The sequence below is a fragment of the Sphingomonas sp. CCH21-G11 genome (assembly GCF_001555965.1).
Lineage (GTDB): Bacteria > Pseudomonadota > Alphaproteobacteria > Sphingomonadales > Sphingomonadaceae > Sphingomonas.
Genome location: NZ_LSHX01000017.1, coordinates 57265 through 100476, shown reverse-complemented (window position 1 = coordinate 100476; position 43212 = coordinate 57265). Strand labels below are relative to the sequence as shown.

General features: G+C 68.5%; 38 protein-coding genes and 1 pseudogene (1 of these 39 only partly in view). 18 read left to right on the top strand and 21 right to left on the bottom strand.

Annotated elements, in window-relative coordinates:
- The 4 genes from bamA to rpmE all read left to right on the top strand — a co-directional run.
- The coding region (gene bamA, locus AX676_RS03795) for an outer membrane protein assembly factor BamA (RefSeq protein ID WP_443026322.1) at nucleotides 1-2522 on the top strand (2522 nt) is incomplete at its 5' end.
- Entirely contained in the window at nucleotides 2522-3157 is a 636-nt protein-coding gene (locus tag AX676_RS03790) for an OmpH family outer membrane protein (RefSeq protein ID WP_066480938.1), read from the top strand. The genes bamA and AX676_RS03790, both read left to right, overlap by 1 nt.
- A complete protein-coding gene (fabZ, locus tag AX676_RS03785; RefSeq protein WP_066480936.1) occupies nucleotides 3154-3633 on the top strand; it encodes a 3-hydroxyacyl-ACP dehydratase FabZ in 480 nt (159 codons plus the stop codon). Before AX676_RS03790 ends, fabZ begins: the two co-directional genes overlap by 4 nt.
- Before the next feature lie 191 nt (nucleotides 3634-3824).
- Nucleotides 3825-4055, top strand: a complete 231-nt coding sequence (gene rpmE, locus AX676_RS03780; protein ID WP_066480934.1) for a 50S ribosomal protein L31 — start codon at nucleotides 3825-3827, stop codon at nucleotides 4053-4055.
- 51 nt (nucleotides 4056-4106) lie between these two features.
- Here rpmE and AX676_RS03775 read toward each other — a convergent pair whose 3' ends face one another.
- Nucleotides 4107-5168: a radical SAM/SPASM domain-containing protein gene (locus AX676_RS03775; RefSeq protein ID WP_066480933.1), complete on the bottom strand. Its 1062-nt coding sequence runs from the start codon at nucleotides 5166-5168 to the stop codon at nucleotides 4107-4109.
- 262 nt (nucleotides 5169-5430) lie between these two features.
- On the opposite strand from AX676_RS03775, the gene AX676_RS03770 reads away from it, so the two are divergent.
- The 7 genes from AX676_RS03770 to AX676_RS03740 all read left to right on the top strand — a co-directional run bounded on the left by AX676_RS03770 (nucleotide 5431) and on the right by AX676_RS03740 (nucleotide 14802).
- Complete coding sequence (locus tag AX676_RS03770) at nucleotides 5431-7587, top strand: FAD-dependent oxidoreductase (RefSeq protein ID WP_231726009.1); 2157 nt, start codon at nucleotides 5431-5433, stop codon at nucleotides 7585-7587.
- Nucleotides 7584-8387 carry a DUF547 domain-containing protein gene (locus AX676_RS03765; RefSeq protein ID WP_066480932.1) on the top strand — a complete coding sequence of 268 codons (804 nt, stop codon included), beginning with the start codon at nucleotides 7584-7586 and terminating at the stop codon, nucleotides 8385-8387. Before AX676_RS03770 ends, AX676_RS03765 begins: the two co-directional genes overlap by 4 nt.
- A 71-nt stretch (nucleotides 8388-8458) precedes the next feature.
- A complete protein-coding gene (locus AX676_RS03760; protein WP_156437777.1) occupies nucleotides 8459-9214 on the top strand; it encodes a DUF3047 domain-containing protein in 756 nt (251 codons plus the stop codon).
- Between the two features lie 57 nt (nucleotides 9215-9271).
- Nucleotides 9272-12313, top strand: a complete 3042-nt coding sequence (locus tag AX676_RS03755; RefSeq protein ID WP_066480928.1) for a TonB-dependent receptor — start codon at nucleotides 9272-9274, stop codon at nucleotides 12311-12313.
- 12 nt (nucleotides 12314-12325) lie between these two features.
- Nucleotides 12326-13594: a NupC/NupG family nucleoside CNT transporter gene (locus AX676_RS03750; protein ID WP_066480926.1), complete on the top strand. Its 1269-nt coding sequence runs from the start codon at nucleotides 12326-12328 to the stop codon at nucleotides 13592-13594.
- A gap of 9 nt (nucleotides 13595-13603) precedes the next feature.
- Nucleotides 13604-14215, top strand: a complete 612-nt coding sequence (locus AX676_RS03745; protein ID WP_066480924.1) for a CDP-alcohol phosphatidyltransferase family protein — start codon at nucleotides 13604-13606, stop codon at nucleotides 14213-14215.
- The gene (locus AX676_RS03740; protein ID WP_066480922.1) at nucleotides 14212-14802 is read left to right on the top strand and encodes a TIGR04282 family arsenosugar biosynthesis glycosyltransferase; all 591 of its coding nucleotides are present in this window, start codon (nucleotides 14212-14214) and stop codon (nucleotides 14800-14802) included. Before AX676_RS03745 ends, AX676_RS03740 begins: the two co-directional genes overlap by 4 nt.
- Nucleotides 14803-15079: 277 nt before the next feature.
- On the opposite strand, the pseudogene AX676_RS18210 reads toward AX676_RS03740, so the two are convergent.
- The 8 genes and pseudogenes from AX676_RS18210 to AX676_RS03705 form a co-directional block, all read right to left on the bottom strand.
- Nucleotides 15080-15475 (bottom strand): annotated as a pseudogene (locus AX676_RS18210) (glycosyltransferase family 2 protein); the annotation flags it as partial.
- Nucleotides 15472-16827: a glycosyltransferase 87 family protein gene (locus tag AX676_RS03735; RefSeq protein ID WP_066480919.1), complete on the bottom strand. Its 1356-nt coding sequence runs from the start codon at nucleotides 16825-16827 to the stop codon at nucleotides 15472-15474. The gene AX676_RS03735 and the pseudogene AX676_RS18210, both read right to left, overlap by 4 nt.
- Nucleotides 16828-16874: 47 nt before the next feature.
- Nucleotides 16875-17789, bottom strand: a complete 915-nt coding sequence (locus tag AX676_RS03730) for a DUF547 domain-containing protein (protein WP_066480912.1) — start codon at nucleotides 17787-17789, stop codon at nucleotides 16875-16877.
- 138 nt (nucleotides 17790-17927) lie between these two features.
- Nucleotides 17928-19595 (bottom strand): formate--tetrahydrofolate ligase, encoded by a 1668-nt coding sequence (locus tag AX676_RS03725; RefSeq protein ID WP_066480910.1) that lies wholly within the window; start codon nucleotides 19593-19595, stop codon nucleotides 17928-17930.
- A gap of 433 nt (nucleotides 19596-20028) precedes the next feature.
- Complete coding sequence (locus AX676_RS03720; protein ID WP_066480908.1) at nucleotides 20029-21618, bottom strand: class II 3-deoxy-7-phosphoheptulonate synthase; 1590 nt, start codon at nucleotides 21616-21618, stop codon at nucleotides 20029-20031.
- A 178-nt stretch (nucleotides 21619-21796) separates the two neighbouring features.
- Nucleotides 21797-22732, bottom strand: a complete 936-nt coding sequence (locus tag AX676_RS03715; RefSeq protein ID WP_066480907.1) for a D-2-hydroxyacid dehydrogenase — start codon at nucleotides 22730-22732, stop codon at nucleotides 21797-21799.
- Between the two features lie 287 nt (nucleotides 22733-23019).
- A complete protein-coding gene (cysS, locus tag AX676_RS03710) occupies nucleotides 23020-24522 on the bottom strand; it encodes a cysteine--tRNA ligase (protein ID WP_066480905.1) in 1503 nt (500 codons plus the stop codon).
- Between the two features lie 22 nt (nucleotides 24523-24544).
- On the bottom strand, nucleotides 24545-26146 hold the full coding sequence (locus AX676_RS03705) for a phytoene desaturase family protein (protein WP_066480902.1): 1602 nt from the start codon (nucleotides 26144-26146) through the stop codon (nucleotides 24545-24547).
- A gap of 86 nt (nucleotides 26147-26232) precedes the next feature.
- On the opposite strand from AX676_RS03705, the gene AX676_RS03700 reads away from it, so the two are divergent.
- Nucleotides 26233-26622 (top strand): hypothetical protein, encoded by a 390-nt coding sequence (locus tag AX676_RS03700; RefSeq protein WP_066480900.1) that lies wholly within the window; start codon nucleotides 26233-26235, stop codon nucleotides 26620-26622.
- Between the two features lie 70 nt (nucleotides 26623-26692).
- On the top strand, nucleotides 26693-27094 hold the full coding sequence (locus tag AX676_RS03695) for a glycine zipper 2TM domain-containing protein (protein ID WP_066480899.1): 402 nt from the start codon (nucleotides 26693-26695) through the stop codon (nucleotides 27092-27094).
- Between the two features lie 13 nt (nucleotides 27095-27107).
- Here the strand turns inward: AX676_RS03695 and AX676_RS03690 are convergent, their stop codons facing one another.
- The 5 genes from AX676_RS03690 to xseA form a co-directional block, all read right to left on the bottom strand.
- Nucleotides 27108-27533 (bottom strand): hypothetical protein, encoded by a 426-nt coding sequence (locus AX676_RS03690; RefSeq protein ID WP_066480897.1) that lies wholly within the window; start codon nucleotides 27531-27533, stop codon nucleotides 27108-27110.
- A 68-nt stretch (nucleotides 27534-27601) separates the two neighbouring features.
- Nucleotides 27602-28132, bottom strand: a complete 531-nt coding sequence (locus AX676_RS03685; protein ID WP_082730882.1) for a superoxide dismutase family protein — start codon at nucleotides 28130-28132, stop codon at nucleotides 27602-27604.
- Between the two features lie 42 nt (nucleotides 28133-28174).
- Complete coding sequence (locus tag AX676_RS03680) at nucleotides 28175-29113, bottom strand: M23 family metallopeptidase (RefSeq protein ID WP_082731291.1); 939 nt, start codon at nucleotides 29111-29113, stop codon at nucleotides 28175-28177.
- Nucleotides 29110-29310 (bottom strand): DUF2093 domain-containing protein, encoded by a 201-nt coding sequence (locus tag AX676_RS03675; RefSeq protein WP_066480896.1) that lies wholly within the window; start codon nucleotides 29308-29310, stop codon nucleotides 29110-29112. The genes AX676_RS03680 and AX676_RS03675 overlap by 4 nt, the downstream gene beginning before the upstream one ends.
- Nucleotides 29311-29329: 19 nt before the next feature.
- Nucleotides 29330-30712 (bottom strand): exodeoxyribonuclease VII large subunit, encoded by a 1383-nt coding sequence (xseA, locus tag AX676_RS03670; RefSeq protein WP_066480895.1) that lies wholly within the window; start codon nucleotides 30710-30712, stop codon nucleotides 29330-29332.
- On the opposite strand from xseA, the gene purD reads away from it, so the two are divergent.
- Nucleotides 30711-31970 carry a phosphoribosylamine--glycine ligase gene (purD, locus tag AX676_RS03665; protein ID WP_066480894.1) on the top strand — a complete coding sequence of 420 codons (1260 nt, stop codon included), beginning with the start codon at nucleotides 30711-30713 and terminating at the stop codon, nucleotides 31968-31970. The genes xseA and purD overlap by 2 nt on opposite strands.
- 47 nt (nucleotides 31971-32017) lie before the next feature.
- Nucleotides 32018-32629 (top strand): hypothetical protein, encoded by a 612-nt coding sequence (locus AX676_RS03660; protein ID WP_066759988.1) that lies wholly within the window; start codon nucleotides 32018-32020, stop codon nucleotides 32627-32629.
- A 9-nt stretch (nucleotides 32630-32638) separates the two neighbouring features.
- Here the strand turns inward: AX676_RS03660 and AX676_RS03655 are convergent, their stop codons facing one another.
- The 3 genes from AX676_RS03655 to AX676_RS03645 form a co-directional block, all read right to left on the bottom strand.
- Nucleotides 32639-34108: a methyl-accepting chemotaxis protein gene (locus AX676_RS03655; protein WP_082730856.1), complete on the bottom strand. Its 1470-nt coding sequence runs from the start codon at nucleotides 34106-34108 to the stop codon at nucleotides 32639-32641.
- A 98-nt stretch (nucleotides 34109-34206) separates the two neighbouring features.
- Entirely contained in the window at nucleotides 34207-35574 is a 1368-nt protein-coding gene (locus AX676_RS03650; RefSeq protein ID WP_066480890.1) for an FAD/NAD(P)-binding protein, read from the bottom strand.
- 14 nt (nucleotides 35575-35588) lie between these two features.
- The gene (locus AX676_RS03645) at nucleotides 35589-36677 is read right to left on the bottom strand and encodes a Gfo/Idh/MocA family protein (protein WP_197417048.1); all 1089 of its coding nucleotides are present in this window, start codon (nucleotides 36675-36677) and stop codon (nucleotides 35589-35591) included.
- 31 nt (nucleotides 36678-36708) lie between these two features.
- On the opposite strand from AX676_RS03645, the gene AX676_RS03640 reads away from it, so the two are divergent.
- Both AX676_RS03640 and AX676_RS03635 read left to right on the top strand, forming a co-directional pair.
- Nucleotides 36709-37605, top strand: coding sequence for an aldo/keto reductase (locus tag AX676_RS03640; protein ID WP_066480995.1), 897 nt, complete (start codon nucleotides 36709-36711; stop codon nucleotides 37603-37605).
- Entirely contained in the window at nucleotides 37602-38693 is a 1092-nt protein-coding gene (locus AX676_RS03635; protein ID WP_066480886.1) for an LLM class flavin-dependent oxidoreductase, read from the top strand. Before AX676_RS03640 ends, AX676_RS03635 begins: the two co-directional genes overlap by 4 nt.
- Nucleotides 38694-38760: 67 nt before the next feature.
- Here the strand turns inward: AX676_RS03635 and AX676_RS03630 are convergent, their stop codons facing one another.
- Nucleotides 38761-39258, bottom strand: a complete 498-nt coding sequence (locus tag AX676_RS03630) for a MucR family transcriptional regulator (RefSeq protein WP_066480884.1) — start codon at nucleotides 39256-39258, stop codon at nucleotides 38761-38763.
- A gap of 454 nt (nucleotides 39259-39712) precedes the next feature.
- Between AX676_RS03630 and AX676_RS03625 the strand changes: the two genes are divergently transcribed.
- Complete coding sequence (locus AX676_RS03625) at nucleotides 39713-40366, top strand: Crp/Fnr family transcriptional regulator (RefSeq protein ID WP_066480883.1); 654 nt, start codon at nucleotides 39713-39715, stop codon at nucleotides 40364-40366.
- 9 nt (nucleotides 40367-40375) lie between these two features.
- Here the strand turns inward: AX676_RS03625 and AX676_RS03620 are convergent, their stop codons facing one another.
- The 3 genes in view from AX676_RS03620 to AX676_RS03610 are tightly spaced (at most 53 nt apart) and all read right to left on the bottom strand, a layout consistent with a single transcriptional unit that may run on beyond the window.
- Nucleotides 40376-41860 (bottom strand): tetratricopeptide repeat-containing protein, encoded by a 1485-nt coding sequence (locus tag AX676_RS03620; RefSeq protein WP_066480882.1) that lies wholly within the window; start codon nucleotides 41858-41860, stop codon nucleotides 40376-40378.
- Between the two features lie 53 nt (nucleotides 41861-41913).
- Complete coding sequence (locus AX676_RS03615; RefSeq protein ID WP_066480881.1) at nucleotides 41914-42408, bottom strand: nucleotide synthetase; 495 nt, start codon at nucleotides 42406-42408, stop codon at nucleotides 41914-41916.
- Nucleotides 42409-42410: 2 nt separating this feature from the next.
- On the bottom strand, nucleotides 42411-43212 hold the 3' portion of the coding sequence (locus AX676_RS03610) for a toll/interleukin-1 receptor domain-containing protein (protein WP_066480880.1). The gene runs 815 nt beyond the window's last position; the window shows 802 of its 1617 coding nt (coding positions 816-1617); its start codon lies beyond the right edge, outside the window; it ends in the stop codon at nucleotides 42411-42413.

Here is a 43212-nt window from a genome sequence, read left to right as displayed (position 1 = left end):
CCCCCGAGCCGCCACAGGCCGCCGCACCCGCGACCCCGCCCCAGGTGCGCACGATCCGTTCGCTGCGCGTCGAGGGATCGCTGCGCATCGAGCCCGAGACGGTGCTGTCCTATACCAAGCTGCGCGTCGGCGAGCCCTATACCAGCGAGACGGTCGACCAGGCGATCAAGGACCTTTATGCCAGCGACCTGCTGGCCGACGTGTCGATCGAGGGCGTCGAGACGGGCGACCTGATCATCCGCACGCGCGAAAACCCGATCATCAACCGCGTCGTGCTGGAAGGCAACAAGCGGCTGAAGAACGACAAGATCCTGCCCGAGATCAAGCTCGCCCCGCGCCAGATCTTCACGCGCAGCGGCGTGCGGAGCGACGTTGCGCGCATCATCGAGCTCTATCGCCGCCAGGGCCGCTTCGCCGCGTCGGTCGAGCCGCAGATGGTGTCGCTCGACCAGAACCGCGTCGACGTGATCTTCGAGATCAATGAGGGCCCCAAGTCGAAGGTTCGCCAGATCAATATCCTCGGCAACGAGAAATATGACGACGACACGCTGCGCGGCGAGATGGCGACCAAGCAGTCGCGCTGGTTCCGCCTGTTCAGCTCGAACACCAGCTACGACCAGGACCGGCTGGCCTATGACCAGCAGAAGCTGCGCCAGTTCTACCTGACCGAGGGCTATGCCGATTTCCGCGTGATTTCCGCGGTCGCCGAGCTGACCCCGGACAAGGAAGATTTCATCATCACCTATGTCGTCGAGGAAGGCCCGCGCTACAAGTTCGGCGAGGTCACCGTCGACAGCGCGATCCGCGATTTCGACGACGAGGCGCTCGCCAAGACGCTGCCGATCAAACAGGGCGACTGGTACAATGCCAAGCTGGTCGAGGATTCGCTCGACCAGCTGAGCGAATATGCCGGCCTGTTCGGCTATGCCTATGCCGACGTCCGGCCCGAATATAAGCGCGACCGCGAAGCGCTGACGATGACGCTGTCCTTCCAGCTCGCGGAGGCCAACCGGACCTATGTCGAGCGTATCGACATCACCGGCAACACCTTGACCCAGGACAAGGTCATCCGCCGCGAGATGCGGGTGGCGGAAGGCGACGCGTTCAACACGTTCCTGGTCAAGCGTTCACAGGACCGCATCAACTCGCTCGGCTATTTCCAGGACAAGTTCGAGATCGAGCGCAAGGAAGGGTCGGCCCCGGACCGCGTCGTCCTCGCCGCCAACGTCGAGGAACGGTCGACGGGCGAATTGTCGCTGTCGGCGGGTTTCTCGAGCCTGGAGCGGTTCATCCTCCAGGGCGCGATCCGCCAGCGCAATTTCCGCGGGCGCGGCCAGGACCTGCGCGCCGAGGTCAGCTATTCCTCGTTCCAGAAATCGGCCGAGGTCGGCTTCACCGAACCTTTCCTGTTCGACAAGCCCATCCTGCTCGGCGGCACGATCTTCCGCCGCGACTTCAATTCGTTCAACTTCATCAACAACGATCGCAACACCACGTTCTCGCAGGTGTCGACCGGCTTCTCGATCGTCAGCGGCGTGCCGTTGACCGAGTTCTGGCAGCTGTCGGGCCGTTACACGCTGCAGCAGGACGACGTGACGCTGGACGAGGACCTGTTCTTCACCAACGGGGTGTGCGACCCGCTGCGCGCCGGGCGATTCCTGTGCGACCAGATCGGCAACCGGCTGACGTCGAGCATCACGCTGGCGCTGATCTTCAGCAACCTGAACAGCCGCCTTCGCCCGACGCGGGGGCAGCAGCTGTCGCTGTCCGGCGATTTCGCCGGCCTGGGCGGCGATGTCCGCTATCTGCGCGGCCGGGTCGATTTCGACAAATACTGGTCGTTCGGGCGCGGCTGGGTGCTCTCGGTCGGGGCCGAGGGCGGATATATCAAGTCGTTGCAGGATAGTCCGGGCGAAGGCATCGACCCGGTCCGGATCATCGACCGCTTCTATCTGGGCGAACCGCAGTTCCGCGGCTTCCAGATCCGCGGCGTCGGGCCGCGCGTCCAGCGCCTGTTCTTCTCCGGCATCGATCCGCAGACGGGCGTCCAGGAGCTGTTGACCGGACGTCGTGACCGGACCGACGATCCGCTCGGCGGTCGCGCCTATTATCTCGGCAAGATCGAGCTGGAGCCGCCACTGGGTGCCAGCGTGGCCGAGCTCGGGCTACGGCCGTCGGTCTTCGTGCAGGTCGGCGCGCTGTTCGGCGTGACCCGCCCGATCCTCCAAGCGCCGCAGGCGACCGATCCGAACGGCGCGCCGCTGTTTATCGGCCGCAATGCCGACGGCACCTTCTCGTCCACGACCGCGGCGACCGACGCGGCCGGCAACGCCAACGCGCCGCAGCTCCAGTTCATCGAGCGTTTCCTGGGGGATTCCCCGCGGCCACGCGTCTCGGTGGGCGTCGGCGTCAACTGGAACTCACCGTTCGGGCCGCTCCGGCTCGACCTTGCCAAGGACATCCTCTCGGTCGAGGGCGATGACCCCAAGCTCTTCACTTTCAACGTAGGGACTGCATTCTAATGCGTATTGCCAAGACTTCTCTTGTTGCCGCGGCGTCGTTCGCCGCGCTTGCCGCCACGCCGGCGATGGCCCAGCGGATTCCCGCGGCCACCGTCGCCGTGGTCGACAGCGAGCGCGTGCTGCGCGACTGCACCGCGTGCCGCGCCGCCAACACCCAGCTCCAGGGCCAGGTGACTTCGCTCCAGCAGCTCGCGCAGCAGCTAAGCACGCCGCTGCAGACCGAGCAGCAGCAGCTTCAGACCGCGATCGACGCCGCCAAGGGCAATCCGGACGCCGCGCTCCAGCAGCGTGTCCAGGCATTCCAGACGCGCCAGCAGTCCGCGCAGCGCCAGGTCGCCGAGCAGGAAAACACCGTCCAGCGCAACGCCGCCTATGTCCGCCAGCAGATCGTCGAGAAGATGCTGCCGATCGTCCAGCAGGTCGCGCAGCAGCGCGGCGCGCAGATCGCGGTCGATCGCGGCAGCGTGCTGTTTTCCGCACCCACCGTCGACATCACCGACGGCGTGCTGACGACACTCAACCAGCAGCTCGCGAGCGTCAGCGTGACCGCGCCGCCGCCGCCGCAGCGTCCCGCCGCCGGCACCGCGCCCGCCGGCACCCCGGCACCGGCGACGCCGCGGCCCGAGGGTCGGTGAGCGACGCGGCCGACACCCCGACCGCCATCGGCCCGCTCGATATCCGGCGGGTGATGGCGGCGTTGCCGCATCGCTACCCGATGCTGCTGGTCGACCGGGTCGAGGACCTCATCCTCGACCGGTCGATCCGCGCGACCAAGGCGGTGACGATCAACGAGGGATTTTTCCAGGGGCATTTCCCCGACCGGCCGATCATGCCCGGCGTGCTGATCGTCGAGGCGCTGGCGCAGGCGGCGGGTATCCTGGCGGTCGAGAGCCTGGGCCTCGCCGGTTCGGGCAAGCTCGTCTACTTCATGGCGATCGAGCAGGCCAAGTTCCGCAAGCCCGTCGAGCCGGGCGTGCTGCTGACCCTCGACGTCGCCTTTGTCCAGAAACGCGCCACGGTGTGCAAGTTCGAGGGCCGGGCGCTGCTCGGCGATCAGCTCGCCGCCAGCGCTGCGTTCACCGCAATGATCGCCGACGCGCCGTCGGCGTGAAATTCGGGCTAATCGAGCACACGCCGTCATCGTGGGACCAGAACCTTCCGTCATCCCGGGTCAAGCCCGGGGTGACAGTCTTTCTTGGTGTTCTGCAACCCCGCGTGGTTGCAATTCGCAAAGTCGGCGTGTAGTGCGCCGCCTTCCTTGTCCGGCTGGTCGGAAACCAGCCACTGACGGAGCATGACGACGTGAAGAAAGATACCCACCCCGATTATCACATGATCAAGGTGCAGATGACCGACGGCACCGTGTTCGAAACGCGCTCCACCTGGGGCAAGGAAGGCGACACGATGCAGCTCGACATCGACCCGCTGGCGCATCCGGCGTGGACCGGCGGCAACCAGCGCCTGCTCGATTCGGGTGGCCAGGTCGCGCGCTTCAACAAGCGGTTCGGCGGGCTCTCGCTCGGCAAGAAGTAAGGCGGGAAGCGGCCGCCGCGCCACGCGCGGTGCCGCCCCGGCCTTCGGCCTTCACGCAATCGGGACTGGTCGCTCGACCGCGAGGTCGGGCGGGCCACGTCGCGCCAGTCGCTGGCGGCGCCGCTCGGCGAGCACGGGGCCAAGCCGCTCGGCGAAATAGCGGTCGCACCCGATACACGGGTTGGCAAACGCGCGCCCCAGAGGATCCGCCGTCGCGGCGCGTGCGCGGAAGTCGTCGCGCGACCATCCCGACGCCAGCCCCATCCCCTCGGGATCGCCGCGATTGATCGACTGGAGCGCAGCTTCGTCGCGAAGGTCGGCGAGAATGTCGAGCAACCGCTCCTCGGTCAGATTGCCGAGCGGCGCGGCGGTCTTCAGACAGCAGGGATAGAGCGAGCCGTCGGGTTCGATCGCCACTTCCGATCCCGCGCGACCGATGTCGAGGAAGCCCTTGCCCCCCGACCAGCGCGCGCAGAAATTTGTCGTATAGTCCGCCGTGGACAGGCCGTTCAGCCATGCCCGGCCGCGCGGCCAGATCTCACCGATCCACAGGTCGGGTTGCGCCCCGAAGAAGAGGAAGGTTGGCGTGGCGCGCGGCACCGGGCGCGGGTCGCCGGGCGTGATTTCGACCATGCCGTGATGCGTCATCATCGCGCGCAGCCGGTCCATCAGGCGGAACTTTGCCTGACCCGCATGGCCCGCGTGGTGATCGTCGATGCTGGCAACCGCGACCGTGTCGACCCCGCGCGCCAGCATGTCCGCAAGCAGGTCGTCGGTCAGGATGTCGCCCGTCGTCTGGACCGAAATGCGCGGACGTGCCGTGCCCCAGCGATCGGCGATCCCGGCGAGGAGGGGGTGGAACAGCCGCTGGCGCACCCCGTCGATCAGCAGCTCGCCGCCGGCAAGGACGAGCTGGGTCGGGTGCCAGCGTCCGCCCGCGTCACGCCAGCGCATGTCGTCGGGCAGATTGGCGAGAATGCGGGGAATCGCCCGCTCGCCCTGCGCCAAGACGGCATCGAGCGCGCCGCGAACATAGGGGCGGAAGCGGTCGTCATAGCAGTGCCGGCAGCGCCGATGGCAGGCGAAGGTCACCACCCAGTAGATCGATTGCACGCCCGCCCCCAATTTGACGCCCGCCCGCCACGCCCGCTGCCTTGACGGGACCGGGCGCACCGCTGACGATCCCGCTCAACGAACAAAAGGGCGAACAATGTGGTTCGACTCCCTTACGCAGAAGGTTACAACGGTCGAAGATATACTTTGTGTTGGCCAATCCGCTGGACACCGCTTACACCGTAAAAGGAACAGGGCCGAAGGTTCCATCGTATCGGCACGGGTATTTTTCAAATTCTTGCGTTGATTTGAGGAGAGGGCGTTGATCAGAAGAATCGCGATCCTGGGACTGATCGGCGTACTGGTCGTGGCGTTTTTCTACTTCGATATCGGCAGCTTGCTGACTCTCGAAAGCCTGAAACGCAGCCAGTCGGAGTTTGCGGGCTATTACGAGCGGTCGCCGCTGACCGTGATCGCGGTCTTTTTCCTGGTCTATGTCGCGGTGACCGGCGCGTCGCTGCCGGGCGCGGCGATCCTGACGCTGGCGGCCGGCGCCCTGTTCGGACTCGTGCTCGGCACGGTCATCGTCTCGTTCGCATCGTCGATCGGTGCCACGCTCGCCTTCCTGGCGTCGCGCTACCTGTTCCGCGACCTGGTGCGCGCGCGCTTCGGCGACCGGCTGCGCGCCATCGATGCGGGCGTGGCGCGCGACGGGGCATTCTATCTGTTCACGCTGCGGCTGGTGCCGGCATTCCCGTTCTTCCTGGTCAACCTGCTGATGGGCCTGACCACGATCCGGATCGGGACCTTCTATCTGGTCAGCCAGGCCGGGATGTTCGCGGGCACGGCGGTGTTCGTGAATGCCGGCACCCAGCTGGCCGCCATCGAGTCGCTCGCAGGGATCGCGTCACCGGGGTTGATCGCGTCGTTCGTCGCGCTGGGCATCTTTCCGTGGATCGCGCGCGGCGTGGTCGGTTGGATCAAGGCGCGGCAGGTCTATGCCAAATGGCAACGCCCGCGACGGTTCGACCGCAATCTGGTGGTGATCGGCGCAGGGGCGGGCGGGCTCGTCTCCGCCTATATCGCGGCGGCTGTAAAGGCGAAGGTGACGCTGGTCGAGGCGCACAAGATGGGCGGCGACTGCCTCAATTATGGCTGCGTGCCGTCCAAGGCGCTGATCCGCAGCGCCAAGACCGCGCACCAGATGCGCAGCGCCAGCCATTACGGCCTGACCGACACGCCGCCGACCGTCCCCTTTCCCGCGGTGATGGCGCGCATCCAGCAGGTGATCCGCGACATCGAGCCGCACGACAGCGTCGAACGCTATACCGGGCTGGGGGTCGAGGTGATCCAGGGCTATGCGACGATCGTCGATCCCTGGACCGTCGCGATCAAGCGCAACGACGGCGGCGAGGAACGGCTGACCACGCGCGGCATCGTCATTGCGACCGGCGGCACCCCGTTCGTCCCGCCGATCCCGGGGCTGGAAGACGTGAGCTACGTCACCAGCGACACGATGTGGGACCGTTTCGCCGAACTCAGCGAGATGCCGGCGCGGATCATCGTACTCGGCGGCGGGCCGATCGGGTGCGAGCTGACCCAGAGCTTTGCGCGGCTGGGCGCACAGGTGACGCAGGTGGAGATGGCCCCGCGGCTGATGACGCGCGAGGACCCCGACGTGTCGGAACTGGTCGAAACGCGGTTCCGGGCCGAGGGCGTCGATGTCCGCACCGGTAGCCGGGCGGTCCGGTGCGAGCGGCGCGGCGACGGCACGCAATGGCTGATCGTCGAGCGCGACGGCGCGACCGAGGAAATCGCGTTCGACCAGTTGATCGTCGCGGTCGGGCGCGTCGCCCGGCTGACCGGCTATGGCCTGGAGGCGCTGGGAATCGAGACCGGGCGGACCGTGATCACCAACGAATATCTCCAGACGCTCTATCCCAACATCTACGCCGCCGGCGATGTCGCCGGGCCGTACCAGTTCACCCATGTCGCCGCGCATCAGGCCTGGTATGCGGCGGTCAATTCGCTGTTCGGCCAGTTCCGCCGCTACAAGGCGGATTACCGGGTCATTCCGTGGGTGACCTTTACCGACCCCGAAGTCGCACGCGTCGGCTTGAGCGAGAGCGATGCACGCGAAAAGGGCGTGGCGCACGAGGTCACCCGGTTCGAGCTGCACGAACTGGACCGTGCGATCGCCGACGGGGCGACGCACGGCTTCGTCAAGGTGCTGACCCCGCCGGGCAAGGACCGGATCCTCGGCGTGACCATCGTCGGCGACCATGCCGGCGAGATCATCGCCGAATATGTGCTGGCGATGAAGCACGGCATCGGCCTCAACAAGCTGCTCGGCACGATCCACAGCTATCCGACGATGGCCGAGGCCAACAAATATGTCGCGGGGGAATGGAAGCGCGCGCACGCACCGCAGGGCGTGCTGCGCTGGCTGGAACGCTATCATGGCTGGATGAGAGGATGACGACGATGCGCCGGTTGCTGTTGGTCCTGTTGATGCTGTTCGCGCCCGCCGCCGCGCAGGCGCAGGGGTTCGACCATGGCGGGTGGGACGCGCTGGTGAAGCGGCACGTGGTCGTCGTCCGCGGCGGCGCGTCGTCGCAGGTCCGCTATGACGGCATGGCGCGCGACCGCGCCGCGCTGAAAGGCTATCTGGCCTCGGCGGCGAAGGTCAGCCGCGCGACCTTTGACGGCTGGTCCAAGCCCGATCAGCTCGCCTTCCTGATCAACGTCTATAACGCCGCCACGGTCGATCTGGTGCTGACCGGCTATCCGGGCATCGCATCGATCCGCGACCTGGGCAGCCTGATCCAGGGCCCGTGGTCGAAGCCCGTCGTCAGTCTGTTCGGCAAGATGGTCACGCTGGACAATATCGAGCACGACATGATCCGCGGCAGCGGGCGTTACAACGATCCGCGCATCCACTTTGCGGTCAATTGCGCGAGCATCGGCTGTCCGGCGCTGGCGACCTCCGCCTATCGCGGCGCGACGCTCAACGCGCAGCTTGAGGCGGCGACGCGCGCCTTTCTGGGCGACCGGACTCGCAACCGCGTGCAGGGCAACGGGGTCGCGGTGTCGAGCATCTTCAAATGGTATCGCGGCGATTTCGAGAAGGGCTGGCGCGGCGCGCGCAGCCTGCCGGCGTTCCTGGCGCTTTATGGCGACCGGATCGGGCTGAGCCCCGCCGCGACCGCGCAGGCCAAAGCCGGCAAGCTGAGCATCAGCTATCTCGATTACGACTGGCGGCTGAACAAGGCAGGCTGAGCGCGGCCGCGTCCATCAGTCGCCCCGCGCCGTAGCTGCCCCGCGTCCGGCTTCCATCGGAAAGACCTTCCTTGCGCATCGCGACCATCCGTTCCCGTCTACGCCGACCGTCGCTCGCGATCCTCATGCTGGGCGCGGTCGCGGCCGGCGCAGGGCCGGCGACCGATGCGGACGATTTCGGCCGGTTCGACATGGGCAGCGCGGGCTGGTCGGTCGTGGCGATCGACAAGCGGGTACCGAAGACCGAATATCGGCTGGTGCGTGAGCGCGGCATCGCGGCCATCGCCGCGCGCGCGGTGCGCAGCCAGGCGCTGTTCGCGCGCGAGGTCGACTTCGCGCTCGACGCGACGCCGGTCCTGTGCTGGCGCTGGCGCGTGGCGGGCGTGATCGAGGCCGCCGACATCCGCAGCCGGAAGGGCGATGATCAGGCGGCACGGATCTTCGTCGGCATCGACCTGCCGCGCGACGCGATGTCGGCGGGCACGCGGATGAAGCTGGCGATCGGCCGCGCGCGCTTTGGCAAGCTGCTGCCCGACGGGGCGCTCAACTATGTCTGGGACAACAAGGCCCCGGTCGGAACGGTGGTGCCCAATGCCTATACCGACCGCGCACGCATGTTCGTGCTGCAGTCGGGCAATCTGCGCGCGGGGCAATGGGTCAGCGAGCGGCGCGACGTCGCCGCCGACCTGAAGCGCGCGTTCGGCACCGACATGGGCCGGATCGCGCTGATCGCGGTGGCGACGGATACCGACAATACCGGGGCGACGGCCGAGGCCGCCTTTGCCGACCTCCACCTCGTCAGGCGGGGTCAGCCGTGCCGGTTCTGACGCGAAAGGCCGGATGACCGGCGGGGCGGATCGATCGAGATGGGAAGAAGGGGGGACATGTTGAAACACAACAGCTACCGGCGCGGACTGATGATCGCGGCGTGCATCGGCGTCGCGACCCCAGTCACCGCGATCGCGCAACAGGCGGGCATCCAGATCACGGTGCTACGCGACGATGGCGGCGCACCCGTCGCGGGCGCGCAGGTGACGGTGGAAAATCCCGATATCGGCCAGTCGCGGGTGGTCACCACCGATGCCAATGGCCGCGCGCGCATCGACGGCATCACCACCGCCGGACGCTATCGGGTCACGGTCGCGGCGGGCGACGACCACGGTCCGATCGCGGTCGACGGGGTCGAACTGCGTTCGGGCGACATCCGCGCGGTCACGCTGGCGGTCGGGCCGGGGGAGGGGGACGTGATCGTCACCGGCCGCCGCGCGGTCACCAACATCAACACCGTCAATGCCGAGATCGCGGGCACGTTGCCCGAGGAAACGCTGCGCGCACTGCCAATCGAGGGGCGCGACGTGATCACCGCGCTGGTGCGGCTACCCAATGTCGTGCCGTCGACGGGCTTTTTTCCCGAAGCCCCGGTGATCTCGATCAACGGCGCCAATGGCCTGTTCACCAATTACCTGATCGACGGGCTCGACAATAACGAGAATTTCCTGGGCGGGCCGAAATTCCCGGTGCCGCTGGGCTTCACCCGCGAGGTGACCGTGCTGGCCAACAGCTATTCGGTCGCATATGGGCGCACCGCCAATGGCGTGGTGAACTATACCTCGCCATCTGGGAGCAATGACCTGCACGGCGAGACCTATCTGCTCGTGCGTCCCGGTAGGCCGCTCGACGCGCGGTCGGCCTTTCCGCGCCGCGACCTGACGGGCAATCCGGTGGGCGAGAGCTTCGAACGCTATCAGGGCGGCGGTGCGATCGGCGGCGCGCTGCAGCGCGACCGGACCTTCTTCTACGTCAATTTCGAATATACCCGCGACACCAACACCAATATCGTCGATGCGCCGGTACTGGGCACGGTCGGCAACGTCACTGGGAACAACCGCTTCCTTCTCGGCTCTTTCCGCATCGACCACCGGCTGACCGAGGACTGGAACGTCGCGCTGCGGGGGAATTTCGGTCGCGTGTCGATCGAGCGGCCTGGGGGATCGCTGGGCGGCGGCAACGTCACCTTTCCCTCGGCGGGATCGAGCGAGGCGCGCAATTCGACGCTGGTCGCGCTGTCGGCGGCCTATGCCGGCGACGTGTGGAGCTATGACGGCGCGCTGCAATACAGCCGCTTTCGCTGGGATTATGGCCGGCCGGTCAACGGCGCGGGGCCGCAGGTGGCGATCCGCGACCAGAGCGGGCTGACCATCGGCGTGGTCGGGCACCCCGGTTTCGTCTTCGACGATCTGGAGGAGACGTGGCAGACGCGCCACCGGCTGCAGCGGCGGCTGGGCAATCATCGGCTGTCGGCGGGGATCGACGTCATCCATTCCGATTTCGCGTTGCTGGGCGGCGGCAATGTCGACGGCAATTTCACCGTCGAGCTGACCCCGGCGCAGATCGCGGCGCTCAACGCGCGCGGGCTGGGCCTCGACCTCGCCGCTGCCGACGTGCTCAATCTGAACCCGCGCGTCATCGACTATTCGGTCGAATTGCGGCCGCAGACCTTTGGCACCGGCCAGACGCTGTTCGCCGCCTATGTCGAGGATGAATGGCAGATCGGGCCGAAGCTGACCGCGACGCTGGGGCTGCGCTGGGATTATGACAGCCTGACCGAACAGGGCGGGGGCGGCGCGGATTTCGACAATGTCGCGCCGCGCCTGGCGCTCAATTACAAGCTCGATGCGCGATCGGCGCTGCGTTTCGGGGCGGGACTGTTCACCGGCAAAATCCCCTACACGATCATTTCCGACGCGCTTCAGCGCAACACGACCGCCGCCGCGCTGCGCGCCCAGCTTGGCCAGTTGCAGCAGCGCGGGATCATCCGCAGCGGCGTCGATCTGGCCGCGCTGACCTTTGACGGCAACCTGACCGTGTCGCCGGGCTGCGCGACGGTCAGCGCCTGTCCGCCGCCGCAAGCGGTGCAGGGGCTGCGCGACACCGCGCTGATCAACGAAGCGCGCATCCTGAACCCGGATGGCTATGACAATCCCTATGCGCTGCAGCTGAGCGGCGGCTATCAGTTCCAGGCGTCGGCCAAGCTGTCGATCGCGGTCGATCTGATCTACAACCGCTCCTATGATCTGGTGCGGCTGCGCGACCTGAACGCGCCCGCGCCGTTCACCCCCAATCTTGCGGCGCTGACCGAGGCCAATATCGCGCGGCTGCGCGCATTGCCCGACAATGCCGCGCGGATCGCGCTGGCGAGCCAGCTGGGGCTGGTGCGCACCCAGGCTGTGGCCGATGCCAGCCGGCCGGTGGCGCTGGTGCCCGGTGGCGCACGCCAGATCACCGTCACCGAGAGCGGCGGGCGGTCGACCTATCGGGCGCTCAACCTTCAGGTGAACAAGGTGCGCGGCGGCGATTTCTATGATTTCCGGCTGTCCTACACCTGGTCGCGGCTGACCAACGATACCGACGACCTGAATTTCCGCGCGTCGAACAGCAATGACTTCGCCGCCGATTTCGGCCCGTCGGCCAACGACCGCCGCCATGTCGTCTCGGCATTCGGATCGCTCTATCCCGTCGACGGGCTGACGCTGACCGCCGCCGGGCTGTTCCAGTCGGGCCAGCCGGTCAATTTCATCCCCGACGCCGGCATTTTCGGCACGCAGGACCTGAACGGTGACGGCCAGTCGTTCGGCGAGGCGTTTGTCGGCAATTCGGACCGCTATCCGGGTGTCGGGCGCAACAGCGGGCGGCTGCCCTGGTCGACGCAGGTCGATATCGGCGCGCGCTATGCGCTCGATATCGGGCGCGGCGCGATCGAGTTCAGCGCGGACATCTTCAACCTGTTCAACGCCAACAACCGCTCCGGCTTTGCCAATGCGGCGAGCACGTCCAACCAGGTGCAGTTCGGCGGCGGCGCGCCGTTCGTACAGCGCAATGCCGGGCCGCCGCGCCAGTTCCAGTTCGGCGCGGCGTGGAAGTTCTGATAGGCCGGCCGCATGCTTGACGGGGTGGCGCAGTTTCGGGGGCTGATCGGCATCGCGCTGCTGCTCGGCCTCGCCTGGGCACTGTCGGAGGACCGGCGGGCGCGACCCGGCTGGCGATGGATGGCAGGTGCGCTGGCGCTGCAGCTGGTCATCGCCGTCGTGATCGTGCGCGTGCCGCCAGTGTGGGCGGCGATCGGGCTGGCCAACCGCGCGGTCACCGCGATCGAACAGGCAACGCGGGTCGGATCGAGCTACATGTTCGGCTATCTGGGCGGGGCGCCGTTGCCGTTCGAGCTGGCATCGGGGGCCGCGCCACCGGTGATCATCGCGTTCCAGATCCTGCCGCTGGTCATCGTGTTTTCCGCGCTGTCGGCGCTGCTGTGGCACTGGCGCGTCCTGAGCGTCATCGTGCGCGCGCTGTCCTGGGCATTGCAGCGCACGCTGGGCGTCAGCGGCGTGGTCGGGCTGGGGGCGGGGGCGACGGTGTTCCTGGGCGTGGTCGAATCGCCGCTGGTGCTGCGCGGCTATTTCGCGCGGATTCAGCGGTCGGAGCTGTTCGCGGTGATGGTGCTGACGATGGCGACGATTTCCGGCGCGATCCTGGTGCTCTATGCGCAGACGCTGGCGAAGACGGTGCCCGATGCGGTCGGTCACATGATCGCCGCCTCGCTCATCTCGCTGCCCGCCGCGCTGCTGATCGCGCGGCTGATGGTGCCGGGTGAAGGCGATACGGCGGAGGACAGGGACGCGCCGGTGCTGCGCTATGACAGCAGCCTGGACGCGGTGATTCGCGGCACGATGGACGGGCTGCAGCTGTTCCTGGCGGTGATCGCGGTCATCATCACGGTGTTCGCGCTGGTCGCCCTGGTCGACCAGATGCTGGCCGCGCTGCCGCTGGTCGAGGGCGCGCCGGTGACATTGCGCCGCGCGCTGGGCTGGCTGTTCGCGCCGGTGATGTGGCTGCTGGGCGTGCCGTGGGAGCAGGCGGGAGCGGCGGGCGGGCTGATGGGGACCAAGGTCATCCTGAACGAATATGTCGCCTATCTCGATCTGGCCGCGCTGCCCGCCGATACGCTTGATCCGCGCAGCACGCTGATCGTCACCTATGCGCTGTGCGGCGTCGCCAATCTGGCGAGCATCGGCCTGCTGGTGTCGACCATCGCGACCTTGTGCCCGGAGCGGCGCGCCGAGGTGTCGGCGCTGGGCTTTCGATCGTGGATCGCGGGCAATTGCGCATCGGCGATGACCGGCGCGGTCATCGGCCTGGTCCATTTCGGCTAGGGTCGCGCGATGTTCGACGCGCGCCTGCGCCCACTGATCGATCCGCCGCTCAACGCGATCGGGCGCGGGCTGGCACGCGCGGGCGTGAGCGCCAACATGGTGACCATCGCGGGGCTCGCAGTCGGGCTGGGCGGCGCGGCGGCGGTTGCGTGGCAGCACTACCTGCTCGCGCTGGCGCTCATCCTGGTCAGCCGGATGCTCGACGGGCTGGACGGCGCGGTGGCGCGGGCCACCACGAAAAGTGATTTCGGCGGCTATCTCGACATCGTCTGCGACTTTGCCTTCTATGTCGCGGTGCCGGTCGGCTTCGGGCTGGCGACGCCCGCCAACCTGCCCTCCGCGCTGGTGCTGGTCGCGACCTTCACCGTCACGGGCATCAGCTTCCTCGCCTTTGCCGTGCTGGCGGCGCAACGGGGGATCGAGACGACCGCGCACGGCCAGAAGAGCTTTTTCTACAACAGCGGCCTTGCCGAGGGGGCGGAGACGATCGCGACCTTCGCCGCCATGTGCCTGTGGCCAGCGGGGTTCGCGTGGCTGGCGAGCGGCTATGCGGTGCTGTGCGTCCTGACCGTCGTGCAGCGCACGATCGCCGCGCATCATTTCCTGAAGCACGCGCCATGAGCGCGCCGCGCATCGTCCTGTTCGCGCGCTGGCCCGAGGCGGGGCAGGCAAAGACCCGACTGATCCCCGCGATCGGTGCGAAGGCGGCGGCGGCGTTGCACGCGCGGCTGGTCGAACGCACGCTGGCGACGATGCGGCACAGCGGGCTCAGTTTCGAGGTGCATTTCACCGGCGCACCCGCCGAGCAGTTCGCGCAATGGCTGGGCGACGATCTCACGCTGGTCGCGCAGGCGGCGGGCGATCTGGGCCGGCGGATGGCCGCGGTCGCGACGCCCTGCGTCCTGATCGGCGCGGACATTCCGGACCTTGGCGCAGATCACCTGAACGATGCGGCGGATGCGGTCGCACGGGGGCGAACCGTGATCGGCCCGGCGGCGGACGGGGGCTATTATCTGATCGGGCTGCCCGCATCCGCGCCCGACCTGTTCACCGACATGGCGTGGGGGACGGCGCGGGTGCTGGCGGAAACGCTGGATCGGCTGGCGCGGCGGGGTGTGGCCCCGGTGATGCTGCCGGTGCTGCACGATCTGGACCGGCCCGAGGATCTGGCGCGCTGGCAGGCGCTGGTGCCGGTGGCGGTGCCGTGAGCGCGGCGCGCGCGATCATCGCCAGGATGTGCCAGCTTGCCAGCACCACGCCGCGCAGCGTTCCCGACACTTTCGACCGGCCGATGCGGACGCGATAGTCGACCGGCACCTCAAGGCTGCGCAGGCCGTGCTGGGCGGCGCGGATCTGCATCTCGACCGTCCAGCCATAGGTCATCTCTCGCATCGCCAGCCGCCGCAGCGCGTCGGCGCGGATGGCGCGGAACGGCCCCAGATCGGTGTAGCGCACCCTCCAGATCCGCGCGATCAGCCAGCAGGCAAGCGCGTTACCCCAGCGTTGCTGGGGGGTCAGCGCGCCCGCCATCCGCCGCCCGCGCACGCGCGAACCGATCACCATGTCGGCATCGCCCGCACGGATCGGGTCGATCAGCCGCGCCATTTGTTCGGGATAGTCGCTGTGATCGCCGTCGAGGAAGACGAGGATGTCGGCACCGAGCCGACCGGCCTGCGCGATGCCGGCGCAGCAGGCGCGGCCATAGCCGGCGCGCGGCTCCGTCACCACGACCGCGCCGCACGCGCGCGCGACGGCAGCGGTGCCATCGGTCGAGCCATTGTCGGCGACGATGACATGATCGGCACAGCGCGGGATGGCGGCCAGCACATGCGGCAGCGCGGCGGCCTCGTCCCGGGCCGGGATGATGACGACGACGGTCACGCGCCGGCCCGCGTCCGTGCCCGTGCCTCATGCGCCAGCAGCAGCCAGGCGGGGCCGGCCGACAGCGCGGGGGCGAGCCAGAACCATGCAGCCGGATCGGGGCGCAGCTGGACCCAGAAATCGAGATAATAGGCCGGGGCGCACGCCATCAGCGCGATCAGGCTGGCGCGCGGCTGGACGGTGGCGACCGGAACCAGCCACAGCGCGTACCAGGGATAGCCGGTCGGCCCGAGCAGCAGCAGCAGCAGGATGGCGGTGCCGGTGGCATGGATGCGCGCCAGCGGCTCAGCCGGGATGCGAAGCCAGACATGCGCGACATAGCCGGTCAGCAGCGCGGCGACGGCGAGCCGGACGGCCGCCCCGGGATCGGCGACCCACCCCTGGAGCAGCGCAACCGCGGCGGGGAAGGCGAGCGCGTTGCGCTGCCAGTCGGCGCTATAGCGCGCGAGCCCGGAGTCGTCGGTCGCGACCGCGACTTGCGGGGCGACGAGGAACAGGGCAGCGGCGACGATCGCGATGCCCGTCGCGATCGCGCGACGATCGCGGCGCAGCATCAGCGGCGCGACGAGCAGCGGCCACAGCTTGACCGCCGCAGCACCGGCGAGCGCGGCGGCCATGCGCCGGGTCCGCCCCGCGGCAAGCATCCACAGCGCGGCGGCGAGGAAGGGCAGCAGCAGCGCATCCATATGCGCGCTGTTCGCCAGTTCCTTGAGCGCGAGCGGGTGCCACCAATAGATTGCGAGCCATTGCGGCGGCCGCTTCAGGCTGGCCAGCGCGCCGAGCAGGAACCCGGCGGTTGCCAGTTCGGCGATCAGCACGACGATCTTCCACCCGGTCAGCCGCCAGGGCGTCAGCCAATGGCCGAGCGCAAAGCCGATCTGGGCGAGCGGGGGATAGATGGTCGCGATGTGCGGGTTGTTGATCCGCAACAGAATGTCGTGCCCGTCGCGCGCCAGCGATTCATGGCCCGGCGGCGGCGGGGTCGGACGCAGACCCGCCTGCGCCAGCAATCGCTCGGCGAGCGGTGACGTCACGAACCGCGCGGGCGGATGGCGATAGGGATTGCCGCCGTTCGCCACCACGGCACCGTCCCATTGATAGCGGTAGAAATCGTCCTCCAGAATGGGGACGCTGGGGATCAGGGCCAGGCGCGCGACCAGCCCGACCGCCAGGATGAACACGACCGACCGGGCGGGCGTTGGATGGCCTTGCGGCGTCTCCCTGGAAAGAACGGCGATGAACCCGGCGAACAACAGGCCGGTGAGCGCGAATGCGGCGGTGAAGGCGAGCACCGGGCGTTCGCCCAGCGGGATGTCCCAGGCGAAGTGCGGCGCGAAGCCGATCAGCAGCACCGCGGTGCCGAGCGGGACAAGCGCGCCGGCGCGAACCGCGGCTGGCGTCAGGAACCGGCTCCGCCGCCGGCACCTGCGGTCGGGCGGAACCCGCCGTGCAGATCCTGGTCCGCGAAGCTGCGCTCGGCGAAGGCATTGAGGGTCAGCCGGTTGTCGGGCGCCAGCCGGGTCGCTGCGCCCAGCTTTGCCCCCAGCTTGTTGTCGGCGAGCGACCGCAAATGCATGAGCAGCGCGGCGTCGTCGCCGCCCAGGTGCGCGCGGCGATCGAGCACGAAGCGCGGGATCGTCGCGGCGTCGGCCTTGGTCCGAACGACGCCGGAGCGGTTGATGAAGCCGCGCGCCGCCGCCGCGAGATCGGCATCGAGCGTCGCGCCGCGATAGGCCTGGCGCGGAAAGGCAGGCGCTTCGCGTACCGGCAACGGAAGGCCGTAGACGATGTGGGGGTGCCCCGCGGCGCGGGCCAGCACGATCGCGTCGATGTCGGCGATCGAGAGGTCGACGCCGGCCACGTTCGCCATGCGGGCGGTCAGGAACGCGTTGCCGGGTTCGAGCCACTGGGCGGGCTTGGCCGACGGAAACTGCTGGGCGGTCGCCTTGATCAGCAGCAGCGTGCGAAAGTTGAGCCAATAGGCCAGCTGCTCATCGGCGTTCAGGCCCCGCGGGTCGATACCGCTGAACGCCGAAACGAGCTGGTCGATGACTCGTTCGCCGTCGCCCTTCAGCGCGCTGTAGCGCACCGTCGTGGAGCTGCCCTCGTCAACGACGATCGCGTTCAGCACGTCGTCGACGACCTTGTAATTGATCGGTGCGCTTGTGGCGGGGGCAGGGGCGACGAAGGGGGCCAGATGCGCCTGATCGACGGTCAGTTCGCCCGCCGAGGGCATTGCTGTGCCGATAAGGGCGAGAAGCGGTGCGGCGGCGAGCAGAAGCGCCGGGCGATAGGATCGGGTGAAGCTGGGCATCGAGGGGTCTCCTGCTGGCAGGCGCGTTGCCCGAGGGTTCGCCGGCGCGGCCGAAACGGTTACGCCGGGCGTCGTCAGAATTAGCATGCCGGCGCTCGCCCGGCTTTGCGCAACCCTGCTAAATTCGTGGCGGCCGGTTCAGAACAGGCCGTCGATCTGGCCATCGGCGTCGATCCGGATCGCCTCGGCAGCGGGCGTGCGCGGGAGGCCGGGCATCGTCATCAGGTCGCCGCAGATCGCGACGACGAACCCCGCGCCCGCCGCCAGCCGCACCTCGCGCACCGTCACGACATGGCCGGCCGGCGCGCCGAGCAGGGCGGGGTCGGTCGAGAAGCTGTATTGCGTCTTGGCCATGCAGACGGGCAGGCGGCCGTAGCCTTCGCTTTCCCAGCGTTTCAACTGGGCGTGGACGGCGGGGGAGGCCACCGCTTCCTCGGCGCGGTAGATGCGGGTGGCGACCGTGTTGATCTTGGCGAACAGCGGCAGGTCGTCGTCATAGAGCGGCGCGAACTGGCCGGCGTCCCTGTCGGCAAGTGCGGCGACCGCATCGGCCAATTCGACCGCGCCCGCGCCGCCCTCGGCCCAGTGGCGGCACAGGATCGCGCGACTGCCGTGCGCGGCCGCGACCTCATGCAGCACGGCGAGCTCGGCATCGGTGTCGGTGCCGAAGTGGTTGATCGCGACAACGGCAGGAACGCCGAACTGGCGGATATTTTCCAGGTGGCGGATCAGGTTGACCGATCCGCGCCGCACCGCGTCGACATCTTCGCGCGCCAGATCGCCCTTGGCGACGCCGCCGTTCATCTTGAGCGCGCGCACGGTCGCGACGATCACCGCCGCGCTGGGGGTAAGCCCCGCCTGGCGGCATTTGATATCGAAGAACTTCTCCGCGCCCAGGTCCGCCCCGAATCCCGCTTCGGTGACGACATAATCGGCGAGGCCCAATGCGGCGCGGGTCGCGATCACCGAGTTGCAGCCATGCGCGATGTTAGCGAACGGCCCGCCATGGATCAGCGCGGGATTGCCGGCGAGCGTCTGGACCAGGTTGGGCTTGATCGCCTGCGCCAGCAGCACTGCCATCGCGCCGCTCGCCTTCAGGTCGGCGGCGGTGACCGGGCGGCGATCGCGCGTGTAGGCGACGACGATGCGCCCCAGCCGTGCCTCCAGATCGTCGAGATCGCGCGCGAGGCACAGGATCGCCATGACTTCGGACGCCACGGTGATGTCGAAGCCGCTTTCGCGCGGGAAGCCGTTGGCGGTGCCACCGATCGACTGGACGATGTCGCGCAGCGCGCGGTCGTTCATGTCGAGGACGCGCCGCCACACCACGCGGCGCACATCGATATCGAGCGCGTTGCCCCAATGGATATGGTTGTCGATCATCGCGGCGAGCAGGTTGTGCGCGCTGGTGATCGCGTGGAAATCGCCGGTGAAATGGAGGTTGATGTCCTCCATCGGCACCACCTGGGCATAGCCGCCGCCGGTCGCCCCGCCCTTGGTGCCGAAGCACGGTCCGAGCGAAGGTTCGCGCAACACCAGCATCGTGCGTCGCCCGGTCAGGTTGAGCGCGTCGGCCAGGCCGACCGACGTGGTGGTCTTGCCTTCACCGGCGGGGGTCGGGTTGATCGCGGTGACGAGGATCAGCTTGCCCTGATGCCCGGACGGCGCGTCGATCCGAACGAGCTCGATCTTCGCCTTGTGACGGCCATAGGGCTCGACCGCCGCCTCCGGGATACCGGCGCGCGCGGCGATCACGTGGATGGGCTGGAGCGTGGCGGCGCGCGAGATCGCGATGTCGGACAGCATGGCGCGGGTGTAGCGGGGCGCGCCGTGGGGGGCCAGATGATGTTCACGTCGCCCCGGCGGAGGCCGGGGCCGCTGGCCGATGGTCCGCGACAGTTACCAGAGGCCCCGGCCTCCGGGGTTCCCCGCAAAGTATTACTTTGCGGGGGTCCCTCCGCCGGGGCGACGGCTCATTGGCGAGGCAGGACCCATTTCAAACGTCACCCCGGCGAAGGCCGGGGTCTCTGGCAAAGGGTGCGCTACACCGGCCAGAGGCCCCGGCCTTCGCCGGGGTGACGAGTAGCTTTGGTCCGCCCCCACATTCCTTCGTCACCCCCGCGAAGGCGGGGGTCCACCGGGCTGTCAGGCTGTCCGCTCGAGGTCGAGCGCTTCACCTGCTGGGCGGTGGACCCCCGGCCTACGCCGGGTTGACGATCATTACAGGAGCGGTAGGCGCTTACGCAGCCGCGCGGCGGCGTTCCTGCATTTCCTCGTTGAGCATCTCCGCGAGCAGGAAGGCGAGTTCCAGGCTCTGGCTGGCGTTCAGGCGCGGGTCGCAATGGGTGTGGTAGCGATCGGCCAGCGACTGCTCGGTCACCGCGACCGCGCCGCCGGTGCATTCGGTGACGTTCTGGCCGGTCATTTCCGCATGGATGCCGCCGGCGATCGTCCCCTCGGCGCGGTGCACCGCGAAGAAGCCGCGCACTTCGGCGAGGATGCGATCGAAGGGCCGCGTCTTGTAGCCGTTGGCGGCCTTGATGACGTTGCCGTGCATCGGGTCGCAGCTCCACACCACCGGATGCCCCTCGCGCTTCACCGCGCGGACCAGCTTGGGCAGACCATCCTCGATCTTGTCATGGCCATAGCGGGTGATGAGCGTCATGCGGCCCGGCACCCGCGCGGGATTGAGCGTGTCGAGCAGGCGCAGCAGCACGTCGGGCTCCAGGCTGGGGCCGCACTTCATGCCGATGGGATTGCCGATGCCGCGCAGGAACTCGACATGCGCCGACCCCTCGAAGCGGGTGCGATCGCCGATCCACACGAAATGCGCGGATGTGTCGTACCAGTCGCCGGTCAGCGAATCCTGCCGGGTCAGCGCCTGCTCATAGGGCAGGAGCAGCGCCTCGTGACTGGTGTAGAAGCTGGTGCCTTTCAGCTGCGGCACGGTGTCGGGACTGATCCCGCACGCTTCCATGAAGTCGAGCGCTTCGCCGATGCGGTCGGCGACGTCGCGATATTTCTTGGCCCAGGGGCTGGAGCCGAGGAAATCATGCGTCCAGCGATGGACCTGGTGGAGATTGGCATAGCCGCCCTGGGCAAAGGCGCGCAGCAGGTTGAGCGTCGCGGCGGACTGGAGATAGCCCTGCACCATGCGCTGCGGATCGGGGATGCGCGATTCGGGCGTGAAGGCGATGTCGTTGACATTGTCGCCGCGATAGCTTGGCAGCTCGACGCCATCGATCACTTCGGTGGGCGCGGAACGCGGCTTGGCGAACTGGCCCGCCATGCGACCGAGCTTCACCGTCGGCAGCTTGGACGCGAAGGTCAGCACCACCGCCATCTGGAGGATGACGCGGAAGGTGTCGCGGATGTTGTTGGGGTGGAACTCGGCAAAGCTCTCCGCACAGTCGCCGCCCTGGAGCAGGAACGCCTTGCCCGCCGCGACCTTGGCCAGCTCCGCGGTCAGCTCGCGCGCCTCGCCCGCGAACACCAGCGGGGGGTAGCTCGACAGCGTGTCGGTCGCTGCTTTCAGGGCGGCGGCGTCGGGGTAATCGGGCAATTGCCGCGCTTCGGCCGCGGTCCAACTGCTCGGGGTCCAGCTACTCATGTCATTCTCCGAAATGCGGGCGGTCACGAACCAGTCGGCGTGATGGGCGATGCCGTTGCCCGCGATCTGATTGACCGCGGCGGCGGACGCGCGCTTGCCATCCTCCTCCCAGCCCTGAACCGTGCTGCCCGGCGCGCCATACCACGCACCGAAGGCGGCGCGGCTGATGCCACGCTCCTCGCGAAACCGCCTGATCTTGATGCCTGCCAGTGTCGTCATGGGGAGCCATTTACGCTAACGGGGTAAATGTGCAAGGGTGTGGCGGGGGCTTGTGCAAGCGGCACGTTTCTCGACTTCGCTCGAAACGAACGGGAGGGAGGAGCACGGTTGAGCTGAAACATATCCAACCAGAACGCCGTTCGTTTCGAGCGAAGTCGAGAAACGCGAAGCAGTCCGCTCAGTAGCCCGCGTCGAGATCCACGACATTGCGCATCGGCCGGCCGGCCAGGAACGCCCCCAGATTCTCCAGGAACAACGCCCCCGCCCGCTGGAACATCGTCCTCTGCGCGCGGCCGGACAGGTGCATTGAGTGGAGCACGTTGGGCGTGGTCCACAGCGGATGGTCGGCGGGCAGCGGCTCGGGCGTGACCGTGTCGAGGAACGCGCCGCCGATCCGGCGGGCGGTGAGCGCGGCGATCAGCGCGTCCTGATCGATCATGTCGCCGCGCGCCATGTTGACGATCCAGGCGGTCGGCTTCATCGCCGCCAGCTCGGCCGCGCCGATCATCGCGCTGGTCTCGCCGGTCGAGGGTGCGGCGAGGATGATCCAGTCGAATTCGCCGAGCCGCGCGCGCCACTGGTCCGGGGTCAGCGTGCCGTCACGGCCCGATCGCGTGACGCCGGTTACCTCCATCTCAAATGCGCGTAGCCGCGATGCGATCAGCCCGCCGATCGTGCCCATGCCGATGATGAGCGCGCGCCCGCCGGCCAGCTCGATCGTGCCGGGCGAGGCGACCGTCCATTCGTGGCGGTCGGCGATGCGGACCACCTCGTCATAGCGCTTGGCGGCGGCGAGCATCCCCATGACCGCATATTCGGCGACCGCATTAGCGTTGATGCCGGTGCCGTTGGTGACGATCGTGCCGCGCGATTTCAGCAGCGCGGTGTCATAGGCGTCGACGCCCGCGCGCAGCGTGAACAGCCATTTGAGCATCGTGCCCGCGGCGGCGATCGCGGCGCTGTCCGCCGACGACTGCACGTCGGCCCAGGCGATGTCGGCATCGCCGATCGCGGCCAGTGCATCCTCGACCGAGGTGAACCAGTGCGGGGTGAGGGCGGCAGGGAGATGCGGCTCGAGCAGCGGGCGGGCGATGGCGGGGAGCACGGCTTTCATGGGGGCCAGTTTATGCTGTGGGGTGGGGAAGGGAAGGGGCCGCTGATGATCCACGCGTCGCCCCGGCGGAGGCCGGGGCCTCATGCAGGAGTAGCACTCTTTCTGCCAAAGGCCCCGGCCTCCGCCGGGGCGACGGCTGCATTTTAGTGACGCTGCAACAACTGAACCGTCACCCCGGCGCAGGCCGGGGTCCACTCCGCCACCCGCGCCGCCCTCAATCGTTGGCACAGCACCCGCCGCCCGGTGGACCCCGGCCTGCGCCGGGGTGACGATGGCTGGGCTGGAGCCTATTCGCCCAGCTTCCAGTCCCAGCCGAGCGGGTCGCCGTCCATCACCTCGACCCCCGCTGCCGTGAGTTCATCGCGGATCGCGTCGGACGTGGCGAAATCCTTGGCCGCCCGCGCCTCCTTGCGGCGGGCGAGTGCGGCTTCGATCTCGGCTTCGGTGATGGTAGCGGCCTTGGGGCGGATGCGCAGGTCGGCGCGGGTGAGGTTGAGTATGTTTAGTCCTAGAATCCTGTCGATCTGCCGCACGGCGAATAGGGCGTAACTGACAGATTGAGGAACCTTGGCCGGCACAGACCCTGCAAATTCTTCGAGCAGAACTAGAGCCGGCGCAGTGTTAAGGTCGTCACAAATAATCAAATCGAGCCGATCTAATCTATCCACATCACTTTTGAGCGGACTTAGCAGGGAAGCAGGCATAACATCTTCATCTGAAGAAAAATCTGCCCAGAGCTGTGATAGTCGTTCCACCGCCATTACCATCCGCTTCAACCGCGTCAGCGCCGCCCCCAGGCCTTCCCAACTAAACTCCAGCTCGCTCCTGTAATGCGCCTGCAGGCACATCAGCCGGTAGGCGAGCGGGTGGTAGCCCCGGTCGATCAGCAGTTGCAGCCGCAGGAACTCGCCCGACGACTTCGACATCTTGCCCGAGCGTTCGACGAGGAAGTTGTTGTGCATCCAGATCTTCGCGCCAGAATTGCGCGGATCGTCCAGGCCGTTGGTACAGCAGAACGCCTGGTTCTGCGCGATCTCGTTCGGGTGGTGGATTTCGCGGTGGTCGATTCCGCCGGTATGGATGTCGAACGGGAAGCCGAGCGTCTCCTCGCTCATCACGCTGCATTCCAGGTGCCATCCGGGCGCGCCTTTGCCCCAGGGGGAGTCCCATTCCATCTGGCGCGTCTCGCCCGGTGGGGTCTTGCGCCAGATCGCGAAGTCGGCGGCGTTGCGCTTGCCGTCGACCGGGTCGATGCGGCTCTCGCCCTCCTCGGTGCTGGCGCGCGCGAGTCGGCCGTAATCGGCGACGGTCGACACGTCAAAATAGAGGCCGCTCGGCAGCTCGTAGCAATGCTTGTCGGCGATCGACTTCGCGAATTCGATCATGCGGGGCACATAGTCGGTGGCGATCGTCCACTGCGCAGGCTCGGTGATGTTGAGCGCCTTCACGTCGGCCCAAAACGCTTCGGTATAATGGTGCGCAATGTCCCAGATCGACTGGGCGCGCTGGGCGGCGGCCTTTTCCAGCTTGTCCTCGCCCGCATCGGCATCGTCGGTCAGGTGGCCGACATCGGTGATGTTAATGATGTGCGTGAGCTTGTAGCCCTTGTACCGCAACACGCGCCCCAGCGTGTCGGCGAACACATAGGCGCGCATGTTGCCGATATGGGGATAGTTATAGACCGTCGGGCCGCAGCTATAGACGCGCGCCTCGCCGGGGTGGACGGGCTCGAAGGTCTCGAGCCGGCGCGTCAGGCTGTTGTAGAGCCGTAAGGGGGTGGCGTCGGTCATGGGCGCAGGCTTTAGCGGCGGCTCAGCGGCGTGCAAATCCCCGGCGTTTCCAATCGCGCACGATGGCCCGCGCGGCATTGTGCCCAGGCGCGCCGGTGACGCCGCCGCCGGGATGCGCGCCGGAGCCGCAGAGATAGAGGCCGGTCAGCGGCATCCGGTAGTCGGCATGGCCCAGCATCGGCCGCGCCGACCAGAGCTGGTCGAGCGACATGCGGCCGTGGAAGATGTCGCCATCGACAAGCCCGAATTTGCGCTCCAGGTCGAGCGGGGTGTGGATCTGGCGCGCGACGATGCTGGCGGTGAAGCCGGGGGCGAAGCGTTCGACGGTGGCGATCGCGGCGTCGGCCGCGTCCTCGCGCACGTCGTCCCAGCTGCGGCCGTCGGGCAGCGTGGGCGCGAAATGCTGGCAGAACAGGCTGGCGACATGCGCGCCCGCTGGGGCGAGGCTGTCGTCGAGGGTCGAGGGGATCAGCATCTCGACCACCGGCTCGCGCGACCAGCCGTGAACCCGCGAATCCTGCCAGGCGCGGTCCATGTAGTCGAGGCTGGGGGCCATGATGATCCCCGCGCCCAGATGTGGCCCGGCCTCGGGCAATGCGGTGAAGCGGGGCAGGGCGGAGAGCGCGACGTTCATCCTGAGCGTGCCTGATCCGCCCTTCAACCGCGCGGCGCGCGCGCGGAAATCGGCGGGCAGGTCGCTCGGGTCGATCAGGCGGTTGAAGAGCAGCTTCGGCCCGACATTGGAGACGACGCGCACTGCCGCGATTTCCTCGCCGCTCTCCAGCCGCACCCCGGCGACGCGCCCGCCATCGGCCAGCACCCGCGCGACCGGGGCGTCGGTGCGCAGCGTGACGCCGGCCGCGCGGCATGCCGCCGCCATCGCCTGGGTGATCGCGCCCATGCCGCCGATCGCGTGGCCCCATGCGCCCTTTTGCCCGTTCACCTCGCCGAAGACGTGATGAAGCAGGACATAGGCGGTGCCCGGCGTGTCGGGACTGGCGTGATTGCCGACGATTGCATCGAAGCCGAACAGCGCCTTGACCGGATCGCTATCAAACCAGCCGTCGAGAAATTCGCGCGCGCTGAGCGTGAAGAGGTCGAGCAGGTCGCGCTGGGCGGCAAGATCGAGCCGCGCCAGCCGCCGCGACTGGCCGAGTGCCGCCAGCATCGCGCCGACGCCGCCGCCGACATTGGGCGGGGCGGTGAGCGCCAGGTCGCGCAACACGTCCGCCACCCGATCGAGCGCCGCGGCATAAGCAGGCAATGCATCGGCATCGCGGACCGAGAATTTGGCAAACTCGGCTCGAGTGTCGGCCTGTCCGCCCGACTGCAGATAGCGGCCATCGGACAGCGGCAGGAAATTGGCGATCGGCCGGTCGACGACGCGATAGCCGTGATCGTGCAGCCGCATGTCGGCGATGACGCGGGACTGGAGCAGGCTGACCGTGTAACTCGCGGTCGAATTGCGAAAGCCGGGGTGAAATTCCTCGGTCACCGCCGCACCGCCCAATATCTCACGCCGTTCGAGCACACAGACTTTCAGCCCCGCCCGCGCGAGGTAGAAGGCACAGACCAGGCCGTTATGACCGCCGCCGACAATGACGGCATCGAAGCGGGTCGACATGGCGCGCACGCTAACGATCCGCACATGGCTGGGAAAGGGCGGCGCCAGCGGGTAGAAGAGGCCAGCATGGAAAGCGAGGCCGCGACGTGATCTATATCCTGCTCAATCTCGGCGCGATCGCCGCGGCAACGCTGGCCGGGCTGATCATCGGCGTCGCCTTTCTGCGCCTTGGCAGCGTGCGGGCACGTCCCGGCGTCCGGTTGCTGCTGGTCGCGATCGTCATGGAGTTCTGGCTGGCGTCGATCCTGGCGGGCGCACTGATCCTCGCCCCGCCCAAGGGCGGCGAATGGACGATGGCGATCGGCTCCGCCTTCGTCATCTGGATCGGCTTCGTCCTGCCCGTCCTTGCCGTCGGCCACACCGCGCGGGGACAGGGCGCGCGCGTGGTCGTCGCCGACGCGGCGCATTGGCTGGCGGTGATGCTGGCGCAGGCGGTCGTGCTCAAGCTGATCGGCCTGGTGCCGCCGCCGGCCTGACGCCCGCTGCAACCTTTCGCACCCCCCAGCGGTTCACTTGTCCGAGAACAACATGGACGGGAGATCGGCGATGCGCGCGATGATGATGGGTGTTTCGGCGGCTGTGCTGCTGGCAGGCTGTACCGGGCTGAACCAGTATGACGACGGCTATTCGAACTATCGCAACTATGACTATAACCGGCCCGACCCGTCCTATGGCGGTTATGACGCGGCGCGCTACTACCGCGAGGACCGCCGCGCGCGCGAACGCCGGCTGGCGGAAAATGAACGCATCTATCGCGGCCAGGACGGCCGTTATTATTGCCGCCGCCCCGATGGCACGACCGGGCTGATCGTCGGCGGTATCGCCGGCGGCGTGCTGGGCAATCTGATCGCACCGGGCGGATCGGAGACGCTGGGCACCGTGCTGGGCGCGGCCGGCGGCGCGATTGCCGGGCGCGCGATCGAGCGCGGCCGGGTCAGCTGCCGCTAGGACGCCGCCGCCGCTAGCTGGCGGGTGTGCGCGGCTTGCGAACCGCAGGCCGCGCCGCCGCCGGTTTGCGCGGCTTTGCGACCGTCGGCTTGGGGGCGGCCGGCTTTGGTGCTGCCGGCTTGGGCGCGGCCGGCTTAGCTGCAGTCTCCGTCGGAGCAGCGGGTGCCGGCGTTTCGGTGGGTGTTGCCGCCGCCTTCGCGGTCTTGCGCTTCGGCGCAGCGGTTGAGCTGTCCTTCACACGCGCACGGATTTCGCCCGCCAGTGCCTCGAGTGCGATTGCGGCGAGTTCGGCCAGAACCGGATGCTTGGCGAGCGCCTTCGCGCTCGGCTTGCCGAGCGGAAAATCCCTGGGGAGATTGAGTGCAGCCAGCGCACGTTGCGCGGCGCTGCCCTTCTTGCCTTCGCCCGATTTCTTCGCGTCCGCGTTCTTCTTCGGCATCGCCTGTTCTCGCCTCCACTGGGGGAGGCGAGTGTTCCGCGCGGCGACCCGCTTGTCAACGCGGCCGCTCAGGACGCGGCAAACACCCCACAGGCGACTCGACCGCCGCTGTTGCCGGACGGATCGGTCTTCAGATCGTCGGGGCCGGCATGAACGACGAACGCCCCGCCGTCAGCATCGAGCAGACCGTCCATCGTACCGCCCGCCAGCGTGAATTCGACGCGGCCATTGCCGGCGGCATCGACAGTGAGGTTGGGCAGGTCACCCGAATGCGGGCCGGCGGGGTTCATGCTGCCGTGCTGACGCGCGGTCGGGTTCCAGTGGCCCCCGGCGGTCGTGAAATCGGGTGCGTCGCACCGACCCACGGTGTGGATATGGATCCCGTGCTGGCCGGCCGTCAGCCCGCGCGCGTCGACGCGGACCTCGATCCCCGTCGCGGCGGCGGTGGCGGTCACCCGGCCCGCGTCGCCGCCCGTCGCCGTGCGCAAATCGGCCACCGCGATCGGCCCGGCCGTATCCGCCGTCGCAACCGTTTCGCCATCCATCGCGCAACCCGCAATCAGGGGCAGGGTCATCAGAGTGATCAGGGTCAGTTTCATCGCGTGGCGCTCCCATGTTCCGGTTCGGCTCGATGTTCAGCTTCAATCCTCCGCGGCGCGCGCGGTTCCGCTGGTGCCCGTTCTCTGCGCGTCGAAACGCGAGATTTCTTGCGCGTTCCCGGCATCTTCGCGCGCGGGCGGGCCAAGCAGCACGACCGGATCGATGCGCGCGCCGTGCCAGGTGACCCCCCAATGGAGGTGCGGCCCCGATGCGCGACCGCTCGCCCCGATCGCGCCGATCGGCTGACCCTGACGCACTTGGTCGCCTTCGCGCACGTCGATGCGTGACAGGTGGAGAAAGGCGCTGTTCAGTCCCATGCCGTGATCGACGATCAGCAGCCAGCCCTCGAGCGTGAAGGGCGAGTCGGCGGCGAGCGTGACCACGCCGTCGGCGGGCGCAACAACCGGCGTACCGGCGGGACGCGCGACGTCGACGCCCGAATGATAGGCACCGGGTTCGCCGCGATAGATGCGCTGTGATCCGAACCGTCCCGATATCCGGCCGTTCGCCGGCCAGACAAAGGCTTGTCGCCAGCCCGCGCTCTCGCTCATCCGGTCGCGCGCGGCGGCGATGCGGGCCAGCTCGGCGGGACGCCGGGCGGCGAACTCGGCGCTCGGCTGGGGAAAGCGCGCTACCCTGTCGAGCCGCTGGATCGGCCAGTCGCGCGGCGCGACCGCGATCTGCTGGCGATGCAAAACGCCGGCTGCGTCGGTGAGCGCCAGCGTCGCCATCGGCCCGGCATCGCGATCGATCGCGACCAGGAAGCTTCCGTCCCCGGCGACCCCGACCGCGCGATCGTCGAGCATGAGCCCGCTCCAGCCGCGCGGGACCCGGCCGCGCGCAATGCCGCCCTGAACGAACGGGCGATCGAGCTGGACCACGGCCATCAGCGAAACGGCCCGATCGTCATTCCGGGCCAGCACTGGCGACGCGACGACGACCGCCGCGATCACACAGGCACCAACCGTGCGCAGCCTCATCCGCCCGCAAGCCGCGCGGTGGCGATCTCCGCACTGGCATAGGGTTCCTGGCGCGCGACGCTCCAGTAGCGCAGCGCGTCGAGCGGAATACGCTCGCCGCTGACCGCGCAGACCACATGATCGCCCGCGCTGAGCATCCGATAGCCGTTGGCGAGATAGTGGAGGCGCGCCGCGCGCGCGGTGTTCGACATCAGCATGGCTGGCCTGTTTCCTGGTCTAGAGCAGGCGTTGCTGCTCGGGTTTGTCGTCAGGATAGGGCTTCGATCCCGCGCGCTCAACCTTGGCATCAATCGCGCCGTCGCGGAAATGGAGCGTCAGCGCGCCCGTCGCGCGCGCATCCGCCGCGCTCGTCACCGCCTGGCCGTTGAGGCGCGCGGCCACGCGGACATAGCCCTTGGCGAGCAGGTTGTCGGGATTGCCGGCATCGAGCCGCGCCCCCGCCAGCCGCAGCGCGGCGCGGGCCGCATCGAGCCGCCGGTCGAGCATCGCCGGACGCAGGGCACCGCCCGCGCGGTCGAGGCTGCGCCGCGCCAGCACCACCCGGCGCTCGAGCGCGAGCCCGAGACGCTGCGCCAGATCGTCGGTGCGCTGGCGCTGCGGGCCGAGCAGCGCCTCGCGCCGCGGGATCAGCCGGGCAAGCGCGGCCAGCCGCTCGGCGGCGCGATCATGATAGCGGCGCGCGCACCGTTCGCTGCGCAGCGCCAGCGTCGCCACCTGATGGCGCACATCGGCGAGCACCGGCACCGCAATCTCCGCGGCTGCGGTCGGTGTCGGCGCACGCAGATCGGCGGCGTAGTCGGCAAGCGTCGTGTCGGTTTCGTGCCCGACGGCCGAAATGACCGGGATGGTGCAGTCGGCGATCGCGCGCACCACCACTTCTTCGTTGAAGGCCCACAGATCCTCGATCGAGCCGCCGCCGCGCGCGACGATCAGCAGATCGGGGCGCGGCATCGGCCCGCCATCGACGGGCAGGGCGTCGAAGCCGCGGATCGCGCGCGCCACCTGGGCGGCGGCGCCGTCGCCCTGGACCTGGACCGGCCAGACGATCACATGGCTCGGGCAGCGATCGGCGAGGCGGTGGAGGATGTCGCGGATGACCGCCCCGGTGGGCGAGGTGACGACGCCGATGACGCGCGGCAGAAAGGGCAGTGGCCGCTTGCGCGCCGCGTCGAACAGCCCCTCCGCGCCAAGCTGTGCCTTGAGCTTTTCGAGCAGCGCCATCAGCGCGCCTTCGCCGGCCAGCTCCAGCCGGTCGATCACGATCTGATATTTGGACCGGCCGGGATAGGTCGTGACCTTGCCCGTCGCGATCACCTCGATCCCGTCCTGCGGGGCGAAGGGGATGGCAGCGGCCGCACCGCGCCAGATCACCGCATCGATCACCGCGCCTTCGTCCTTGAGCGCCAGATAAACGTGCCCCGACGCCGCGCGCTTGTAGCCGGAAATCTCGCCGCGCAGCCGGACCTGGCCGAACTCGCGCTCGACGGTGCGTTTCAGCCGGCCCGACAATTCGCTGACGCTTTCCGGCGCGGCGTTGTCGCCCGGCACCGTCTCGGCTACCAGCCGCGTCACTGAATCGTCGAACAAGGGATCGGGCATGAACGTCCTGCTGATCGGATCGGGCGGGCGGGAACATGCGCTTGCGTGGAAGCTGGCGCAATCGCCGCGTCTCGATACGCTTTATGTCGCGCCTGGCAACCCCGGCATGGCCGCACACGCGACCCGGGTCGCGCTCGATCCCGCCGATCACGACGCGGTCGTCGCCTTTTGCGGCCGCCACGCGATCGCCTTCGTGGTGATCGGGCCGGAAGCCCCGTTGGTCGCGGGCCTTGCCGACCGGCTGCGCGCCGAGCGCATCGGCGTCTTCGGCCCCAATCGGGAGGCCGCGCAGCTGGAAGGATCGAAGGGTTTTACCAAGGACCTGTGCGCGCGCGCCGGCATTCCGACGGCGCGCTATGTACGCGTCGCATCCCCCGACGCCGCGCGCGAGGCACTGGCCGGCTTCACACTGCCGGTGGTGCTCAAGGCCGACGGCCTGGCAGCGGGCAAGGGCGTGATCATCGCGACCACGCCCGACGAGGCGGACGCGGCGATCGTCACTCTGATGGCCGAACCCTGCGCGGAGCTGGTCATCGAGGCGTTCCTGACCGGCGAGGAAGCGAGCCTGTTCGTGTTGACCGACGGGACGCACCTGATGCCCTTTGGATCGGCGCAGGACCACAAGCGGGTGGGCGAGGGCGATACCGGCCCCAATACCGGGGGCATGGGCGCCTACAGCCCAGCCGCGGTGCTCACGCCGGAACTGATGCAGCGCGCGCTGGACGAGATCGTGCGGCCGACGATCGACACGCTGCGGCGCGACGGCATGCCTTATTCTGGCGTGCTCTATGCCGGACTGATGCTGACCGACGGCGGTCCGATGCTGATCGAATATAATTGCCGCTTCGGCGACCCGGAGACGCAGGTGCTGATGATGCGGCTGGAGGACGACCTGCTCGAGCTGATGCTGGCGACCGATGCGGGCACGCTGGGCGACCATGCGCCGGCGCGCTTCGCCGACGAGGCCGCGCTGACCGTCGTGATGGCGGCCAGCGGCTATCCCGGCCCGGTGGCGCCCGGCGCGCCGATCGCGGGGATCGAGGCAGCCGAGGCAACCGGCGCGCGCGTCTTTCACGCCGGCACGCGGCTGGCCGACGACCGGCTGGTGGCGAGCGGCGGGCGGGTGCTGAACGTCACCGCCACGGGGCCGAGCGTCGCCGCCGCACAGACGGCGGCCTATCGCGCGGTCGACCGCATCGACTTTCCCGGCGGCTTTTGTCGGCGCGACATCGGCTGGCGCGAAGTCGCGCGCGGCTGAACCGACCGGCACTGGTCGGCGGCGGCATCGGTGATATGAGTGCGCCCATGGACAAATCGCTTCCGCCCTCGACCCCCCTGGCTGCCGCCGACCGGATGTGGCCCTTCACGCTCACCCATTTCGTCCTGATCGGGCTGTTCGCGCTGGTCGCGCTGTACATCATCTGGCGGGGACGGCGGCTGAAGCAGCGGCGGCGCGAGGCGGAGGCCGAGCTGCTGGAAAGCGGGCATGGCTTTCGCCTGGACGCGGGCAGCCCCGATATCGAGGATCAGCCCGCCCCGGTCGCACCGGTCCCGCAAGAAGCTCCGGCACCGCAGCTGCAGGCCGCGCCGGTTCCGTCGCAAAATCCGGAACCGCAGGTGCGGGCGGAACCGCCGCCGGCGTCACCCGCCGCTGCATCGGACCTCACGATCCTGAAGGGCGTCGGGCCACGGGTCGCGGCGCGACTGGCCGAGGAGGGCGTGACGTCGCTGGCCGTGCTCGCTGCGCTGACGCCCGAGCGTGCCGCGACGATCGACGCCGCGCTGGGCAATTTTGCCGGGCGGATGGCCCGCGACAAATGGGTCGAACAGGCGCGGCTGATCGTGGCGGGCGATGTGTCGGAATATGAGCGGCAGTTCGGCGCGCTCGATCGCGGACGGCCCGCGCAATCGAGCTGAGCCGCGCGATCAGGCGGTCGCTTCGACCAGCTGGTCGCCGGCGTTCACCAGACTTTCGGCCAGACCCGACGCGCCGATCGCCAGCGATCGGGCATCCTGGGCATCGACATAGGCAAATTCGAAATTGCCCCAGCGCCGGCCCCGGAACCAAAGCGGCACGAACACCGTCTTCAGCGGCAGGAAATCCTCCTCGCCCAGCGCCATGCGGTAGCAATTGAGCATCGCCGGCGCGCTGCTCTCGATCGCGCGGCGGGTGGCGTCGTCCATCATGATCCGGCGGTCGCGGCACCATTTCATGTTCCAGGCGATGTCCTTGCCCTGGCGCTGGGAGCGCAGCGTCAGGTGGGTGGGCAGATAGCCGTTCACGTCGCTGATGACCGATCCGATCATACCCGGCGACCAGGTGCTTTCGCGGTCGAGGATCGGCCGGATGTGCCGGTCGGCGAAATCGTTGAACCCCGTATCGTAGCGCGGCGGGTTCGACCCAGGGATCAGGCGGTAGTTGCAGTCGAACACCGCATCCTCGCTCACCTCGCCACGGGCGATGCCGGCCTCGACAAGCCGCTCGATCTCGCGTGCGACCTCCTTCGCGCGCTCGATCGATGGCGTGTCGCCGGTTTCCAGCCCCGACATCGCAAGCCGGTCGAGCGTCAGATTGGCTTCGACCTCGAGCGTGTCGACGCGGGCGCGGGCGCGGGAAAGGTTCACCGCGTTGATCCGCAGCGCATCCGCGAATTTGGCGATGTCGCGGCTGGCCTCGGCCACACTCGCCTCGATGCCCGCGACCGCCTCGGTCACCTCCGCCGACTGGCCGTCGACCATGGTGATGATCTCGCCGGCATCCGCCATGCTCGCCCGGATGCGCGCCAGTCCGCGTTCAGCCGACAGGCTGCGCATCATCCCGTGCTCGATCTCCTGGACCAGTCGGGATGCTTCACCCGACAGCACGTCGATCGTCGTGTCGATGCGGCGGGTGGCTTCGCGGGTTTCGCTGGCCAGCCCCTTGACCGCGGCGGCGACGACGCCGAATCCGCGGCCCTCGACCCCGGCGCGCGCCGCCTCGATCGCGGCGTTGAGCGCGAGCAGGTTGGTCTGCGTCGCGATCCGCGCGATCACGTCGGAGACCGAGCGCACCTCGCTCATCGCGTTCGACAGGTCGGTGACGTGCGCCCCGAGGCCACTTACCAGCGTCGTGAGTTCGCCGAAGCTCGACGTGGCTTCCTCGATCGCCTGGGCGTTCTGTTCGAGCTTGCTGCGGACCTGATCGGACAATTTGCGGGTCTGGGCCGCGGCATGATCGGCGGCCTGCTGGTTGATGACCAGCCGGTCGACGACGCGCGACAATCCGCCCAGATCGACGCTCTGTTCGCTGATGTCGGAGGAAACCTGGCCAAGCTGGCCGGCGATATCGGCGCAATTGATGACCAATGCACCAAGCGCCCGCGACGTCTCCTCGATTGCGTTCCCCGTTCTGGTCACCGCGCCGCTTCTCTGAAACCGTGGTTAACGCGATCTAACGCCGCAATCTTATGATATTCCTAATTTCGTGCAGCGGTGCGCGCGTCGGGTGCGTTCGATCAAAGTCCCTCGCCGCCGACCCAATGCGCGTTGGACAGGGTACGCGCGACGTTCCAGGTCTGGACGCGGATGTCGGGCACGGCGACGACCTCCCAATAGGCACCCCGCGTCATCGGGCCGATCGCGTGGATTCGCGGGTCGGGCGTCCCGTCGCGGCCGAGCACGCAGGTGTCGGCGGCGATGTCGATCCCCAGCCGCGCGGCGTCGGGCCGGATGCGGCCGCTGTCGAGCAGCTGGCGCAGCAGCGGCTCGGTGCTGCGGAGCAGGTCGCCCTGGGGCCCGGTGCAGTTGACCATCCGGCGGACATGCTCGCGCACGCTTCGTTCGTCGCCGCGCGGTTGCCATTCGATGGCCAGCCCGGAAATGTCGGACGCCGCGCGTCGCACCCGCCCGGCGCGGAAGCTCAGCCGGCCGGCCGCGACGAGTCGATCGATCCGCTCCGCGATCTCCGGTGCCAGCCGGTGGCGATGCACATCCCAGAATGGGCGCAGATGGCGCAGGAAGCGCCGCCGCGTCGCGACATCCGCACCCGACCACATCAGCTGGGTCACCGGGCGCAGCGCGTCGACCGCACAGCGCCAGTCGCTGCCTGGGGCCGCCGCCGCGGCCCGGACCAGCCGCGACAGCTCCGACAGGCGCTGGGCGGGCTTTTCGTGCCAGGGGGTCACCGGCGGCTGGCCGATCATGTGCGCGCGCGGACGCAGGCCCCGCCGCGACATGGCGACGATGCGCCCGCGAAACCCGCGCCGGTCGAGCAGCAGCGCGGCGTCAACGGCGGTCAGCCCGGTGCCGAGCAGCAGCACCGTATCGTCGTCGGTCAGCCCCTCGGCGATGTCGGCGGCCCATGGGTCGTCGCAATACTGGTCGCGCGGTAGCCTGTCGGGATCGACGCCCGGTGGCGCATGCGGCGGCAGGTTGCCGAGCGCCAGCACCGCGCGCTCGAAACGCGCCGCGGTGCCATCGTCAAAGCGCGCCTCGACACCCGTTGCGTCGCTGGCGAGCGCGACGACGTCGCCGTTGACGACGCGCAGCCGATCACCGGCGCGCGCGCGCGTTTCCGCCAGCAGCGCGGCGAGATAGCGGCCATAGGCGGTCCGCCGGACGAAGCTGGTCGCGCCACCCTCGCCATTGGCCTCCAGCCAGCGGACGAAGTGACCGGGGTCGTCGGGCAGGGCGCTCATATTGCCGGCGCGCACATTGAGCAGGTGGCTGTCGTCGGCGGCGCTATAAGCCACCCCGCGCGCGACCTGGCCGGGCCGGCGTTCGACCAGCGTCGCGCGCGGCCCATCGTGGCGCATCAGGTTGATCGCGAGCAGCGTGCCCGAAAAGCCGCCGCCGACGATCAGCACATGATCGCCCGGGTTCATCGGCGCGCTCAGGCTCAAAGGCCCAGCTCCGCCATCGCGACGACGCGATGTTCGCGCGCGCTGAGTTCAGCGGCGGCACCCATCGCCATCGCGCGCAGCCCGTCCTCGGCGGTTACCTGTACCGGACCTTCGCCCCGGATCGCGGCGGCAAACGCCTGATGCTGATAGAAGGTCGCGCCGTGGTGCGAGCCCGCCGCCATCGCGGCCTCGTCGACGGGGACATGCCAGCGTTCGACCGCCTTGGGTCCACGCCAGTCGACACGCGGGCTGAACACGAGGTCGCCGGGCGGGATCAGCACGTCGAGGCGGGCGCGATCACCGGTGGCCGACATCTCCTCCTGATGCTCGGCGCCCTCGGCGAACATGCACAGGTCGAGCATCGCGCGCACGCCGTTGGCGAAATCCACGACGGTGTAGCTGTTGTCGAGAATGTCGGGGGCGCGGCCGTCATAGCGTTCGTCGAGATGATTGACGTCACGGCCGCCCGAACAGAAGACGCGCACCGGCTCCGACCGCACGATCAGTCGCATCAGGTCGAAGAAATGGCAGCATTTCTCGACCATCGTCCCGCCGGTGTTGCGCGCGAAGCGGTTCCAGTCGCCGACCTTCGGCAGAAAGGGAAAGCGATGTTCGCGGATCGACAGCATCCTGAGCTGGCCGACTTTGCCCGCATGCACCTGCGCGATGAACTCGGCCGCCGGCGGCATGAAGCGATATTCCATCGCGGTCCAGAAGGGGCGGGCGCGGTCCCGTGCCTGATCGACCATCCAGCGGGCGTCGGCGATCGTGGTGGCCAGCGGCTTTTCGCACAGGATCGCGACATCGCGGTCGAGCAGACGCGCCACGACATCGCGATGCGTGTGGTTGGGCGCGGCGATGACGATCGCATCGACATCGGCGGCGGCGGCGAACGACGCCACGTCGTCGAACGCGCGCACGCCCGCGGCCCGGTCCCCCAATGCGGCGCGTGCCCAATCGAGCGAGGCGGCGACCGGATCCGCGATCGCGACGATTTCGGCACCGGGCAGGATCATCAGGTTGCGCAGATGTTCGACCCCCATCATGCCCGTGCCGACAACGCCGTAGCGGATCGCAGCTACCATCCGTCAAATCCCTGTGCCAAAGATCGTCGCCATGACGAGCCTCCGCCTTTCTCCCGATCCGCACCCGCTGGGCAAGAGCGAACTGACCGTATCCCCGATCGCGTGGGGGATGTGGCGCTTCACCGGCACCGACGTGGCGGCGGCGCGCGCGCGTGTCGATGCCGCGCTGGACGCGGGCATCACGCTGTTCGATACCGCCGACATTTACGGCTATGGCACGCCGGAGGGCTTCGGCTCGTCGGAGGCGCTGTTCGGCCGGGTGCTGGCCGACGCACCGGCGCTGCGCGACCGCATGGTCATCGCGACCAAGGGCGGCATCACCCCGCCGCGCCCCTATGATTCGAGCGCGGCCTATCTGGCGGCAGCCGTCGACGCCTCGCTGGCGCGGCTGGGGATCGACGTGATCGACCTCTACCAGATCCACCGCCGCGATTTCATGACCCACCCGCAGGAGGTGGCCCGCGCGCTCGCCGCGATGGTCGCCGCCGGCAAGGTCCGCGCGATCGGCGTGTCCAATTACAGCCCCGCGGAGGTCGACGCGCTGCAGGCGTTCCTCGACCTGCCAATCGTCACGACCCAGCCCGAATTCTCGCCGCTGCGTGTCGCGCCGCTCTATGACGGCACGCTCGACCAGGCGATGGCACGCGACATGGCGGTGCTCGCGTGGTCGCCGCTCGCCGGCGGTCGGCTGCTCGACCCCGATCATCCCGCGCATGGGCTGCTGGCCGAACAGGGTGCGGCCCATGGCGTCGACGTGACGGCGGCGGCGCTTGCCTGGGTGATGGCGCATCCAGCGCGGATCATCCCGATCGTCGGATCGCAGCAACCCGACCGCATCCGCGCATCGGCCGACGCCTACAAGGTCGAATGGACCCGCGACCAATGGTATGCGGTGATGCAGGCCGGGACAGGGGAGCGCCTGCCATGAACGGAACCGAACAGCCGTGTGAGATCAGCTGGTTCTCGGCGCTGTGCGACGACGATTATGAATTTCTGGGCGTGCCCGATCCCCGGCTGAAGTCGAGCTGGGAACATTGCCGCGACATCGTGCTGCAGGCCGAAAGCGGCGGCTTCGACAATATCCTGCTGCCGTCGGGCTATGCGCTCGGCATCGACACCACCGCATTCGCCGCGGGCATCGCCGCGCTGACCCGGCGCATCCGTTTGCTGATGGCGGTCCGGATCGGCGAGAGCTGGCCGCCGCAGCTGGCCCGCCAGATCGCGACGCTCGACCGGATGCTCGGGCTGACCGGCGGCGGGCTGCCGCGGCTGACCGTCAACATCATCTCCAGCGACCTCCCGGGCGAGACGCTGGACAGCGCGCCGCGCTACCAGCGCACGGTCGAGGCGATGCACATCCTGCGCACATTGCTCAACGGCGAGCATTTGAAGTTCGACGGCGATTTCTGGAAGCTCGATCTGGCGCCACCGGGGGTCACCACGCTGACCGGGAAATGCCCGCCGCTCTATTTCGGGGGCCTGTCACCCGCCGCGCGCGAAGCCGCCGCGCAGGGGTGCGACGTCTATCTGATGTGGCCGGATTCGATGGCCGGCGTCCGCGCGATCATCGCCGATCTGCGCGAGCGGGCCGCGCGCCACGGCCGCACGCTCAAGTTCGGCTATCGCGTCCATGTCGTGGTGCGGGAGTCCGAGGCCGAGGCGCGCGCCGCGGCCGACCGGCTGCTGTCGCGACTCGATGCCGAAACCGGGGCCGCGATCCGTGCACGCTCGCTCGACAGCCAGTCTGCGGGCGTCGCGCGCCAGGCGGAGCTCCGCGAAGCCGCCAGCGCCAGCGACGGTTATGTCGAGGACAATCTGTGGACCGGCATCGGCCGGGCGCGTTCAGGCTGCGGTGCGGCGATCGTCGGCGATCCGGATCAGGTTCTCGCCAAGCTGAACGCCTATCGCGCGGAAGGCATCGATGCCTTCATCCTGTCCGGCTATCCACACGCCGCCGAAGCCGACCTGTTCGCACGTCACGTATTGCCGCGCATCGCGCACGCGCCGCTCGGCTGAGCCAGACGTCAGCGGCAAGCGCGCGATTTCGCGCGCAGCGGGCGACCTGCACCCGCTGCGCGGCCGGTCAACCCTGCTTGGTCGCGCGGCGCCGCGTCGGTGCCGCCGGCGCGTCGGTTTCAGCGGCCTTGGGGCGACGGCCCCGCGATCCGAGCCCGATCTTTTTGGCCATGGCGCGCCGCTGTTCCGAATAGCTTTCGGCGACCATCGGATAATCCGGGCGCAGATTGTACCGCTGACGGTATTCCTCCGGCGTCAGGCCGTGAGTCGAGAGATGACGGCGCAGCGTCTTGTAAGGCTTGCCGTCGATCATCGAAATGATCGCGTCGCGCGATGCCAAAGACTTGCGGACCGACACCGCAGGCTTGTGCTCCATCGAGCCCGCCGAGTCTTCGCTCTCGCCACCGGCATCAGCGGCGCCGGCAAGACCGGTCAGCGTCGTATGCATGGTCCGAAGAAAAGCGGGGACCTCTTCCGCCGCAATCCGGTTGTTCTGATTGCCGAGCCAGGCGATCGTCAATTCGGTCGCGAGCTCGACTGGGTTAAGCGCGGTTTCGTCTGTCATGGTTTCTCTTTCTTGCTTCATGCCGCGGATAATCGCGCGCGATTAATCCATTTCGGCGCTATTTTAATTTGACGCAAGGTGAAACCTCTTCCCGGGGGCAAGTTCATTCACGCGCGCAATCGATTGGCGTTCGATTTCGGGACTGGTCCGGGCGCGACCGGCCCGTCAGGTCCCGGCAATCCGTCGTCACCAATCCACGACCGTGCGCGAGTCGACCTTTTCGCCCGCGAAAAGGCGGCCCGGCCGCGAGCGGCCGGGCCAAGGTGCGGTCCCGCCTGACGACGGTTCCGTCGGGTCGCAATATCGTCATAGGCGCGTCGGGCAGGCCGCGCTGTGATGAAGGTCACGCCCGGTCGATCCAAAGTTGCGCGTGTCGTTCAAAGCGATGGTATAGGGGTGCGCACGGTCGACGGCGGCGGGTGCCCGTCGCGGGTTAGTTCCGGGGGGAAGCGAGGTGCCGAGAGTTGATCGGATCGCAGCCGTTTCGGCGTTCCTGGGATGCGAAACCCACCTGGCAACCGTGCTCGAGGCCCAGATGAGCCGCGTCGCCTATGCCCGGTCCGACGTGATCGCGCACCAGGGCGACGCCGCCGACCGGTGCTGGCTGATCATCGACGGGCTGGTCAATGTCGAGTTCATCGGGTCGGACGGCCAGCGCTCGCAACTGACCTTTCACGGTCCGGGCGAGGTCATGGGCGCCTATCCCGCCGCGACGACGCATCGCGCCGACCTGATCGTCCAGCGCGATGTGGAGGCGCTGACCATCGCGTCGCGCTCGCTCGACCGGCTGGCGACCGAGCATCAGCAGATCGGCGCCGGGCTTGCACGGCTCTTCGCGCGCCAGCTCGACTTCGCGCTCGATCGCATGACCGCGCGATCGACGTTGAGCGCGGTCGGACGCGTCTATGCGGAAATCCTTCGGCTTGCGGGCGAGACCCGCCGGATCCAGCCCCTGCCGAAGGTCACCTCGCTTGCCGTCGCGGCGAACACGACCCGCGAGACGGCGTCGCGCGCCATCGCGGTTCTCGAGCGTCGCGGCATCGTCGAGCGGGCCGGCGGTGCGCTGACCATCGTTTCGCCTCGGTTGCTCGCCGAACTGATTGCCTGATCGGCGTCGCTACGCGTCGCGCCCCACGTCGGCTACCGTCCAGACAGGCATTTCGCCATAGGCGGTCGACAGTTCCTGGTCGGATTCGCAGCGCAGCTCGGGCGCGAGCAGCAGCAGCGCCAGCCCGACCGCGCGCGAGGCAAGCAGCTGGCCCGGCGCGGCCGCCGACGCGATCAGCCCCGCCAGCTCGACCAGCCGGGCGGTGTCGTCGCTGCCGATCACCGGACCCGCGGTCAGGCCCAGGCGAAGCGCGGGCGCGCTTGCCAGCGCGTCGAGCGCGACCCTGGCGGCGGCGGCAGGATCGGCGGCACGATGATGGCCTTCGGGGGCGATGCGGCTGAAAATGTCGGGGGCAGCTCCGGTTGTGCCACGGGCGGGCGGGGCGGCAACGATTGCCGTGATTTCGGCGTGCGGAATCGTCGCGACCGGCGCGCTCGATCGGGGTGCGGCAACGCGGATGAGCGGCAATCCCAGCCGTTCCCACGCCTGGTCGCTCGCCGCCGATGACTGGGCGTCGCCCGCAGCCTGATCGACCAACCGAAGCGCGACCGCCTGCGCTTCGAGCGCGCGTGCCTGACAGATCGCCGAGCCCATCGCGACCTGTGCCGCGAACTCGACGGCCGCGAGCGACACGTCCTGCCCCTGTGCAACCACCTCCACCGAGGCACTCCGCGCGAGCAGGCGGTCATACCGCTCGCCCCAATGATCGCCGAACGGCATCACCGATTGACGCCGGAAAATGTCGGGACGCGCCGGCAGGACCAGATGCAGTTCGGCACCGCGATCCACCAGCAGCTCGGCGATGACGATGTCGGCGCCCGCCGCGAGCGCGCCATAGGCAAAGCCGCAGCGCAGCCGGTCGAGCCGATCGGCAAGGTCGCGGCCGGATCCGCCGATCGTGGGGTCAAAGTGGATCAACCCGCTGAAATGAAGCGCGGCGGGTGGAGCCAGCTGTTCCAGCCAGCGGTCGTCCGCACCGACGCAGCCGAGCAGCAGCCTGAACTGGCGCAGCGTGGAGGCGTGATCCTCCCACGCGTCGGGCGCGAGCGCGATCGCGTCGCGCAGCAGGTCGGCGGCCGTCTCGACCGGTCCGGTGTGCAGCGCGGCCTCCGCCCGGGTGGCGGCCAGCCAATAAGCGGTGTCCGGCTCGTGATCGCCCTGGTCGAGCAACGCGATCGTGGCGGCGGCGAACTCGCGCGCACGCGCGAAATTGCCGGCGAGCCGCTCGATCGCGGCCGCATTGATCAGCGGATAGGTCGCGCGACGACGCCGGGCAGCGGAAAGGTAGGCGTCGCGCGATTCCGCCAGCAGGCGCGAACGATCATCGCCCTGGGCGGCGACCGCCCGGTCCTTCAGCAGTCGCCCCCGGAGGTTCAGCAGGTCGTAATCGTCTTCGGCATGGCTGCCCGCCGCCTGCTCGAACATGCGCCAGGCACGCAGCGTATCGCCGGACCGCGCGACCCGGACGATCCGGCGCAGGTCGAGCCGATCCATCTAGAGCCGACCCGGGCAGGATGGTGCGAGCGAAAGGCGCATGAGACTGACCATCAGCGGAAATTGTGCATGCGCGGCGGCGGATTGGTGATGTCGGGATCGACCGTCAGGGGCACGAAACGCACATTCTTGCGATCCTTCCCCCGCTGCAGGAGGTCGAGATTGATGTTGAAGCCGTGACGCGTATCGAACTTGCCGCCACGGTTGAACCGAGCCGTGAAGCGCGCGCGCCGATAGCGATCGAGCTTCTCGTCATAATCGAGATATTCGATGCCGCCGTAAAGCGAACGCTGGTCCGACTTGAAGGTAACGGCGTCGAACTGCTTCGAAAAGAAGATCTGCCGGCCCTCGAGCCGAACCTCGACGATCGAATCGCGTTCGATGGCGATGATGTCGGGCACCTTCAGATCCTGTTGCTGAAGCGTCAGCAGCACCTCGCCATTGTCCGCCGCAAGGCCGACGGTGAAGACGATCACGTCCTTCACCTCGTCGGACACCGTGGCCCGCGTGTTGAGCGGAACGTGCGTGGGAATGGTCGTGCACATCATCGTCACCTTTCATTTGAGGGAAATTGCTGCTCGATTCTGGCGTTCCAGGTCTTCCAGTCGCGATTGGCGGGATCGGAGCGCTGGAGCGCCGCCATTGCCGCATGCGCGGTGCCCGCCATTTCGACCGCGCGCGCTTCCGCGCCGGACTTGCGCAGGATCTGGGCCAGCGAGAAACGCGCGAGCGCCGCGTCCTGGCGGATGCGGGCGTTGCGCGGATCGCCCGCAACCAGCCGGTCGAGGATCGCGATCTGGCGGTGGCGCTGCGCCAGCGCCGACGTGATCTGGCCGTTCGCCTCCAGCGCCTGCGCCATCCAGGCGTGCCGGTTGGCGAGATCGAGCCGCAGCGCGGTATCGTGAGGCGCAGCCGCGGAAAGGCGGGCCATCGTCGCCAGCGCACTGGCGCAGCTTTGCAGGGCGGCGGGGAGGGTGCGTTGATCCTCGACCTCCACCGAACAGAGATTGCCGTGCGCATAGGCAAGTTCGCGCCGATAGGCAGGGTTGTTGCGATCGGCCGCCACCAGCCGCAACGCCAGCGTCTTGTATCGTGCGAAATGCGCCGACGCCGCCGGGCGCGCCTTGCGCATGAAGGCGACATAGCCGAGCCAGAACTCGCTTTGGGCATGCGCATAGAGGCGCTCGGGATCGTCGGGCGCGGCGGCGAGCAGCGCGGCGGTCGCCTGATGCGCTTCGGCGAACTTGGCGGCAGCGGTGGCGAACGCGCCCGATCGCTGCTCGTCCTCGCCCATCGCGTGCAGCACGCGCGCGCGGCGCTCGAGCGAGCCGGTCGGGAGTGCGGCCAGGTCG

Coding starts and splice junctions, on each gene's coding strand:
- AX676_RS03790 (WP_066480938.1), top strand. CDS start 2,522: ATGCGTATTGCCAAGACTTCTCTTGTTGCCGCGGCGTCGTTCGCCGCG.
- AX676_RS03765 (WP_066480932.1), top strand. CDS start 7,584: ATGACGACGATGCGCCGGTTGCTGTTGGTCCTGTTGATGCTGTTCGCG.
- AX676_RS03755 (WP_066480928.1), top strand. CDS start 9,272: ATGTTGAAACACAACAGCTACCGGCGCGGACTGATGATCGCGGCGTGC.
- AX676_RS03750 (WP_066480926.1), top strand. CDS start 12,326: ATGCTTGACGGGGTGGCGCAGTTTCGGGGGCTGATCGGCATCGCGCTG.
- AX676_RS03745 (WP_066480924.1), top strand. CDS start 13,604: ATGTTCGACGCGCGCCTGCGCCCACTGATCGATCCGCCGCTCAACGCG.
- AX676_RS03740 (WP_066480922.1), top strand. CDS start 14,212: ATGAGCGCGCCGCGCATCGTCCTGTTCGCGCGCTGGCCCGAGGCGGGG.
- AX676_RS03730 (WP_066480912.1), bottom strand. CDS start 17,789: ATGCCCAGCTTCACCCGATCCTATCGCCCGGCGCTTCTGCTCGCCGCC.
- AX676_RS03725 (WP_066480910.1), bottom strand. CDS start 19,595: ATGCTGTCCGACATCGCGATCTCGCGCGCCGCCACGCTCCAGCCCATC.
- AX676_RS03720 (WP_066480908.1), bottom strand. CDS start 21,618: ATGACGACACTGGCAGGCATCAAGATCAGGCGGTTTCGCGAGGAGCGT.
- AX676_RS03715 (WP_066480907.1), bottom strand. CDS start 22,732: ATGAAAGCCGTGCTCCCCGCCATCGCCCGCCCGCTGCTCGAGCCGCAT.
- cysS (WP_066480905.1), bottom strand. CDS start 24,522: ATGACCGACGCCACCCCCTTACGGCTCTACAACAGCCTGACGCGCCGG.
- AX676_RS03705 (WP_066480902.1), bottom strand. CDS start 26,146: ATGTCGACCCGCTTCGATGCCGTCATTGTCGGCGGCGGTCATAACGGC.
- AX676_RS03695 (WP_066480899.1), top strand. CDS start 26,693: ATGCGCGCGATGATGATGGGTGTTTCGGCGGCTGTGCTGCTGGCAGGC.
- AX676_RS03690 (WP_066480897.1), bottom strand. CDS start 27,533: ATGCCGAAGAAGAACGCGGACGCGAAGAAATCGGGCGAAGGCAAGAAG.
- AX676_RS03685 (WP_082730882.1), bottom strand. CDS start 28,132: ATGAAACTGACCCTGATCACTCTGATGACCCTGCCCCTGATTGCGGGT.
- AX676_RS03680 (WP_082731291.1), bottom strand. CDS start 29,113: ATGAGGCTGCGCACGGTTGGTGCCTGTGTGATCGCGGCGGTCGTCGTC.
- AX676_RS03675 (WP_066480896.1), bottom strand. CDS start 29,310: ATGCTGATGTCGAACACCGCGCGCGCGGCGCGCCTCCACTATCTCGCC.
- purD (WP_066480894.1), top strand. CDS start 30,711: ATGAACGTCCTGCTGATCGGATCGGGCGGGCGGGAACATGCGCTTGCG.
- xseA (WP_066480895.1), bottom strand. CDS start 30,712: ATGCCCGATCCCTTGTTCGACGATTCAGTGACGCGGCTGGTAGCCGAG.
- AX676_RS03660 (WP_066759988.1), top strand. CDS start 32,018: ATGGACAAATCGCTTCCGCCCTCGACCCCCCTGGCTGCCGCCGACCGG.
- AX676_RS03650 (WP_066480890.1), bottom strand. CDS start 35,574: ATGAACCCGGGCGATCATGTGCTGATCGTCGGCGGCGGCTTTTCGGGC.
- AX676_RS03645 (WP_197417048.1), bottom strand. CDS start 36,677: ATGGTAGCTGCGATCCGCTACGGCGTTGTCGGCACGGGCATGATGGGG.
- AX676_RS03640 (WP_066480995.1), top strand. CDS start 36,709: ATGACGAGCCTCCGCCTTTCTCCCGATCCGCACCCGCTGGGCAAGAGC.
- AX676_RS03635 (WP_066480886.1), top strand. CDS start 37,602: ATGAACGGAACCGAACAGCCGTGTGAGATCAGCTGGTTCTCGGCGCTG.
- AX676_RS03630 (WP_066480884.1), bottom strand. CDS start 39,258: ATGACAGACGAAACCGCGCTTAACCCAGTCGAGCTCGCGACCGAATTG.
- AX676_RS03620 (WP_066480882.1), bottom strand. CDS start 41,860: ATGGATCGGCTCGACCTGCGCCGGATCGTCCGGGTCGCGCGGTCCGGC.
- AX676_RS03615 (WP_066480881.1), bottom strand. CDS start 42,408: ATGATGTGCACGACCATTCCCACGCACGTTCCGCTCAACACGCGGGCC.